This window comes from Acidovorax sp. GW101-11A03 (genome assembly GCF_059424825.1).
This window is the reverse complement of record NZ_JBWKZU010000005.1, coordinates 1-55,239: the sequence shown is the minus strand read 5'-3', so window position 1 is coordinate 55,239 and position 55,239 is coordinate 1. Positions and strand designations below refer to the sequence as shown.

General features: G+C 66.7%; 54 protein-coding genes (1 of these 54 only partly in view). 29 read left to right on the top strand and 25 right to left on the bottom strand.

The features are described from left to right. From AC07Z7_RS04025 to AC07Z7_RS04010, 4 genes are all read right to left on the bottom strand, one after another. On the bottom strand, positions 1–463 hold the beginning of the coding sequence (locus AC07Z7_RS04025; protein WP_494765386.1) for a sensor domain-containing diguanylate cyclase. The gene continues 1,190 nt to the left of window position 1, outside the view; 463 of the gene's 1,653 nt are visible here — the first part of the coding sequence; the start codon lies at positions 461–463; the stop codon falls past the left edge of the window. Next, positions 444–974, bottom strand: a complete 531-nt coding sequence (locus tag AC07Z7_RS04020; protein WP_494765385.1) for a putative pterin-binding protein — start codon at positions 972–974, stop codon at positions 444–446. The genes AC07Z7_RS04025 and AC07Z7_RS04020 overlap by 20 nt, the downstream gene beginning before the upstream one ends. Before the next feature lie 336 nt (positions 975–1,310). Then, a complete protein-coding gene (locus AC07Z7_RS04015) occupies positions 1,311–3,218 on the bottom strand; it encodes a GspE/PulE family protein (RefSeq protein WP_494765384.1) in 1,908 nt (635 codons plus the stop codon). A gap of 18 nt (positions 3,219–3,236) precedes the next feature. After that, entirely contained in the window at positions 3,237–4,040 is an 804-nt protein-coding gene (locus AC07Z7_RS04010; RefSeq protein WP_494765383.1) for an exodeoxyribonuclease III, read from the bottom strand. A 10-nt stretch (positions 4,041–4,050) separates the two neighbouring features. Here AC07Z7_RS04010 and pyrE point away from each other — a divergent pair, with 10 nt between their 5' ends. Continuing rightward, positions 4,051–4,749, top strand: a complete 699-nt coding sequence (gene pyrE / locus AC07Z7_RS04005; RefSeq protein ID WP_094290146.1) for an orotate phosphoribosyltransferase — start codon at positions 4,051–4,053, stop codon at positions 4,747–4,749. A 33-nt stretch (positions 4,750–4,782) separates the two neighbouring features. After that, positions 4,783–5,442 (top strand): DUF4124 domain-containing protein, encoded by a 660-nt coding sequence (locus AC07Z7_RS04000; RefSeq protein ID WP_094290147.1) that lies wholly within the window; start codon positions 4,783–4,785, stop codon positions 5,440–5,442. Positions 5,443–5,530: 88 nt separating this feature from the next. On the opposite strand, the gene gatB is transcribed toward AC07Z7_RS04000, so the two are convergent. From gatB to gatC, 3 genes are read right to left on the bottom strand one after another with little or no spacing between them, the layout of a single operon-like run. Continuing rightward, positions 5,531–6,979, bottom strand: a complete 1,449-nt coding sequence (gene gatB, locus AC07Z7_RS03995; protein ID WP_494765382.1) for an Asp-tRNA(Asn)/Glu-tRNA(Gln) amidotransferase subunit GatB — start codon at positions 6,977–6,979, stop codon at positions 5,531–5,533. A 1-nt stretch (position 6,980) separates the two neighbouring features. Further along, positions 6,981–8,474, bottom strand: a complete 1,494-nt coding sequence (gatA, locus tag AC07Z7_RS03990; protein ID WP_252660258.1) for an Asp-tRNA(Asn)/Glu-tRNA(Gln) amidotransferase subunit GatA — start codon at positions 8,472–8,474, stop codon at positions 6,981–6,983. Positions 8,475–8,495: 21 nt separating this feature from the next. Next, positions 8,496–8,795 (bottom strand): Asp-tRNA(Asn)/Glu-tRNA(Gln) amidotransferase subunit GatC, encoded by a 300-nt coding sequence (gatC, locus tag AC07Z7_RS03985; protein ID WP_094290150.1) that lies wholly within the window; start codon positions 8,793–8,795, stop codon positions 8,496–8,498. Positions 8,796–9,002: 207 nt separating this feature from the next. Here gatC and AC07Z7_RS03980 point away from each other — a divergent pair, with 207 nt between their 5' ends. From AC07Z7_RS03980 to AC07Z7_RS03960, 5 genes are all read left to right on the top strand, one after another. Further along, on the top strand, positions 9,003–10,046 hold the full coding sequence (locus AC07Z7_RS03980; RefSeq protein WP_008907364.1) for a rod shape-determining protein: 1,044 nt from the start codon (positions 9,003–9,005) through the stop codon (positions 10,044–10,046). A gap of 60 nt (positions 10,047–10,106) precedes the next feature. After that, positions 10,107–11,030, top strand: a complete 924-nt coding sequence (gene mreC / locus AC07Z7_RS03975; protein WP_094290151.1) for a rod shape-determining protein MreC — start codon at positions 10,107–10,109, stop codon at positions 11,028–11,030. Between the two features lie 43 nt (positions 11,031–11,073). Next, a complete protein-coding gene (gene mreD, locus AC07Z7_RS03970; protein ID WP_094290152.1) occupies positions 11,074–11,592 on the top strand; it encodes a rod shape-determining protein MreD in 519 nt (172 codons plus the stop codon). Positions 11,593–11,770: 178 nt separating this feature from the next. Next, the gene (gene mrdA, locus AC07Z7_RS03965) at positions 11,771–13,711 is read left to right on the top strand and encodes a penicillin-binding protein 2 (protein WP_094290154.1); all 1,941 of its coding nucleotides are present in this window, start codon (positions 11,771–11,773) and stop codon (positions 13,709–13,711) included. 171 nt (positions 13,712–13,882) lie between these two features. Then, entirely contained in the window at positions 13,883–14,971 is a 1,089-nt protein-coding gene (locus tag AC07Z7_RS03960) for a hypothetical protein (protein WP_494765381.1), read from the top strand. Positions 14,972–15,094: 123 nt separating this feature from the next. Here the strand turns inward: AC07Z7_RS03960 and AC07Z7_RS03955 are convergent, their stop codons facing one another. From AC07Z7_RS03955 to AC07Z7_RS03930, 6 genes are all read right to left on the bottom strand, one after another. Further along, positions 15,095–15,982, bottom strand: a complete 888-nt coding sequence (locus AC07Z7_RS03955; RefSeq protein ID WP_252660264.1) for a DMT family transporter — start codon at positions 15,980–15,982, stop codon at positions 15,095–15,097. A gap of 78 nt (positions 15,983–16,060) precedes the next feature. After that, entirely contained in the window at positions 16,061–17,350 is a 1,290-nt protein-coding gene (locus tag AC07Z7_RS03950) for a DcaP family trimeric outer membrane transporter (protein WP_494765380.1), read from the bottom strand. 56 nt (positions 17,351–17,406) lie between these two features. Beyond that, positions 17,407–18,153: an amino acid ABC transporter ATP-binding protein gene (locus tag AC07Z7_RS03945; protein WP_494765442.1), complete on the bottom strand. Its 747-nt coding sequence runs from the start codon at positions 18,151–18,153 to the stop codon at positions 17,407–17,409. Then, positions 18,153–18,935 (bottom strand): amino acid ABC transporter permease, encoded by a 783-nt coding sequence (locus AC07Z7_RS03940; RefSeq protein ID WP_063460968.1) that lies wholly within the window; start codon positions 18,933–18,935, stop codon positions 18,153–18,155. Before AC07Z7_RS03940 ends, AC07Z7_RS03945 begins: the two co-directional genes overlap by 1 nt. Positions 18,936–18,959: 24 nt before the next feature. Further along, positions 18,960–19,721, bottom strand: coding sequence for an ABC transporter substrate-binding protein (locus tag AC07Z7_RS03935; RefSeq protein WP_094290159.1), 762 nt, complete (start codon positions 19,719–19,721; stop codon positions 18,960–18,962). 250 nt (positions 19,722–19,971) lie between these two features. After that, positions 19,972–20,730 (bottom strand): sulfite exporter TauE/SafE family protein, encoded by a 759-nt coding sequence (locus AC07Z7_RS03930; RefSeq protein ID WP_494765379.1) that lies wholly within the window; start codon positions 20,728–20,730, stop codon positions 19,972–19,974. 363 nt (positions 20,731–21,093) lie between these two features. Between AC07Z7_RS03930 and AC07Z7_RS03925 the strand changes: the two genes are divergently transcribed. Both AC07Z7_RS03925 and AC07Z7_RS03920 read left to right on the top strand, forming a co-directional pair. After that, on the top strand, positions 21,094–22,467 hold the full coding sequence (locus AC07Z7_RS03925; RefSeq protein ID WP_494765378.1) for an ammonium transporter: 1,374 nt from the start codon (positions 21,094–21,096) through the stop codon (positions 22,465–22,467). A 42-nt stretch (positions 22,468–22,509) separates the two neighbouring features. Next, the gene (locus AC07Z7_RS03920) at positions 22,510–22,848 is read left to right on the top strand and encodes a hypothetical protein (RefSeq protein ID WP_494765377.1); all 339 of its coding nucleotides are present in this window, start codon (positions 22,510–22,512) and stop codon (positions 22,846–22,848) included. 25 nt (positions 22,849–22,873) lie between these two features. Here AC07Z7_RS03920 and AC07Z7_RS03915 read toward each other — a convergent pair whose 3' ends face one another. Further along, positions 22,874–24,562, bottom strand: coding sequence for a GMC family oxidoreductase (locus AC07Z7_RS03915; protein ID WP_494765376.1), 1,689 nt, complete (start codon positions 24,560–24,562; stop codon positions 22,874–22,876). Positions 24,563–24,849: 287 nt separating this feature from the next. Between AC07Z7_RS03915 and AC07Z7_RS03910 the strand changes: the two genes are divergently transcribed. The 4 genes from AC07Z7_RS03910 to AC07Z7_RS03895 all read left to right on the top strand — a co-directional run bounded on the left by AC07Z7_RS03910 (position 24,850) and on the right by AC07Z7_RS03895 (position 28,714). Further along, positions 24,850–25,974, top strand: coding sequence for an MlaE family ABC transporter permease (locus AC07Z7_RS03910; RefSeq protein WP_252660274.1), 1,125 nt, complete (start codon positions 24,850–24,852; stop codon positions 25,972–25,974). Between the two features lie 2 nt (positions 25,975–25,976). Then, a complete protein-coding gene (locus AC07Z7_RS03905) occupies positions 25,977–26,837 on the top strand; it encodes an ABC transporter ATP-binding protein (RefSeq protein WP_494765375.1) in 861 nt (286 codons plus the stop codon). Then, positions 26,837–27,799 carry an MlaD family protein gene (locus AC07Z7_RS03900; protein WP_494765374.1) on the top strand — a complete coding sequence of 321 codons (963 nt, stop codon included), beginning with the start codon at positions 26,837–26,839 and terminating at the stop codon, positions 27,797–27,799. The genes AC07Z7_RS03905 and AC07Z7_RS03900 overlap by 1 nt, the downstream gene beginning before the upstream one ends. Before the next feature lie 240 nt (positions 27,800–28,039). Then, positions 28,040–28,714, top strand: a complete 675-nt coding sequence (locus AC07Z7_RS03895) for an ABC-type transport auxiliary lipoprotein family protein (protein ID WP_494765373.1) — start codon at positions 28,040–28,042, stop codon at positions 28,712–28,714. Between the two features lie 9 nt (positions 28,715–28,723). On the opposite strand, the gene AC07Z7_RS03890 is transcribed toward AC07Z7_RS03895, so the two are convergent. The 3 genes from AC07Z7_RS03890 to AC07Z7_RS03880 form a co-directional block, all read right to left on the bottom strand. Beyond that, entirely contained in the window at positions 28,724–30,118 is a 1,395-nt protein-coding gene (locus AC07Z7_RS03890; protein ID WP_494765372.1) for an NAD(P)/FAD-dependent oxidoreductase, read from the bottom strand. 101 nt (positions 30,119–30,219) lie between these two features. Then, a complete protein-coding gene (locus AC07Z7_RS03885) occupies positions 30,220–31,668 on the bottom strand; it encodes a DUF1501 domain-containing protein (RefSeq protein WP_494765371.1) in 1,449 nt (482 codons plus the stop codon). Between the two features lie 40 nt (positions 31,669–31,708). Next, entirely contained in the window at positions 31,709–33,697 is a 1,989-nt protein-coding gene (locus AC07Z7_RS03880; RefSeq protein ID WP_494765370.1) for a DUF1800 domain-containing protein, read from the bottom strand. A gap of 372 nt (positions 33,698–34,069) precedes the next feature. Here AC07Z7_RS03880 and AC07Z7_RS03875 point away from each other — a divergent pair, with 372 nt between their 5' ends. The 4 genes from AC07Z7_RS03875 (at position 34,070) to AC07Z7_RS03860 (ending at position 36,914) form a co-directional block, all read left to right on the top strand. Next, on the top strand, positions 34,070–34,288 hold the full coding sequence (locus AC07Z7_RS03875; protein ID WP_094290171.1) for a CsbD family protein: 219 nt from the start codon (positions 34,070–34,072) through the stop codon (positions 34,286–34,288). Between the two features lie 120 nt (positions 34,289–34,408). Next, the gene (locus AC07Z7_RS03870) at positions 34,409–35,002 is read left to right on the top strand and encodes a hypothetical protein (RefSeq protein ID WP_494765441.1); all 594 of its coding nucleotides are present in this window, start codon (positions 34,409–34,411) and stop codon (positions 35,000–35,002) included. 170 nt (positions 35,003–35,172) lie between these two features. After that, complete coding sequence (locus AC07Z7_RS03865; protein WP_252660281.1) at positions 35,173–35,709, top strand: hemerythrin domain-containing protein; 537 nt, start codon at positions 35,173–35,175, stop codon at positions 35,707–35,709. A 158-nt stretch (positions 35,710–35,867) separates the two neighbouring features. Further along, the gene (locus AC07Z7_RS03860; protein WP_494765369.1) at positions 35,868–36,914 is read left to right on the top strand and encodes a sensor domain-containing diguanylate cyclase; all 1,047 of its coding nucleotides are present in this window, start codon (positions 35,868–35,870) and stop codon (positions 36,912–36,914) included. Positions 36,915–37,080: 166 nt separating this feature from the next. On the opposite strand, the gene AC07Z7_RS03855 is transcribed toward AC07Z7_RS03860, so the two are convergent. After that, a complete protein-coding gene (locus AC07Z7_RS03855; RefSeq protein ID WP_252660284.1) occupies positions 37,081–37,449 on the bottom strand; it encodes a hypothetical protein in 369 nt (122 codons plus the stop codon). Further along, positions 37,446–38,942 (bottom strand): cell envelope integrity protein CreD, encoded by a 1,497-nt coding sequence (creD, locus tag AC07Z7_RS03850; protein WP_494765368.1) that lies wholly within the window; start codon positions 38,940–38,942, stop codon positions 37,446–37,448. Before creD ends, AC07Z7_RS03855 begins: the two co-directional genes overlap by 4 nt. 132 nt (positions 38,943–39,074) lie before the next feature. Between creD and AC07Z7_RS03845 the strand changes: the two genes are divergently transcribed. Continuing rightward, positions 39,075–39,419, top strand: a complete 345-nt coding sequence (locus AC07Z7_RS03845) for a hypothetical protein (RefSeq protein ID WP_494765367.1) — start codon at positions 39,075–39,077, stop codon at positions 39,417–39,419. Between the two features lie 24 nt (positions 39,420–39,443). On the opposite strand, the gene creC is transcribed toward AC07Z7_RS03845, so the two are convergent. From creC to AC07Z7_RS03825, 4 genes are all read right to left on the bottom strand, one after another. Continuing rightward, on the bottom strand, positions 39,444–40,913 hold the full coding sequence (gene creC / locus AC07Z7_RS03840) for a two-component system sensor histidine kinase CreC (RefSeq protein ID WP_494765366.1): 1,470 nt from the start codon (positions 40,911–40,913) through the stop codon (positions 39,444–39,446). Between the two features lie 64 nt (positions 40,914–40,977). After that, positions 40,978–41,682: a winged helix-turn-helix domain-containing protein gene (locus tag AC07Z7_RS03835; RefSeq protein ID WP_494765365.1), complete on the bottom strand. Its 705-nt coding sequence runs from the start codon at positions 41,680–41,682 to the stop codon at positions 40,978–40,980. A gap of 6 nt (positions 41,683–41,688) precedes the next feature. Continuing rightward, positions 41,689–42,324, bottom strand: coding sequence for a MarC family protein (locus AC07Z7_RS03830; RefSeq protein WP_094290177.1), 636 nt, complete (start codon positions 42,322–42,324; stop codon positions 41,689–41,691). Further along, positions 42,324–43,070 carry an SDR family oxidoreductase gene (locus AC07Z7_RS03825; protein ID WP_494765364.1) on the bottom strand — a complete coding sequence of 249 codons (747 nt, stop codon included), beginning with the start codon at positions 43,068–43,070 and terminating at the stop codon, positions 42,324–42,326. Before AC07Z7_RS03825 ends, AC07Z7_RS03830 begins: the two co-directional genes overlap by 1 nt. Before the next feature lie 116 nt (positions 43,071–43,186). On the opposite strand from AC07Z7_RS03825, the gene AC07Z7_RS03820 reads away from it, so the two are divergent. Next, the gene (locus tag AC07Z7_RS03820) at positions 43,187–43,876 is read left to right on the top strand and encodes a dienelactone hydrolase family protein (RefSeq protein ID WP_494765363.1); all 690 of its coding nucleotides are present in this window, start codon (positions 43,187–43,189) and stop codon (positions 43,874–43,876) included. Positions 43,877–43,919: 43 nt separating this feature from the next. After that, complete coding sequence (locus tag AC07Z7_RS03815) at positions 43,920–44,837, top strand: amidohydrolase family protein (protein WP_494765362.1); 918 nt, start codon at positions 43,920–43,922, stop codon at positions 44,835–44,837. A gap of 87 nt (positions 44,838–44,924) precedes the next feature. Here AC07Z7_RS03815 and AC07Z7_RS03810 read toward each other — a convergent pair whose 3' ends face one another. Together AC07Z7_RS03810 and hemB are read right to left on the bottom strand one after the other, a co-directional pair. Continuing rightward, a complete protein-coding gene (locus tag AC07Z7_RS03810; protein WP_494765361.1) occupies positions 44,925–46,079 on the bottom strand; it encodes a magnesium transporter CorA family protein in 1,155 nt (384 codons plus the stop codon). Between the two features lie 68 nt (positions 46,080–46,147). Next, positions 46,148–47,155, bottom strand: coding sequence for a porphobilinogen synthase (gene hemB / locus AC07Z7_RS03805; protein WP_494765360.1), 1,008 nt, complete (start codon positions 47,153–47,155; stop codon positions 46,148–46,150). Between the two features lie 340 nt (positions 47,156–47,495). Between hemB and AC07Z7_RS03800 the strand changes: the two genes are divergently transcribed. The 9 genes from AC07Z7_RS03800 to AC07Z7_RS03760 all read left to right on the top strand — a co-directional run. Then, positions 47,496–47,924, top strand: a complete 429-nt coding sequence (locus tag AC07Z7_RS03800) for a CopD family protein (RefSeq protein WP_252660299.1) — start codon at positions 47,496–47,498, stop codon at positions 47,922–47,924. A gap of 19 nt (positions 47,925–47,943) precedes the next feature. Next, positions 47,944–49,047, top strand: coding sequence for a VanZ family protein (locus AC07Z7_RS03795; protein ID WP_494765359.1), 1,104 nt, complete (start codon positions 47,944–47,946; stop codon positions 49,045–49,047). A gap of 9 nt (positions 49,048–49,056) precedes the next feature. Further along, positions 49,057–49,416 (top strand): (2Fe-2S) ferredoxin domain-containing protein, encoded by a 360-nt coding sequence (locus AC07Z7_RS03790; protein ID WP_063460178.1) that lies wholly within the window; start codon positions 49,057–49,059, stop codon positions 49,414–49,416. Between the two features lie 91 nt (positions 49,417–49,507). Then, a complete protein-coding gene (locus tag AC07Z7_RS03785; RefSeq protein WP_252660301.1) occupies positions 49,508–50,158 on the top strand; it encodes an alpha/beta hydrolase in 651 nt (216 codons plus the stop codon). Between the two features lie 91 nt (positions 50,159–50,249). Beyond that, on the top strand, positions 50,250–51,419 hold the full coding sequence (locus tag AC07Z7_RS03780) for a D-alanyl-D-alanine carboxypeptidase family protein (RefSeq protein ID WP_494765358.1): 1,170 nt from the start codon (positions 50,250–50,252) through the stop codon (positions 51,417–51,419). A 303-nt stretch (positions 51,420–51,722) separates the two neighbouring features. Continuing rightward, positions 51,723–52,100: a 30S ribosomal protein S12 gene (gene rpsL, locus AC07Z7_RS03775; RefSeq protein WP_015012185.1), complete on the top strand. Its 378-nt coding sequence runs from the start codon at positions 51,723–51,725 to the stop codon at positions 52,098–52,100. Between the two features lie 169 nt (positions 52,101–52,269). Beyond that, positions 52,270–52,743: a 30S ribosomal protein S7 gene (gene rpsG / locus AC07Z7_RS03770; RefSeq protein ID WP_005798541.1), complete on the top strand. Its 474-nt coding sequence runs from the start codon at positions 52,270–52,272 to the stop codon at positions 52,741–52,743. A gap of 150 nt (positions 52,744–52,893) precedes the next feature. Next, on the top strand, positions 52,894–54,996 hold the full coding sequence (gene fusA / locus AC07Z7_RS03765) for an elongation factor G (protein ID WP_015012186.1): 2,103 nt from the start codon (positions 52,894–52,896) through the stop codon (positions 54,994–54,996). 142 nt (positions 54,997–55,138) lie between these two features. Next, on the top strand, positions 55,139–55,239 hold a 101-nt coding region (locus AC07Z7_RS03760), incomplete at its 3' end, for a GTP-binding protein (protein ID WP_029951219.1).

Here is a 55,239-nt window from a genome sequence, read left to right as displayed (position 1 = left end):
CGTTGCCGTTGCCGTTCTGAAGGGCGAGGGGGGCCAGCTGGGTGGACCAGCGCTCGACCAGCGGGCGCAGGCTGTCCAGGTCCTGGGCGGCTTCGGGCAATGCCTCGCGCAGCTGGGTGCTGACGCGGGGCCCCCGGCCGGAGGTGTCGAGTGTGCCGAGCAGCACTTCCAGCCGCTCCTGCAGGTCTTGTGTGCTGGCCTCGCGGGCCCGCACCTTGCGCGCCAGCAGGCTGACCCGGGCCAGCTCGTTGTGCACGCTGGACACGTACCACAGGTCGTTCTGCTGGTGGGGCTGCGCCAGCACATGGGTCTGGCGCAGCGTCCACCACAGGGTGGCGGCCGTGGCCAGCGCCATGGCCGCCACCATGGCCAGCAGCCAGTAGGTGGCATGCGGGCGGGGCTGGCCGGGGGGGATGTCGTTGGCCGCCCGGCGGGGCAGCGGTTTACCGGAGGGCGACTGCATGGACCTGCCAGATGGATCGGTTGATGTAGTCCTGCCCCTGAAGCTGGGGGTGGGTGCCAAATGGGTAGATCAGGATCAGCGGCCCCTTGTCGCGGATGCTGATGCGCTCGCCATCGCGGCTGTACGCCAGGATGGGGTCGAAGCGCACGAGGTCGCTCCAGGGGATTTCGATGGCGTAGTCGTTCAGTGCAGTCAGCAGGATCTGGCTGCGTTCACCCCCACCCATCTGCTCGACCAGGTAGCGCAGCGAAACGCCCCGCCAGCGGTGCTCGCCTGCCAGGCCGAGCGCGGCAGGGAGCGTGGCCACGATTTCTTTGGCTGGCAGCCTGGCCAGGCCCTTGAGGTCGCAGGCCTGGGGCTTGCTGCTCTGGGATGCGTGCAGCTGCAGCACCCGCCGACTTTCGAGGCCGGGGCACACCGGGCCCGCATGTGCCCACTGCGGGCCGCAGAAGGCCATCAGGGAAATCAAGGCGGCGCCTGCGCGGGGCAGGACGGCAGTGGCTCTGAACATCATCACAACTTTCACGTCTTCCGTTTCCGCCGATGCAAGGGCCGGGGCTGGTGCGGGTCTTTCATCGAAGCCCCGGCCGCAGGGGCAGGGGGGCGGGCACAGGGTGACTATGCAGGGGAAAGCACGAAATCCGACAGGTCCAAAACGGAAAATCGCCACAAATGGGGCGTCTTGACAATTGTTGACGTTGCTTGCGACGTTTTTGGTGCGTGCGCCCTGGTGGGGTCGCAGGGGTTGCACTTGCTTACATGGTCCCACCGGGCTCCGGGGTGTGCAACCCCGGCTTACCCGCACACCGGGCCCAGTGCGTGGTGAAGCGCTTGCGCCCGCAGTGCGCTACAGGTTGGTGGCGGCCACCACTTCGGCCATGTCGGTCAGGCCCTGCAGCACTTTCTCGATGCCGTCCTGGCGCAGGGTGCGCATGCCGGCCGCCAGCGCCGAGTGGCGGATGTCCGCGGCCGGTGCACGGCGGCGGATGTGCTGGCGGATGGCCTCGTCGCTCAGCATGAGCTCGTGGATGCCCAGCCGCCCGTGGTAGCCGTGGTTGTCACATTGTTTGCAGCCTACATGGCGCCACAGCCGCAGCTCGCCCTGGGGTCCGCCGTATTGCTGGCGCCAGCGCGCGATCTGCGCCTCGCGGGCATCGGTGGTGTTGTTGGTGCCGCTGTCCAGGTACTGCGATGCCAGCCCCAGCAGCGTGTCGTGGTCAGCCACACGCGGCTCACGGCAGGCGGGGCACAGGCGGCGCACCAGGCGCTGGGCCAGGATCGCGAGGAGTGAGTCGGAAAAGTTGAACGGGTCCAGGCCGATTTCGAGCAGGCGCGCAATGCTCTCGGGTGCCGAGTTGGTGTGCAGGGTGGACAGCACCAGGTGCCCGGTGAGCGAGGCCTCGATGGCGATGCGCGCGGTTTCCTCGTCGCGCATCTCGCCGATCATGATCACGTCCGGATCGGCGCGCAGAAAGGTGCGCATGGCGGCGGCAAAGGTCCAGCCGATGCGCGGGTTCACCTGCACCTGGCGCAGGCCCTCCTGCGTGATCTCGATGGGGTCTTCGGCCGTCCAGATCTTGCGGCCTGCGGTGTTGATGTCGCGCACCACCGAATGCAGCGTGGTCGTCTTGCCGCAGCCGGTGGGGCCGCACACCAGCACCAGGCCATAACTTTTTTGCACCACGGAGCGCAGCGCCAGCAGGTTGGGCTGGCTCAGGCCAATGTTCTCCAGCGGCAGGGGCTTGGCGCCCGCCAGCAGGCGCAGCACCACGTCCTCCAGCCCGCGCGAGGTGGGCACGGTGACCACGCGCAGCTCCACCGGCGGGCCGCCAAAGCGCGCGAAGTCGATCTTGCCGTCCTGGGGCTTGCGGTGCTCCGAGATGTCCATGCTGGCCATGATCTTGATGCGCGCCACCATCGCAAAGCGGTAGCGCGCAGGCAGCTCCAGATAGGGCACCAGATCGCCGTCGATGCGCAGGCGCACGCGCACATTGCGCGGCGCGGGCTCGGTCTCGATGTGGATGTCGGAGGCGCGGTGGTTGATGGCCTCGTCGATCACCGAGTTGATGAGCCGCACCAGGGTGTTGTCCGACTCGCTGATCACATCGGCCTGTTCGGCATCGGCGTCCGGCGCGGCACTGCTCAGGTTGGTCAGCAGCTCCTGCGAGGTGGCGCGGGCGCCTGCGCTGGCGTTGCCCGGCGCTGCGGAGGTGGTGCGGTAGGCCTTGTGGATGGCGGGCATCAGGGTGCCCGGCGCAGCCTGCAGCGGGATCAGGCGCCGCTGGGTCAGAAAGCGCATCTCGTCCACCAGCACCCGGTCCCAGGGGTCGGCCATGAGCAGCACCAGCGCGTCCTCGCGGGCAATCAGCGGCAGCACGGACTCGCGCTCGGCCACGGCGCGGGGGATCAGGGCCAGCGCCGACGGCTCGGGGGTGATGTCGCCGGGGTGCACCGTGTACTCACCGAGCCAGGTGGCGATCACGTTGCGCAGCTGCTCCTGGGTCAGGGCCCCCCGGTCCACCAGGATCTGGCCGATGGGCCGGTGCTGGCCCTGGCTGCGTTCTGCCTGCTGCGCCTGCAGGCCCTCTGACAACGCGGGGGTGGCCAGCAGCCCGGCATGCACCAGCGCCTCGCCCAGGTGCCGCGCCTTCCCCACTGTGGGGTGGGGGGTGGAAATCTGCTTCCACAAGGCCTCCGTACTGGGGGGGCGAAAGCTGTGGGCGGGTGGGGGTGCGGAGGCAGCGGCGTCGGTCATCGGGTCAGCGGGGCCGGGTCATAGACGGAATTCGTAGTCCACCGTGATCGGTGCGTGGTCGGAGAATTTCTCGCCCTTGTAGATGGATTCGGTGCGTGCCAGCGCCGCCAGCGTGGGGGTGGCCAGGTGGTAATCCAGACGCCATCCCACGTTGTTGGCATAGGCCTGGCCGCGGTTGCTCCACCAGGTGTAGGCGGTGTCGGTCGCGGTCGGTTGTAACTGGCGGTAAACGTCGATGATGCCGCCGCCTTCATCAGTTGTGTGCAACAACTTTGTCATCCACGCGCGTTCTTCGGGCAAAAAACCACTGTTTTTCTGGTTGCTGCGCCAGTTTTTGAGGTCTATTTGCTGGTGCGCAATGTTGATGTCACCGCACAGGATGAATTCGCGTTCGGCCTTCAGGCGCATGAGGTGCGGGTGGAACTCGGCCAGAAAGCGAAACTTGGCCAACTGGCGCTCTTCGCCCGAGGAGCCGCTGGGGAAATAGGCGCTGATGATGGACAGCTTGCGCGCGGGCGTGTCAAAGCGCAGCTCTACATAGCGGCCTTCTGCATCAAACTCTTCAGATCCATAGCCAATCACTATGTCGGAGGGCTCGTGCCGGGTGTACACCCCTACACCGGAATAGCCTTTTTTCTGGGCGAAGTGGAAGTGGCCCTGCAGGTCGGCCAGCCGTTCAAAGCGGTTGGCCATGTCGGGCGCCTGTGCCTTGACTTCCTGCACACAAATACAATCCGGCCGCGTGGCTGCCATCCAGCTTTCCACGCCTTTGCTGGTGGCCGAGCGGATGCCATTGAGATTGAGGCTGGTTAATTTGAACAAGGATTTCCCCATGGTGGATGTTGGCGCGCAAACCTCAGAGCAGGGCCAGCTGGCGCAGGATTTTGTCCGTTTTGCCGTTGAATCGGGCGTGCTGCGGTTTGGTGAATTCAAGACCAAGGCCGGGCGCCTGAGCCCCTATTTCTTCAATGCCGGTCTGTTTGACGACGGCCGCAAGATCGGCCGCCTCGCGGAATTCTATGCAAAAGCCCTGCTGGCCAGCGGCATCGAATTCGACATGGTGTTCGGCCCTGCATACAAGGGCATTCCCCTGGCTGCGACGGTGGCGGTGGAGCTGGCCCGCCTGGGCCGCAACGTGCCGTTTGCCTACAACCGCAAGGAGGCCAAGGACCATGGCGAAGGTGGCACCCTGGTGGGCGCGCCCCTGAAGGGCCGGGTGCTGATCGTGGACGATGTGATGTCGGCCGGCACTGCCGCCCGCGAGTCTATCGCCATCATCAAGGCGGCAGGCGCCACGCCCCATGCGGTGGCCATTGCGCTGGACCGCCAGGAAAAAGCCACAGAAAATGGCCAGGACGTAGACCACAGCGCCGTGCAGTACGTGCGCCACCAGCTGGGCATGCAGGTGTGCGCCATTGCGCGTCTGGCAGACTTATTGCTCTACCTGGAGCATAACGGGGAGGACGCAATGCGTTCCCACCATGACAAAGTGCTGGCCTACCGCCAGCGGTATGGCGTCAACGAGGGGTAGACAACTTTGAGCGGCAGCAAATCGGCGTGGATCATGGGCGGGGTTCTGCTGGCCACCCTGGCCGCCGATTTGGCGCGGGCGCAGGCAGGAGGTATCTACACCTGTGTGGACCGCAATGGCCGACGCCTGACTGCCGACCGCCCCATCCCCGAATGCCTGGACCGTGAGCAGCGCGAGCTGAGCCCCTCGGGCACTGTGCGCCGACAGATCGGCCCCTCCCTCACCGAACAGGAGCGCAGCGCCCAGGAGGCCCAGCAGCGCAAAGAGGCCGAGGCCCGCGCCCGCGAAGTGGAGGAGCGCCGCCGCGAGCGCGTGCTCACCACCCGCTACCCCGACAAGGCGGCCCACGATGTGGAGCGCGCGGCGGCCATCCAGATGGTCGATGACGTGACCGCCACCGCAGAAAAACGCATTGCCGAACTCAAGCAGCAGCACAAGGCGTTTGAGGTGGAAATGGAGTTCTACAAACGCGACCCGAACAAGGCGCCCATGGCGCTGCGCCGCAAGATCGCCGAGAACGAGGATAGCATCGCCGAGCAGCAGCGCTTCATCGCCGGGCAGGACCAGGAAAAGCGGCGCGTGCACCAGCGCTTTGATGCCGAGCTGGCCCAGTTGCGCAAGCTGTGGGAGTCGCAGCGCCTGCCTGCTGCGGCCGCCGGTGCTGCGGCAGAAACGCCTGCCGCCAGCCGGTAAATACGGGCCATTGCAAAGCACGAAAAAAACAAAGGGGCCGCGAGGCCCCTTGTGTTTTGGTCGTTGCTGGGTTCAGTCCATCAAGCCATCAACCTGCGAGCTTGGCGCGCAGCAGCTCGTTCACCTGCGTCGGGTTCGCCTTGCCCTTGCTGGCCTTCATGATCTGGCCCACCAGCGCATTGAAGGCTTTGTCCTTGCCCGCACGGAACTGCGCCACGTTGTCGGCGTTGGCGGCGATCACCTCATCGATGATCTTTTCGAGCGCGCCGGAATCGTTCATCTGCTTGAGGCCCTTGGCCTCGATGACGGCGTCCACGTCCTGCCCCTCACCAGTCCACAGCGCGTCGAACACTTGCTTGGCTGCGTTGTTGGAGATGGTGCCGTCGGCAATGCGCGCGATCAGCGCGGCCAGCTGAGCCGACGACACGGGCGCCTGCTCGATGCCGATCTCGGCCATGTTCAGGCGGCGCGAGACTTCGCCCATGATCCAGTTGCTGGCCAGCTTGGCCTGGCCGCAGGCCTTGGCCACGGCTTCGAAGTAGGCGGCCATCGCCTTGCTTTGCGTGAGCGTTGTCGCGTCGTACTCGGGCAAGCCGTAGTCCGCCACAAAACGTGCGGCCATGGTGCGAGGCAATTCGGCCATCTGCGCGCGCTGCTCCTCGATCCATTGCTCCGAAATATGTAGCGGAGGCAGATCGGGATCGGGGAAGTAGCGGTAGTCGGCCGCGTCTTCCTTGGTGCGCATCGCACGCGTTTCGCCCGTGTCGGGGTCAAACAGTACGGTGGCCTGCTGGATCGCATGGCCGTCTTCGATCTGCTCGATCTGCCAGCGGATTTCGTAGTCAATCGCCTGCTGCATGAACTTGAACGAGTTCAGGTTCTTGATCTCGCGGCGCGTGCCCAGCGGCTGGCCCGGCTTGCGCACCGACACGTTGGCGTCGCAGCGGAAGCTGCCTTCCTGCATGTTGCCGTCGCAGATGCCGATCCAGGTGACGATCTTGTGCAGCTCCTTGGCATAGGCCACGGCTTCTTCGCTGCTGCGGATGTCGGGCTCGGTCACGATCTCCAGCAGGGGGGTACCAGCACGGTTCAGGTCGATGCCCGACTGGCCGATGAAGTCTTCATGCAGCGACTTGCCCGCGTCTTCTTCGAGGTGGGCGCGCACCAGGCGCACGGTCTGCTTTTCGTCGCCCAGAAAGAACGATACCTCGCCGCCTTGCACCACCGGGATCTCGAACTGGCTGATCTGGTAGCCCTTGGGCAGGTCGGGGTAGAAGTAGTTTTTGCGCGCGAAAATGCTCTTCTCGGCAATGTGGGAGCCGAGGGCCAGTCCTAATTTGATAGCACAGGCCACGGCCTCTCGGTTCATCACGGGCAGGGTGCCGGGCAGGGCCAGGTCCACGGCACAGGCCTGGGTGTTGGGCTCGGCGCCAAACGCAGTGGCAGCGCGGCTGAAGATCTTGCTCTGGGTGGCAAGCTGGGTGTGGGTTTCGAAGCCGATGACGACTTCGTAGCCATGGATCAGTTTGGCGGTCATGTCAGAAGCCCTCCGGACGGCGGAGGTGGAAATCGGTGGCTTGCTGCAGGCGGTGCGCAGCGTTCAGAAGACGGGCTTCCTGGTAGTAGTTGCCCAGCAGCTGCAGGCCCACGGGCAAACCGCCCTCGCCAAAACCGGCGGGCACGCTCATGCCGGGCAGGCCGGCCAGCGAGCCGGGCAGGGTGAAGATGTCGGCCAGGTAGTCGGCCAGCGGGTCGTTGCCGTGGTCGCCCAGCTTCCAGGCCACGGTGGGGGCCACGGGGCCCGCGATCAGGTCGCAGCTCTTGAATGCGTTCTGGAAATCGTCGGCGATCATGCGGCGGATCTTCTGCGCCTGCAGGTAGTAGGCGTCGTAATAGCCGTGCGAGAGCACATAGGCGCCGATCATGATGCGGCGCTTGACCTCGTCGCCAAAACCTTCGGCGCGGGTCTTCTTGTACATGTCCACCAGGTCGGTGTAGTCCTTGGCGCGGTGGCCAAACTTCACGCCGTCAAAGCGGCTGAGGTTGGACGACGCCTCGGCCGGGGCAATGATGTAGTAGACCGGGATGGACAGCTGCGTGCGCGGCAGGCTGATGGGCACCAGCTTGGCGCCGAGCTTCTCGTATTCCTTCAGGGCACCATCCACGGCGGCGCGCACATCGGGCGCCAGGCCTTCGCCAAAGAACTCGGCGGGGATGCCAATGCGCAGGCCGTCAATGCTGTCATTGAGCTTGGCGCTGAAGTTCTCGGCGGGCATATCCAGGCTGGTGGAGTCGCGGTCCGGGTCGGGGCCGCACATGGCGGACAGCAGCAGCGCGCAGTCTTCGGCCGAGCGGGCCATGGGCCCCGCCTGGTCGAGGCTGGAGGCAAACGCGATCATCCCGTAACGGCTGGCGCGGCCATAGGTGGGCTTGATACCGGTGATGCCACAGAACGAGGCGGGTTGGCGGATGGAGCCGCCGGTGTCCGTGCCGGTGACGGCGGGCGCCAGGCGCGCAGCCACGGCCACGGCGCTGCCGCCGGACGAGCCGCCGGGGATGCGGTCGGTAGCCCAGGGGTTGCGCACGGGGGCGGGGGCGTCAAAGCCCACGGGGGCGACGGCCGAATTTTCGTTGGCCGAGCCCATGGCGAACTCGTCGCAGTTGAGCTTGCCCAAGGTCACGGCGCCTGCGTCGGCCAGCTTGGTGACCACGGTGGCGTCAAACGGCGAGCGGTAGCCCGCGAGCATCTTCGAGCCCGCAGTGCTGGGGAAGTCGCGCGTGACAAAAATATCCTTGTGGGCGATGGGCACGCCCGCCAGCGGGCCTGCAGTGCCAGCGGCAATGGCGGCGTCCTGGGCGCGGGCCTGGGCCAGGGTGATGTCCGGGTTCACGGCCACGTAGGCGCCCAGGTCCTGGTGGGCTTGTGCGCGGTCAAGGAAATGCTGGGCGGCCTCGACGGCCGAAACGCGGCGTTCGCGCAGCTCGGTGGCCAACTGGGCCACGCCCAGGTCATGCAATGCGGTGGAAGTCATGCGGCGAAAGTCAGTTCTTGCTTACTCGATCACTTTGGGCACGAGGAACAGGCCCCGTTCGACAGCGGGCGCGCTTTGCTGGTTGGCTTCGCGCTGGTTGGGCTCGCTGGCCACGTCCTCGCGCAGGCGCAGCTGCACGTCCTGGATGGCGGCCACGGGGTGGGCCAGGGGCGTGACGCCCGAGGTATCCACAGCCCGCATCTGTTCCACGATGTCAAAGAAGCCGTTGAGCTGCGTGAGCATGCGCTCACTTTCGGAGGGTGTCAGCTCAAGCCGCGCCAAGTTGGCAATGCGGCCGATGTCCTGGGGGGTCAGTGCCATAGGGAGGAGAATCTAGAGAAACCAGAAGTAAAGCTGTGATCCAGGCTGCGCCGGAGGGAGTTATTCACAGGGGATGGGGTATTATCCCGGCTTTGCCGCAAAGCTCCCGGAATGGGAGTCAATTGCGTGAAAAAAGCCAATAAACACCCCCTGAAATACCTGGCGATGGCAGGCCGACGTGCATGCCGTGCCCGAGAGGACTTTTGAATGTTCGGAGCTTTCCGTCGGTACTTCTCCACCGACCTTGCCATTGACCTTGGCACAGCCAACACCCTCATCTTCGCCCGCGACAAAGGCATCGTCCTCGACGAGCCCTCTGTGGTCGCCATTCGCCACGAAGGCGGCCCCCACGGCAAGAAAGTCATCCAGGCCGTAGGCCACGAGGCCAAGGCCATGCTGGGCAAGGTGCCCGGCAACATCGAAGCCATCCGCCCGATGAAGGACGGCGTGATCGCCGACTTCGTGATCACCGAGCAGATGATCAAGCAGTTCATCAAGATGGTGCATCCGCGCACGCTGTTCACCCCCAGCCCGCGCATCATCATCTGCGTGCCCTGCGGCTCCACCCAGGTCGAGCGCCGCGCCATCAAGGACGCCGCCGAGGCGGCGGGCGCCACGGCCGTTTATCTGATTGAAGAACCCATGGCCGCCGGTATCGGCGCGGGCCTGCCGGTCTCGGAAGCCAGCGGCTCCATGGTCGTGGACATCGGCGGCGGCACGACCGAAGTCGGCGTGATCTCTCTGGGCGGCATGGTCTACAAGGGCAGCGTCCGCGTGGGTGGCGACAAGTTCGACGAAGCCATCATCAGCTACATCCGCCGCAACTACGGCATGCTGATCGGCGAGCCCACGGCCGAAGCCATCAAGAAAAACATCGGCTCGGCCTTCCCCGGCTCCGAAGTGCGCGAGATGGAAGTCAAGGGCCGCAACCTGTCCGAAGGCGTGCCACGCAGCTTCACCATTTCTTCCAACGAAGTGCTGGAAGCCCTGACCGACCCGCTGAACCAGATCGTCTCGGCAGTGAAGAACGCGCTGGAGCAAACCCCTCCCGAGCTGGGTGCCGACATTGCCGATCGCGGCATGATGCTCACCGGCGGCGGCGCGCTGCTGCGCGACCTGGACCGCCTGCTGGCCGAAGAAACCGGCCTGCCCGTGCTGGTGGCCGAAGACCCGCTGACCTGCGTGGTGCGCGGCTGCGGCATCGCGCTGGAGCGCATGGACCGCCTGGGCAGCATCTTTACCAGCGAGTAATCCGGGGATGCCTGTCATGCCACAGGCACGCGACCACTTCATTGACCGCATGCGCCGCACATGCCACTGGGTACTTTAGAGCGCAGCGCTCCCCCTTTCTTCAAACAGGGCCCCTCGGCCCTGTCGCGTTTGGCCGTGTTCAGTGCGCTGGCGCTGTTCCTCATGGTGGCCGATGCGCGCTTCCACATCACCGACCCGCTGCGCAAGGTGGTGGCCACCGTGCTCTACCCGGTGCAGTGGCTCATGCTCAAGCCGGTGGAGTTTGCCAGCCAGGGCGCTGGCTACTTCCAGTCGCTGCAGACCGCGCAGCAGGACCTGGACACCGCGCGCAAGAAGATGACCGAGATGGGCCAGCGCGCCAACCAGGCCGATCAGCTGGCCCTGGAAAACGGCCGCCTGCGCAAGCTGTTGGAACTGCGCGACCGGCTGCAGACCCCGGCCCAGGCGGCCGAGGTGATCTATGACACCGCCGATCCCTACACCCGCCGCGTGGTGCTGGACCGGGGCCAGTTGGGCGGCGTGGAGTTGGGCGCACCGGTCATGGACGAGGCCGGGGTGCTGGGCCAGGTCACGCGCGTGTTCCCCTTGGTCAGCGAGGTCACCCTGCTGGTGGACCGCGACCAGGCGATCCCCGTTTTGAACATCCGCACCGGCGTGCGGGGTGTGGCTTATGGCGACCCCGTGGCGGGGCATGGCGGTGGCATGGAGCTGCGCTTCATGCCCGCCAATGCCGACATCCGCGAAGACGACCTGCTGACCACCAGCGGTGTGGACGGCCTCTACCCCCCGGGCCTGCCCGTGGCGCGGGTGGTGCGGGTGGAGCGCCGGGCCGACTCGGCGTTTGCCCGCATCTACTGCGCGCCCCTGGCCCAGGTGCAGGGCGCGCGCCACGTGGTGGTGCTCAAGCCGCTGGCCGAGCACGAACTGCAGCGCCCCGAACCAGCGCACCCGGTGCCGTCGAACAAGCGCGGAGGCCGCAAGTGAGCCGCTGCGTCATCCCCCGCATCCACACGAAAGGGCCCACGCCATGATCATGCCGCGTGGTGAACCCCTGCTGATGCCGGTGAACCCGGTGTTCATGTGGTTCAGCCTGGTGGCGGGCCTGGCCATCAACATGCTGCCGCTGGGCCGCATCGTCTGGACGCCCGACCTGCTCATGGTGCTGCTCGTGTTCTGGGGCGTGCACCAGCCGCTGCGCATTGGCATGGGCGCGGCCTTTGTGCTGGGCCTGTGCATGGACGTGAGCCAGTCGGCGCTGCTGGGCCAGCATGCGCTGTCGTACACCGTGCTGTCGTTTGGTGCCATTGCCATCCACCGCCGCCTGCTGTGGTTCAGCGTGCCGTCGCAGGCGCTGCAGGTGTTCCCGCTGTTTGCGCTGGCCCATGCCATCGAGCTGTTGCTGCGCATGGCGGCGGGCGGGATCTTTCCGGGCCTGTGGAGCCTGCTGGCGCCGCTGATCGAGGCGCTGCTCTGGCCCCTGGCCAGCTGGGTGCTGCTGGCGCCCCAGCGCCGTCCGCCCGACAGCGACCAGAACCGCCCGTTGTGAACATGAGGCAACCCCCTGAGCGGCTGCGCCGCTTCCCCCTTCTCTCGCAGTGCTGCGCACTGCGGGAAGGGGGACGACGCCCTCGCGGCGGGGCGGCCCTGGCTCGGCGTCCTCTGGCCTGGGCCGTGCCAGTCGCACAGGCCGCGAGCGTCTGCTCCGTTCCTGTGGGGGCGCAGCCATGACCGAACTGCGCAGCAGCGAAGCCGACGCATCGCGTTTTCGCCTGCGGGCCGTGGTGGTGGGCCTGGTGGTGTTTGCCGCGTTCTGCCTGGTGGTGGCGAGGCTGATTTTTCTGCAGGTCGTGCGCCACGACGACCTCGCGGCCCAGGCCGAGAGCAACCGCACGGCGGTCGCGCCCATCGTGCCCAACCGGGGCCTGATCCTGGACCGCAACGGGGTGGTGCTGGCCACCAACTACTCGGCCTACACGCTGGAGATCACGCCCTCGCGCGCCGGGGTGCTCGACGAAACCATTGACGCGCTGTCCAAGGTGGTGGACATCCAGACGCGGGACCGCCGGCGCTTCAAGCGGCTCATGGACGAGTCGCGCAACTTTGAATCCCTGCCCATCCGCACCCGCCTGACCGACCAGGAGGTGGCGCGCTTCACCGCCCAGCGCTACCGCTTTCCGGGGGTGGACATCAAGGCGCGGCTGTTCCGCAACTACCCGCTGGGCGATGTGGGCAGCCATGCCATTGGCTACATCGGCCGCATCAACCAGACCGAGAAGGCGCGCATCCAGGACTCGGAGGACGAGGCCAACTACCGGGGCACGGAATACATCGGCAAGCTGGGTGTGGAGCAGAGCTTCGAGGCGGCGCTGCACGGCGTGACCGGCTTCGAGCAGATGGAAACCTCGGCGGGCGGGCGGGCCGTGCGCAAGCTGTCCAGCCACGCGGCCACGCCGGGCGACAGCGTGATGCTGTCCATCGACGTCAAGCTGCAAAAACTCATCGAAGAGCTGTATGGCAGCCGCCGGGGCGCGCTGGTGGCCATCGACCCGCGCAACGGCGAAATCCTGGCGCTGGTGAGCAAGCCCACCTTCGACCCCAACCTGTTCGTCGAGGGCATCGATGCCGAAAACTGGGCTGCACTCAACGAATCCATCGACAAGCCGCTGCTCAACCGCGCCCTGCGCGGCACCTACCCGCCCGGCTCCACCTACAAGCCCTTCATGGCGCTGGCCGCGCTGCAGCTGAACAAGCGTTCGCCCAGCCTGGTGGTCAACGACCCGGGGTTCTACACCTTTGGGGGCCACACCTTCCGCAGCCACGAGGGCGGGCTGGGCGGGGTGGACATGCACCGCGCCATCCAGCAGTCGAGCAACACCTATTTCTATTCGCTGGCGGTGGAGATGGGCGTGGACGCCATCCACGACTTCATGAAGCCGCTGGGTTTTGGCCAGTCCACCGGCATCGACCTGAACGGCGAAGTGCGCGGCACCCTGCCCAGCACCGAATGGAAGCGCAACGCCTACAAGCGCCCCGAGATGAAGCGCTGGTTCCCCGGTGAAACCGTGTCGCTGGGCATTGGCCAGGGCTACAACAACTTCACCATGCTGCAGCTGGCGCTGGCCCAGGCCACGATGGCCAACGGGGGCACCCGCTACCGCCCGCACCTGGCCAAGGCGGTGAAGAACTCCGTCACGGGGGCGATCACCGAGATCGCCCAGCCGCCCGGCGAGAACCTGGGCTATTTGCCCAAGAACGTGGAAATCGTGCGCAACGCCATGGTGGCCGTGAACAAGGGCGGCACCGGCACCCGCGTGTTCGCCGGTGCGCCCTACACCGCCGGTGGCAAGACCGGCACGGCGCAGGCGGTGAGCCTGGGCCAGAACGTGAAGTACAACGCCAAGGCGCTGGAAGAGCACCAGCGCGACCACTCGCTGTTTGCCGCGTTTGCCCCGGCCGAGAACCCGACCATCGCCGTCGCTGCGATCGTGGAGAACGCCGGTTTTGGCGCCGCCCACGCAGCGCCCATTGTGCGGCGGGTGTTCGACTACTGGCTGCAAGGCGAATACCCCAGCGAGGAAGACATCGCCGCCGTGCAGAAGGGCCAGGCCGCAGCCCCCATTGGCAAGCCCCGCCGGGCTGCCGAGGTGACCCTGCCCTTGCCTTGATGGCCGGGGGCGTGTGCTGGTCTGCCCCCGCAGCCCACCCCGCGAACATCTTCTAACAGGCCGCGCCCAGCTTCTGCGGCAGAATCCGCCCGCCCCCGCTGGATAACCGGAAACCAGATTCCGGCCCTGCCCGGGGCCGCGCCCGATCGCCACGCACCGGAGACAAGCACCATGCAACGCCAACGCCGCCGGGCCCTGGGGGCCCTTCCTGTTCTGTTGCTCACGGCGTGTGGAGGCGGCGGTGGTGGCGATGCCCCGGCCAGCCCTGCTCCCGCGCCGTCCCCCGCTCCGGCGCCATCCCCATCACCGCCGCCCCTGCCCCCACCACCGCCCGGCAGCGTGGCCTATGGCAACCTATCGCGCGCCAGCCTGGGGCCCGGTGCGGCGCTCAATGGCGCCATCCCCTTCCCGGCCGACAACCCCTGGAACACCGACATCAGCGGCGCCGATGTGGACCCGGCCTCCGACCGCCTCATCGCCAGCATCGGTGCTGACAAGGGCCTGTACCGCGACTTTGGCTCCGGCCTGTGGGAGGGCGCACCCATCGGCATTCCCTACCAGGTGGTCTCGGGCCAGCAGGCGCGGGTGGCCATCGAGTACCAGGCTTACGGCGACGAAAGCGACCCCGGCCCGTTCCCCATCCCGCTCGACGCGCCCGTGGAAGGTGCGCCGGGGCAGAACGGCGACCGCCATGTGCTGGTGATCGACCGCGACAACCAGCGGCTCTATGAATTGGGGCGCGCCTTTGCACGCGGCGACCGCTGGTTGGCCGATGTGGGCGCCGTGTTCCACCTCGACAACAACGCCGTGCGGCCCACCGCCAGGCCTGGCTGGACCAGCGCCGACGCCGCCGGGCTGCCCATCTTTCCCGGTCTGGTGCGGTACGACGAGGCATCGCAGGGCGCGGGTGGCATCCGCCATGCGCTGCGCTTCACGGCGGCGCGCACACGCCGCGCGTTTGTGCCCCCGGCCACGCACTATGCGTCGTCCAACACCGACCCCAACCTGCCGCCCATGGGCATGCGCGTGCGCCTGAAGGCGGCCTACGCCGTTCCCGCCAGCTTCAGCGCCGAGGCCCAGGCCATCCTGGCGGCGCTCAAGACCTACGGCATGTTCCTGGCCGACAACGGCTCGGACTGGTTCCTCAGCGGCGCCCCCGATGCACGCTGGAACAACGACCGCCTGCGCGCCGAGCTGGCCTCGGTCAAGGGGCGCGACCTGGAGGTGGTGAAGATGGTGGGGCTGGTCACGCAGGTATAGCGCCGCGCCCCGCGCCGCATGGGGCATGTGTCCGTACTGTAAGCGGTGATATTGCTATCATTTAGATAGCTGCAAAGGCATAATGGTCGCGCGGAAAAGCCTGTTTTTCCTTGAAACTCCGGATCAAGCGGGCTGTGCCCGTGCCGACGGCGGGATCTGGCTGAACACCAGCGCCGCCACGATCAGCGCCGCGCCCGCCAGGCCCGCCCAGCCCAGCCGCTCGCCCAGCAGCGCCCAGGCCGTGAGTGCGGCAAACACCGGCTCCAGCCCGAACACGATGGCGCTGCGCATGGCGTCCACGCGCTGCTGGCCCCAGGCCTGCAGCGTGACCACCACCACACTGGCCAGCAGGCCCAGGTAGAGCAGCGCCACCCAGGCATCGGTGGGCAGGTGGGCGGTGGCCGGCAGCCAGCCCATGCCCCCGTCGCGGCCCAGCAGCAGCAGGGTGGATGCCACCGCCATCACCAGGGCCTGCGCCGCCGCCATGCGCGTGGCGCGCAGGGGGCGCGCGACCGTGCGGCGCGCGCATTCCTCCAGCGCCAGGATGTAGAGCGCATAGAACACGGTGCTGGCCAGCGTCAGCGTGTCGCCCAGGTTCCAGGGCTCGTTCTCGTGGAACATCAGGGTCATGCCCAGCAGGGCCATCCCGCAGGCCGCCCACAACCGCCAGCCGTAGCGGCGGCCCATGGCGGCCATGGCAATCAGCGGCACCACCAGCACGTTGAGGCCTGTCACAAACGCGTTGCGGTTGCTGCTGGTGCGCGCCAGCCCCTCGATCTGCAGCCAGAACGCCAGGAACAGCAGCGCGCCCAGGGCGCAGCCCCACAGGCGCTCATGGCGCCACATGCCCCACCACAGTGGCGCCAGCACCGCCAGCGCAATCACAAACCGCAGCCAGATGATCTGCAGCGCATCAAGCTGGGTGGACAGCAGCTTCATGGCCGGGAAGGTGGTGCCCCACACCACGGTCACGGCCAGCAGGGCCATCAGGCCAAAACGTTCGGGTTTCATCGACAGGCAAAGAGGCAATGCAGTAAACAAAAAAGGCTGGCCGGTTGCCCGGCCAGCCTGCTTCAACGGGGCGAAGGCTTAGTTGAAGAGATAACGGGCCTGCAGATTCAGGCGCAGCATGTCGCCCTGCTGGCCGTCGAACGTGGTGCGGCGGCCACCGATCAACTCGCCGCCCAGTTCCACGTTCTTGATCGGCAGGTAGTACATGCCGGCATGCCATTGGTAGAGTTTGTGGTTGCCTTCGGCGCCATAGGCGTTCACGTAGGCGTCGCCCAGGTGGTTGCGCGAGCGAACCAGGCCCAGCGATACGGTGCCGCGCAGCTTTTCGCTGAACACGTTGGACAGGCCCAGCACCAGGCCGTGCGACTTGTCCAGGCGCACCGTGCCGCCGTCCAGCACCGGGTAGTTGGTGCCCACCAGGTAGGCGCCGTCGCCATCACCGTCCAGGCGCGTGTACTGCGCCATCAGTGTGGTGGTGCCGGTGATCTTGTAGCCCGCGCCCAGGCCAAAGCCGGTGCCGCGCTTGGACACGCCCGAGACGCGTTGCTCGTGCGACAGCAGGCGGGCGTTCACGTTGCCCCAGTCATAGGCCTTGTCCACGCGGGCCACCAGGTTGGGGCTGCGTGCGCCGTCGGTGGGCTCTTCCACGGCGAACTGGAACTTGGCCGAGCTGGGGTTGTTGTAGGTGTAGCGGATCTGCGTGGGGCGGCGGAACGTGGCGCCGGGCGGGCCGTTGAAGTCCACGGTCTCAGGCAGGTTGTCCGTGTCCATGAAGGTGGACCAGGTCTGGCCGATCAGCCAGCCCGCGTATTCGCCGTAGGCATGGCGCAGGCGCAGGCGGTTGCGGTTGCACTCGGCGCCGCAGTAGGCATAAAAGTCGGCTTCGATCTTGGTGTTGAAGGTGCCCACGGCGGTGGGCGTGGAGGTCTCGAAACCAAAGCGCGAGGTCTGCGCGGTCAGGCTGGTCTTGCCGCTCTTGGAGCTGCCCAGGGGCTGCTCCATCAGGTTGGTGAAGGTGTCGCCCGGGGCGGTGCCCTTGAAGTCCTTGACCATGTTGGCTTCGGCAAAGCCATAGATGCGGATCGAGGTTTCGCTGCCCGGCAGGCGGAAGCTGCCAGGGATGTCGCCCAGCACCACAGCGTCCTTCTGCTTGAGTTCCACCGCTTCGATGCGGTCGTTCCAGCCCGATGCCGACGCGGCGGGCGCTGCAACCGGTGCCTGGGCCTTGAGCGCGTTCAGCTCGGCGCGCAGGGCCTTCAGCTCATTGCGCATGTCTTCGAAATCCTTGGCGGTCTGGGCAAAGGCTGCGGGTGGCAGGCTGCACAGGCCGGCGGCCATCAGGGCGAGGAACGTGTGGTTCAGTTTCATGGTCACTCCGGTAGGGGTTGTTGGCTTTTGTTATTCGGTGCGCATGGACCTGGATCTCAGGCCCCCATGCGGCCGATGAAGGCGCGGATGCGGTCGTTGGCGGGGTTGTTGAAGAACTCGGCAGGGGGGGCGTCGTGCGCGATGCGGCCTTGGTCGAAGAACATCACGCGGTCGGACACCTCGCGCGCAAAACCCATTTCGTGCGTCACCACGATCATGGTCATGCCGCCGCGGGCCAGCTCGCGCATCACGTCCAGCACCTCCTGCACCATTTCGGGGTCCAGGGCCGAGGTGGGTTCGTCAAACAGCATCACCTTGGGCGCCATGGCCAGCGCGCGTGCAATGGCAACCCGCTGCTGCTGGCCGCCCGAGAGCTGCCAGGGGTACTTGTGGGCGTGGTCCTGCATGCCCACGCGGCGCAGCAGCGCCATGGCCTGCTCGTTGGCCTGTGCGCGCTGCGTGTGGCGGATGCGGCGCGGCGCCAGGGTCACGTTGTCCAGCACGCTCATGTGGCCGAACAGGTTGAACTGCTGGAACACCATGCCGACCTCGCTGCGCTGCTTTTGCAGCAGGTGATGGTCGTCGCCCACCGGCTCGCCGCCGATGGTGATGGTGCCGCTGTCGTGGGGCTCCAGCCGGTTGATGGCGCGCAGCAAGGTGCTCTTGCCCGAGCCCGAGGCGCCGATGATCACGGTCACTTCGCCGGTGTTGAAGGTGGTCGAGACGTCCTTGAGCACCTGGTGGGCGCCGAACGACTTGCAGACCCGGTCCACGACGATGAAAGGAGTGGCTTGGCCCGTCATCATTTGTTGCGGCCTTCCACGTCGAAGCGGTATTCCACCGCGTTCGAGATCTGCGTGACCAGCGTGGTCAGCAGCAGGTAGGTGATGGCCACGGTGGAGAGCGTGGCAATGGGCTGGAAGGTGGCCGACTGGATGCGGTTGCCCACGTTGGTCAGCTCCACCACGCCAATCGCGTAGGCCAGCGACGAGTCCTTGAGCAGCGCCACAAAGTTGCTCACCAGCGGCGGCAGCGAGATCTTGAACGCCTGGGGGAACACCACGTCAAAAAAGACATGCATGCGCCCGAGGCCCAGGGCCTTGGCGGCCTCAGTCTGGCCACGCGGCACGGCCAGCAGCCCGGCGCGGATGGCCTCGGCGTTGTAGGCGCCCACGTTCAGGCCCAGGGCCAGCACGGCGGCGGCAAAGTCGGGCAAATTCAGACCCGGCACCAGCACCGGCAGCGCGAAGTACACAAACAGGATCTGCACCAGGAGGGGCGTGCCCCGGATGACCCAGATGTAGAAGCTGGCTGCCCAGCGCACCACCGCCCAGCGTGCGGTGCGGGCCAGGGCCGCGCCGGTGCCCAGCACCAGGCCGACGCTGCCGCTGATCAGCGTGAGCCACAGCGTGGTGCGCGCGCCGTCAGAAAAAGCCTGGGCGTTGGAGCCAATGGGCTCGGGCAGGAAGGAGAGCAGCTGGCCCAGCAGCGCCAGCGCCAGCACCATCAGGATGACGGCGGAGACCAGCGTGGCGTTGCTGCGCTGCTGGCGGGACCAGCGCTGCGGCCAAAAGGCAGTGAGCATGAAGAAATATCCCGGGCGTGCCGCTTACTGGCAGCGCACGTCTTCGTTGAAATATTTCTTGGACAGTGCGGCGTAGCTGCCATCGGCCATGACTTCGGCCAGGGCCTTGTTCCAGCCAGCGGCCAGCGAGCTGTTGCCCTTGGCCACGGCGGCGGCGATGCGTTCGATGAACAGCATGTCGCCCAGCTTGAAGCCCGCGCCGGGGTTCTTCTCGGCCACGGCCTTGGCCACAAAGCGGTCGGTCACCCAGGCGTCCACGCGGCGCGAGTTCAGGGCGCTGCGGGCGTCCACGTCGGTGGGGAAGTTCTTCATTTCCTTGATGGACGAGACCTTCTGCACGTTCTCGAGGTAGCTGGTGCCGGTCTGCACGGCCACGATCTTGCCGGCCAGGTCCTTGGCGCCCTTGATGGCGGGGTCCATGGCGATGATCATGCCGCCCGAGCAGTAGTGGGGCTCGGTGAAGGTCACGGCCTTGGCGCGCTCTTCGGTGATGCCGTGCGAGGCGATCACCAAGTCCCAGCGGTCCTGGCGCAGGCCGGTCAGCAGGGCGTCGAAGCCCAGCGTCTTCCACTGGATGGTCAGGCCCATCTTCTTGGCCACGAGTTCGGCCACTTCCACTTCAAAGCCGGTCAGCGTGGTGCCGTTGAAGAAATTGAACGGGGCGAACTGCCCTTCGGTGGCGATGAGGATCTTGCCGTCCTTCTTCACCTCGTCCAGTGTCCGGGCCTGGGCGGCGAATGCGGCGCAAAGCGCGAGGGCGGTGGCGACAGCCTTGAACAATTTCATGGGATGGGTCCTGTACGGGGTATTTCAGGTACAAAAAATCCGGCATGCGGGTAAGCAGGCCGGAGGCTCGGGGAACAAGAGCAGGGTCATCGCCAATGGCGAAGCCTGCCGTCATCAAATGGACACGATTATAAAGATGCGAATTTTTTCCTTGACACTGCGGACAACCCCCAGCGGGCGCTTGTGTGCCTATTCACAACAGGTTTAGACGGGGCTCCCAAACTTTCAGGAGCAGTTTTCGGGCCCGGTGTCAGCGCAAGAACGCGTCGTAGCCCGTCTTCAGGATCAGCGTGCTCACCACCAGGATGAAGATGCCGCGCACAAAGCCCGTGCCATGCTTGAGCGCCATGTGTGTGCCCAGCAGGCTGCCCACCACGTTGGCCGCGGCCAGCGTCACGGCAAAGTGCCACCACACGTGGCCCTTCGCCGCAAACAGCACGATGGCGGCGATGTTGGTGGCGCAGTTGAGCAGCTTGGCCGAGGCCGAGGCGTTCAGGAAGTCGTAGCCCAGCAGCCGCACGAACAGGAACACGAAGAAGCTGCCGGTGCCCGGGCCGAAGAAGCCGTCATAAAACCCGATGAGCACGCCGATCAGGCCCGCCACCAGCACCTCGGTGCGACCGGCAAAACGCGGGGTGTGGTGCCGCCCCAGTTCCTTTTTGGCCAGGGTGTAGACCAGCACGGCCAGCAGCACCAGGGGCAGCAGCTTGCGCAGGAAGTCGGCCGAGATCACCGTGACGGCCCAGGCGCCCGCAAACGACCCTACAAAACCGGCCGCCGCTGCGGGCAGCATGGCCTGCCAGCGGATCTGCACCCGGCGGCTGTACTGCCAGGTGGCCATGGCCGTGCCCCACACCGACGCCGCCTTGTTGGTGCCCAGCAGGGTGGCCGGTGGCGCCCCAGGAAACGCTGCAAACAGCGCGGGCACCATCACCAGGCCACCACCCCCCACGATCGCATCCACAAAGCCTGCGAGCAGCGAGGCCAGGGTCATCAGAATCCATTCCATGGCTCTATTTTCCCACCTGGAGTGCTATCAATTCAGGACTGAGCGGACGTGCGGGGCACCCAGATCACTTTTCGGGCGGGCAAGAAAAAGGCGCTGGGATCGCCAGCGCCTGGAAAGTGTTGCACCTCGTTGGGTGCTTTGAATTTGGTTGTTGGTAGAAAGTGTGTCTCCTCGGGCCCCTCGCTTGGCACACCGAAGCGCGCTTTCGAGTGCCGTGACTGTAACGGCTGCACCCTGCTGGTGCATTGGGGGTTTCCCGCCCCCCTTTGTTGGGCGTGCGGCCGGGCTGTGGTCCGGAATCGGGCGGCATCGGTTGGCATGGCTCGTGCAACGCGCTGTAACAAATTGCGAAAGGGAGCCTTCATGCGGGGAGTCTTGCACCGGTTCGTGGCGGTAGTTGGGTTGTGCCTGGGGCTGTATGCCAGCGCGCTGGCGCAGAGCCCGCCTGAGGCGGTTGCCGGTGGCGCGGCCCCGGCAGCGGCAGTAGTGGCGCTTACGCGGCCATCCCTGGTCGCGCAGGACACCGTGAATGCCGCCCACACCGGCTGGATGATGACCTCCACCGCGCTGGTGCTCCTCATGACTCTGCCGGGCATTGCGCTGTTCTACGCAGGCATGGTGCGCAAGAAGAACGTGCTCAACACCATGGCCAGCGTGGTGGCGATTGCGGCACTGGTCAGCCTGCTGTGGTTTGCGGCGGGGTACTCCCTCGCCTTCACGCCCGGCAATGCCTGGCTGGGGGGCTGGGAACGCGCGGGCTTTGCAGGGCTGGACTTTGACCTGGCGGGCGGCAAGCTTGCCGTGAGCCATGTGGCGCCCCACATCCCTGAGTCGGTGTACGCCATGTTTCAGCTCACGTTTGCCATCATCACTGCCGCGCTGCTGGTGGGGGCGCTGGTGGAGCGCATGCGGTTTTCGGCCATGCTGGTTTTCATCGGCCTGTGGACCCTGGTGGTCTACGCCCCGGTGGCGCACTGGGTGTGGGAGCCCGGTGGCTGGCTGGCGCAGATGGGCGCGCTCGACTTCGCGGGCGGCTCGGTGGTGCACGTGAACGCGGGCGTGGCCGGGCTGGTGTGTGCGTGGTTCCTGGGCCGCCGCACAGGCTACGGCCGTGAGCCCTTCGAGCCCTACAGCCTGGGGCTCACCATGGCGGGCGCGGGCCTGTTGTGGGTGGGCTGGTTTGGGTTCAATGCGGGCTCGGCCGTGGCGGCCGACGGCCGCGCCGGGCTGGCCATGGCGGTGACGCACCTGGCCGCAGCGGCTGGAGCGCTGGCGTGGATGCTGGGTGAGTGGGTGGTGCGTGGACGCCCGTCGCTGCTGGGGCTGTGCTCTGGCCTGGTGGCGGGGCTGGTGGCCATCACACCCGCCGCCGGTTTTGTCACGCTGCGCTCGGCCGTCGTGATTGGCCTCGTGGCCGGGCTGGCCTGCTACTGGGGCGCCACGGGGCTCAAGCGGCTGCTGCGGGTGGACGACTCGCTCGACGTGTTTGGCGTGCATGGCATTGGCGGCATCGTGGGCTCGCTGCTCACGGGTGTGCTCGCCAGCCGCACGGTGGGTGGTGTGCCGGGCAGCCTGCTCACCCAGGCCATCGGCGTGGGCGCCGTGATGGCCTACAGCCTGGTGGTGACGGCCGCGCTGCTGTGGCTGGTCAACTTTGCGATGGGCCTGCGGGTGGACGAACAGAGCGAGCAGACCGGGCTCGACATCGCCCAGCACCGCGAACACTTAGGGAACTGACCACCGCGCCCTGGATGACTGAAATGCCGTAAGGAGCCGAACATGCCCGATCCCGACAAGCTTGCCATTGCCGCCCATCTGCACGTGCTGCTGCGCCGCAAGACCGGGCGCGTGACCGACACCGAATGGATGGCGGCGAACGCCGAGTACGCGCTGGAGATCGTGCGCTTCGCGCGTCTGCGTGCGCAGGAGGACAACGCGCCCGAACTCGCCGAGTGGGCCGACCGGCTCGATCATGCCGTGCACCAGGCGCCGGCGCCCACGGCGCGCACGCCTTTGCTGGACGTGGCCACACAGGCGGTGCGCCAGCGCATGGCACCACCACCTCTGCCGGCCCCACCGCCGCCCGAAGTGCCGCGCTACGTGGGTGGTATCCGCTGACCGGGCTGGCAGGACTCCTTGAGCGTCATGCTCTCCGCGCCGCGATGAGCCACTCCGCCGCCTTCTCCGCCATCATCAGCGTGGGCGAGTTGGTGTTGCCGCTGGTGATGGTGGGCATGGCGCCTGCATCCACCACGCGCAGGCCGGCCACCACGCCGCCGCGCCCATCGCGCACGCGCAGTTGCGCATCCAGCACGGCCATCGGGTCGCCGTCGCGGCCCATCTTGGTGGTGCCGACGGGGTGGAAGATGGTGGTGGCAATGTCGCCCGCCAGGCGTGCCAGGTCTTCGTCGCTTTCAAACTGCACGCCGGGCTTCCACTCTTGCGGCTGGTACTTGGCCAGCGCGGGCTGGGCCACGATGCGGCGCGTCACACGCAAGCTGTCGGCCGCCACCTGGCGGTCTTCGGGCGTGCTGAGGTAGTTGGGCGCAATGGCGGGGGCGGCCTTGAAGTCGGCGCTCTTGATGTTCACCGTGCCCCGGCTGGTGGGGTTGAGGTTGCACACGCTGGCCGTGAAGGCCGGGAAGCTGTGCAGCGGCTCGCCAAACGCATCCAGCGACAGCGGCTGCACGTGGTATTCGATGTTGGGATAGGGCTGATCAGGGCTGCTGCGGGTGAACGCGCCCAGCTGCGAGGGCGCCATGCTCATGGGCCCGCTGCGCTTGAGGGCGTATTCGAGCCCGATCTTGGCCTTGCCCACCAGCGAGTTGGCCATGGTGTTGAGCGTCTGCACGCCCTGCACCTTGAACACCGCACGGATCTGCAGGTGGTCCTGCAGGTTGGCGCCCACACCGGGCAAGTCCACCTTCACCTCCACGCCGTGCTGGCGCAGCAATGCGGCGGGTCCGATGCCCGACAGCTGCAGCAGCTGGGGCGAGTTGACCGCGCCCGCGCTCAGGATCACCTCGCCCGTGGCGCGGGCGGTGACCATCTCCTGGCCGTCCCACACCAGCACACCGGTGCAGCGCTGGCTGCCGTCGGGCTGGGTTTCGAGTATGAGCTTGGAGGCCTGTGCACTGGTCCACATCTCGAAGTTGGGGCGGCCATAGCAGGTGGGCCGCAAAAAGGCCTTGGCGGTGTTCCAGCGCCAGCCGCTCTTCTGGTTGACCTCGAAGTAGCCCACGCCTTCGTTGCTGCCGCTGTTGAAGTCGTCGGTGGCGGGGATGCCGGCCTGCTGCGCGGCGTGGGCAAAGGCGTCGAGCACGTCCCAGCGCAGGCGCTGTTTTTCCACCCGCCACTCGCCGGTGCTGCCGGTGGCCTTGTTGCCGTGCAGGCGTTTGAAATTTTCGTTCACACCCCCGGGCTGGTCCAGGCGCCAGTGGTCTTCGTGGCGGCGGAAGTAGGGCAGGGCGTTGTCCCAGCGCCAGCTGGCGTCGCCGGTCAGCTCGGCCCACTGGTCGTAGTCGCGCGCCTGGCCGCGCATGTAGATCATGCCGTTGATGCTGCTGCAGCCGCCCAGCGTCTTGCCGCGCGGGTAGCGCAGGGTGCGGCCGTTCAGGCCCGCGTCGGGTTCGGTGTTGTAGAGCCAGTCGGTGCGCGGGTTGCCGATGCAGTACAGGTAGCCCACGGGGATGTGGATCCAGTGGTAGTCGTCCTTGCGGCCCGCCTCGATCAGCAGCACGCGGTGGCGGCCGTCGGCGCTCAGGCGGTTGGCGAGCAGGGCACCGGCCGTGCCCCCGCCGATGATGATGGTGTCAAACGTGGTGTCGCTCATGGGTGAAGGGGCGGGCAATGAGGGGGTTGTAACGGTGGGCCATTGTGCGGATCGCCCAAGCCCTGTCGATAGGGTGTGTGCGGGTTGCTACATATTTGGTAGCTGTTGGGGTTTGCTGGTAGCGCGCTGGGCCCTGTTTTGATAATAATTACATGCCATCGGGGCTGGCCTGTGCTTGGCGCCCGCTTGCCCGGTGGGGCGGGCAGGGTGGGGTCCGCTACCATGCACCCTCTTCCTTGCTGCTTCTTGACTGTCACCTACCTCTGGCTGCTTGCGCAGCCCGGCCCATGACCGACCACACCCCCCGCATTGTTCGCACCGAGACGCCCCAGGGGCCATGTGCGCAGCTGCGCGGGCGCTGGGGCGCGGCCGAGCTGGGTTCCGAGTCGCAGTGGGAGGCCGTGTCCGAGCAGTTGCGCGGCTGCCCGGCAGAGCCTGCCCTGGGCTGGGACTTGCGGGAGCTGCAGTGGCTGGACCATGTGGGCGCGCAGCTGCTGTGGAACCACTGGCAGCATGCCTGGCCCGCGCAGCTGGCCTGCACCGAGGGCCAGCGCACCATGCTGTCGCGCGTGGCGCAGTTCACCTGCATGGCCCCCCCGCCCGAGCCCTGGCGCCTGGGCGACCAGATTGACCACCTGGGCGTGCTGGTGCTGCATGGCGTTGACCATGCCCGCCACCTGCTGGAGATGGTGGGCCAGCTGGTGCTGGACCTCGTGCGCCTGGCGCGCGCCCCGCGCAAGGGGCCGTGGCGCGATGTGTCCGGCCACCTGTACCGCATGGGCGCCACGGCGCTGCCCATCACGGCGCTGGTGGGTTTTTTGATCGGTGTGGTGCTGGCCTACCTCATGAGCCTGCAGCTGCGGCAGTTTGGCGCCGAGTCCTTCATCGTCAACATCCTGGGCATTTCCCTGATCCGCGAGCTGGGCCCGATGCTCGCTGCCATCCTGGTGGCAGGGCGTTCGGGCTCGGCCATCACGGCGCAGATCGGCGTGATGCGCGTGACCGAAGAGCTGGACGCCATGCGCGTGATGGGCATCCCGCATGGTTTCCGGCTGGTGATGCCACGCACGCTGGCGCTGGCGCTGGCCATGCCGCTCATCAGCGTGTGGACCACGCTGGCCGCGCTGGCCGGGGGGATGCTCGCGGCCGACCTGGCCATGGACATCTCGCCCGCGTACTTTGTGCAGGCGCTGCCTGCCGCAGTGAAGATCGGCAACCTCGGGCTGGCCATGGCCAAGTCGGTGGTGTTTGGGGCGTTCATCGCCCTCATCGGCTGCCACTGGGGCCTGCGCGTCAAGCCCAATACACAAAGCCTGGGCGAGGGCACGACGGCCTCGGTGGTGTCGTCCATCACCATGGTGATCATCGTGGACGCACTGTTTGCGGTCGCCTTCAAAAACATTGGTATCTGATGATGACGGCCCGTACCGCGCTTCCCGAGCACATCCCCGTCGCCGCGCACGAGCCGCCCATTGTGGACGTGCGTGGCCTGTGGTCGCAGTTTGGCAAGGGCAGCGAAACCTTCACCGTGCACCAGGACCTGAACTTCAGCGTGCAGCGTGGAGAGATGCTGTCGCTGGTGGGGGGCTCGGGCACGGGCAAGACGGTGCTGCTGCGCCAGATCCTGGGCCTGGCCCGGCCTGCGCGCGGCAGCGTCACGGTGCTGGGCCGCCCCGCGTCGGAGATGGGGCGCGAGGGCGCGGCCAGCCGGGTGGGCATGCTGTTCCAGCATGGCGCGCTGTTCTCTGCCTTCAACGTGCTCGACAACGTGGCCTTTGCGCTGCGCGAGCAGGGCACCTTGCCCGATGAGCTGGTGCGCGATGCCGCCCTGGTCAAGCTGCAGATGGTCGGCCTCAAGCCCGAGCACGCCACGCGCATGCCGGCCGACCTGTCGGGCGGCATGGTCAAGCGCGTGTCGCTGGCGCGCGCGCTCATCATGGACCCGCCGCTGCTGTTGCTCGACGAGCCCACGGCGGGGCTCGACCCGAGCAGCTCCGACGATTTCTGTGCCCTGCTGCGCGAGCTGCGCGCGGCATTGGGGCTGACGGTGGTGATGGTCACGCACGACCTGGATACGCTGTTTGCGCTCAGCACCCGCGTGGCCGTGCTGGCCGATAAAAAGGTCATCGTCACCGGCCCGCCCCACGAGGTGGCGCATTTCAGGCACCCGTTCATCGAACATTTCTTCCTGGGCGAACGTGGCCAGCGTGCCATGGCCCCGGTGCAACCCGTGGAGCCCGCCGTCGCGCCCACGCCCGCAAAGGACCCCCGCTGATGGAAAACAAATCCCACGCCCTCGCTGCAGGCATCTTTGTGCTGGTGGTGGCCGCCATGCTGGCGGGCCTGGCCGTCTGGCTCACCCGCGACAACGCCAACTACGAGCTGTACGAACTCTCCACCCGCGACGGCGTGAGCGGCCTGCAGCCCCAGGCCGCCGTGCGCTACAAAGGCGTGGCCGTGGGCAAGGTCACCCGCATCGGCTTTGACCCGCAGGTCACCGGCAATGTGCTGATCCGCATCGCCGTGAACGAGCAGGCGCCCATCAGCCCCACCACCTTTGCGGTGCTGGGCTACCAGGGCGTCACGGGGCTGGCCCATGTCCTGCTCGACGACGCCGAAAAGCCCTACCCCGAACTGCCCCCTGGCCCCAGCGGCCTGCCGCGCCTGCCACTCAAGCCCTCGCCCTTTGGCAAGCTGGCCGAGCAGGCCCCCGCCATCCTCACCCAGGTGGAAGAGGCCACGCGCCGCATCAACCAGCTGCTGGGTGATGGCAACCAGCAAAAACTCACGGAGGCGCTGTCGAACATTGGCCAGGCTGCGGGCAGCGTCAACACCCTGACTCAGCGGCTGGATGTCACTGTGACCCAGCGCCTGGACCCGGCCCTGGCCGCGCTGCCGCCTCTGGCCAGCGAAGCGCGCCAGACCCTGCAGTCACTGCAGCAGGCGGGCGCCGGGGTGTCGGCCCTGGCGGCAGATCTGGGCAAGACCACCCAGCGCCTCAACGCCGAAGGCGGCGCCATTGACCAGATCACCCTCGGTACTCAGTCACTGGCCCGCGCGGCCGACCAGTTCAGCAACACCACGCTGCCCCGCGTGAACCGAGCCGCCGACGACACCTCGCGCGCCGCCCGCCAGCTGGGGCGCGCGGCCGGGGGCATCACTGACAACCCGCAGCTGTTCATCTACGGCTCGGGCCGTGTCCCGCCCGGCCCGGGCGAGGCCGGGTTTGCGCCTTGAGATGAAGCACCCCCTGGGTCGCCTGCGGCGCCTCCGTGCAGCCACCAGAGGAGGCAGCCCTTCGGGGCCGTCCAAGCCTGCGCAGGCAGGCTTGGAGCCGCGGCCCTCAGCCCCTTTCCTTCGGGAGGGGGACGCACCCGGTGGCCTGGCGAAGCCAGTTCCACGGGTGCACTGGGATGTGCCGCGCCCGTTGCGCGCGATGACGGCTAGGCAGGCGTGGCATGGGTCACTGAGAAATGGATGGGTACTATGAAAAAAATAGCTAAACGGTCATATGCAGCAAGCGCAAGCGGCATTTTTTGCTTGATTCTGGCGGGCTGCTCGGCCCTGCCCGCCCCACCCGCGCGCCCGGCGCTGTACGACTTTGGCCCCGGCGCCGTGGCCCCGGCGCCCACCGACCGCCGTGCGCCCTTGCCGCCGCTGGCCCTGGCCGACGTGGAGGCCACCGGCCTGCCCGAGGGCAGCAACGCCGTGCTCTACCGCCTGGCCTATGCCGACGGCCAGCAGCTGCGCCCCTACAGCCAGGCCCGCTGGAGCCAGCCGCCCGCCCAGCTGGTGCAGCAGCGCCTGCGCGAACAGCTGGGCCAGCGCCGCGCCATCCTGAAAGCCGACGACGGCGCCGCCCAGGCCCGCGACCCGGCCCAGGGCGGCAAGCTGCCGCTGGTGCTGCGCGTGGAGCTGGAGGAATTCAGCCACCTGTTCACCCGCCCCACCGAGAGCAGCGGCGTGGTGCGCCTGCGCGCCACCGTGGTCGAACTGACCCCGGCAGGCGAATCCCTGCGCGGCCAGCGCGTGTTCATCGCCCAGCAGCCCGCACGCTCTGCGGATGCGGCGGGTGGTGTGGCGGCACTGGCCGAGGCCTCGGGCCGTGTGGCGCAGGAGCTGGCGGAGTGGGTGGAGCAGGTGGGGCGGTAGGTCGGGGGCTCAGCCGGGCGGCTTTGCCGAAGAGGGGGCGGGAGGCTGGTGCGGTCCCCCCTCGATCTCCGTCACCACCCGTGCATAGCGCGCAAAGCTCCAGTACGCCCAGGCCCAGTCTAGCAGCACCACCAGGCGGTTGCGAAAGCCGATGAGGAAATACACGTGCGCAAACAGCCAGAACAGCCAGGCAAAGTAGCCTGAAAACCGCACCGGCCCGGCGGGCGAGGTGAGGTCCACCACGGCCGAGTTGCGGCCGATGGTGGCCAGGTTGCCGTAGTCGCGGTAACGAAACGGCTGGGTGGGCTGCCCGGCCAGTCGGCGCAGGATGTTGGCGGCCGTTGCGCGGCCCATCTGCTTGGCGCCGGGCGACACGCCGGGCACGGGGGTGGGTTCGTGGCCGGGCCTGTGGCTTTTGGCAGCAGCCAGGTCGCCGATCACGCTGATCTCGGGGTGGCCGGGCAGGGCCAGATCGGGCTCAACCACCACGCGGCCTGCGCGGTCGGTGGTGGCGTCGGTGGCCTCGGCCAGGTGGCGGCCCAAGGGGGAGGCGGCCACACCCGCGGCCCAGACGATGCATTTGCTATTTATTTGATAGCTATTGGGGCTTGATGATTGAGCGGGAGAGGCCGATTCGACCCTCAAACCCTGCGCGTCGATGGCCGTGACGCGGGCGTTCAGGCGAACGTCCACGCCCAGTTTCTCGAGCTGTTCCTTGGCGCGCTGGCTCAGAGCCTCGGGCATGGCCTGCAGCACACGGGCGCTGCCTTCGAGCAGGATGATTTTTGCGCTGGCCGGATCGATGTGGCGGAACTCGCCGGGCAGCGTGTGGCGCGCGATCTCGGCCAAGGTGCCCGCCATCTCCACGCCCGTGGGGCCTGCGCCCACGACCACAAAGTTGAGCCAGTCGGCGCGGCGCGCCGGGTCGGGCTCTTTCTCGGCGGCTTCGAAGGCCAGCAGCACGCGGCGGCGGATCTCGAACGCGTCGTCCAGGGTCTTGAGGCCGGGGGCATAGGCCGCCCAGTCGTCGCGGCCGAAGTAGCTGTGGGTGGCGCCTGCGGCGACGATGAGGTGGTCGTAGGGGAGGTGGCTTCCGTCGGTGAGGTACACGTCGCGCCGGGCCACATCGATGCATGTGACCTCGCCCAGCAAGGTGGTCACATTGGACTGGCGGCGAAACAGGTGGCGGATGGGCGCCGCAATCGCCGGGGCCGACAGCCCGGCCGTGGCCACCTGGTAGAGCAGGGGCTGGAAAAGGTGGTGGTTGGTCTTGTCCACCAGGGTCACGTCCACCGCCGCACCCTGCAGTGCCCGGGCCGCTTCGAGGCCGCCAAAGCCGCAGCCGATGATGACGATGCGGGGGCGTTGCGGGGTGTGTTCGCTGGGGGCGGAGGGCGTTGTCATGCTGCCATTATTGGGGCTGCCGCGCCTGCTCCGCCGCAGAGGTGGGGTTCGGGGCGGTGGGGAGGCAGGGCACGCTGCTGCGTGCCCTGTGGTCAGGCCATTCAGGCCATGAAGCCCAGGTTGGTGGGGTAGTCGGCCCCGCCAAAGTGGCTCAGGTTGGGCAGCACGCCCGCGAGTTCGCTGTTGCTCACGCCAAACCAGCTGGCCAGGGTGGCGGCGTACTGGTCCACCGAGGTGCTGGGCAGCAGGCGGCCCTGGCCCACATGCCACTGGTCGTTGGGGTCGCCCGTGTTGTTGGTGATGCTCACCGGGGGCGCCTTGCCGTAGAACGCTTTGCCCTTGACGGCGCCGCCCACCATGAGGTGGTGGCCACCCCAGCCGTGGTCCGATCCGTCGCCGTTGGAGCTGAGCGTGCGGCCGAAGTCCGAGGCCGTGAACGCGGTGACCTTGTCGGCCACGCCCAGCTCGACGGTGGCGTTGTAGAACGCGGTCATGGCCTCGCTCACGCGCTGCATGAGCACGGGTTGCTGCGAGATCAGGTTGTCGTGCAGGTCGAAGCCGCCCAGCGACACCATGAACACCTGGCGCTTGCTGCCCAGCGCCGAGCGCGCCCCGATGAGGCGCGCCACCATCTTCATCTGGTTGGCCAGCGAGTTGTTGCTGGGGAAGGGGGTGGCCAGCGTGACGGCGGACAGGCCGCTGGTGATCTGGCTTTCGGCCGTGACGGCGCGGGTGGTGACCCGGGTGTACTCGTTTTCCAGCGTCTGCGTGCTGCCTCGCTGGATGAGCGAAGTGAGGGCAGTGCGCACAGCCGAGGAGCCGTAGACGTTGTTTTTCACGCCATTGATGGCCACGGCGCCGTTGGTGCTGACCTGGTATTGCAGGGCCGAGTCGCCCGACAGAAACACTGCATTGCCCGTGACAGAGATGCAGGTGAACAGCGAGTTGCCATTGGACGACAGCGCCAGGTCGCCGATGTTGCCGCCCCAGCCCACGGTGGAGCCTTCGGGCGACGACGACTGCCACACCGATTGCTGGTCGTTGTGGGAAAACAGCTTGGGCGGGATGGGGTAGGTGGTGCGATTGGCGCTGTTGTACTGGGTGCGGGTCAGGGGGACGACCAGTGGGCCCACATTCAGTTGCACGGCAGCCTTGCCACTGTTGAACAGGCCTGCGAGCCCCGTCATGGCCGGGTGCAGCGCGTACTGGCGGCCTCCGGGCAGGGCGGTGGTGGGTGCGAGCAGCGTGGGGGTGAGGTCGGCCTTGGCCAGCGCGATGCCCCCCGCTGTCTGGCCCGAGCCGCCACCCCGGATGGTGTTGTAGCGGTTGTAGCTGTCGTCGTCGTAGGTGACCACGCTATTGGCGTAGTCGTTGCCGCCATACAGGAAGACGCAGACCAGGGCCTTGTAGTCGGTGGCGGTGAAGGCAGCAGCCTCGCCCATGGCGGCCAGGTTCAGGGCAAAGGGCAGGGCGGTGCCCGCCAGGCCCAGTTGGGTGGAGCGGCGCAGGAAGGCGCGGCGCGTGTGGAGTTCGGGTTGAAGCAAGTGCATGGCTGGGCTTCTTGGGTTCTGTCGGCGGAGCGGACGGGGCTTACTTTTGAATGAGGTACTCGGCCGAGGCCATCACCAGGAAGACGGCGGCCGCCACGCGGTCCAGCTTGGCGCTGTCCGGGCTGGTCGCGGTGACGGCCGTGGCCTTCAGCGCATCGGAGATGAGCTTGACCGTGGCCGCCGAGAGCTGGCCTGCACACATCAGCAGGTTGATGCGTGCGACCAGGGCATCGGCATCGGCCACGATGGCCAGTTCGTTGGCGTAGGTGGCCTTGATGTCGTAGCCGTTGTTGGCGTTGCTGCCACTGTTGGGCTGGTCGGGTGCGGTCACAAAAATGCCATTGCGGATCACGCCTTGCATGTAATTGAGGTAGCCGCCCACGCTGCTTTCGTTGACCAGCTGGAACTCGGGCGCTACGGCCCCGGTGGCCGCCAGCGCGGTGGATGGGGGGACATACCCCGGGCGGAAGAAGTTGAACACCGAGGGCGAGCGCAGCGGGCTTTGCCCCAGGCGGGAGCCAGGGTCGGTCAGGTCGCCGATTTTCCAGCTGCCCTGGGCCGAGTTCAGCCCGAAGGTGCGGCCCCACTGCACGAAGCGCAGCATGGGCTCGCGCAGCTTGCCGAAACCAGGCTGGCTGAGGCCGGCGGGCGAGCGGGCCTCGTCGTCCAGCAGGATGGCCTGGACCACAGCGCGCAGGTCACCCCGCACCCCCGCCCCGTTGTTGTTGAAGGCCGCCGTCACGCGCGCCACGTAGGCGGGCGAGGGGTTGCTAGTCACCAGGCGCTGGATGAGCTGCTTGCCGATGAACGGGCCCACGTTGGGGTGGTTGAAGAGGGTGTCCAGCGCCATCTGGAGCGCCGCCGCCCCGGGCGTGTTGGCCGGCACCGTCGTGCCGAGGAACGTGGCCGCCAGGGTGGAGTGGCGCGATGCGTTGAGCGCCATGGGCAGGCGCGCAAACGTGGTGTTGGACACTACCCGCGACGTGCCCGGTACGGTGGTCGGCACGTTCTGCGTCTGGTCGTAGTCGTAGCCGGTGAACACCCGTGCGAGGTTGGTCACATCGTCCATCGTGTAGCTGTCGATGGGTTTGCCCGCGCCGTCCTTTTTGGCCGTGCCATCGGGGTTGAGCGCTACCAGCCCGATGGACATCAGCTGCATGATTTCGCGGGCGTAGTTCTCGTCCGGCTGGCGGCCGGTGGCCGCGTTTTCCTTCTGGTTGCCCCGGGTGTTGAGGTAGTAGCCCATGGCCGCGTTCAGCGTGACGTTTTCCAGCACCGAGCGGTAGTTGCCAAACGCGTTGCTGACCAGCTGGTCCCAGTACCAGGCCATGGCATGGCAGCGCCAGGTGATGTCCACCCCGGTGAGCGAGACCACGCAGATTTCGGACAGCGCCAGGGCCACCCGCTTGCGCAGGCCGTCGGGGGAGGTCATGAGCTGCTTCCAGATCATGTAGTCCGCCGGGTAGGAGTTGTCGTAGTAGGCCGTGCTGTCGCTGATGGCCGCGTAGCCCCGCTGGTTCAGCCAGTCCCAGCCTGTCTGGCTGGTGGGGCCGCTGAACTGGCTGCTGAGCCAGTCGGCATAGGTGGTGGAGCGCAGGGCTGCAATCTCGGCCGTGGAGGCGGAGAACTGCGCTTGCAGCAGGAAGCGCGCGGCTTCCTGGTCGGTGGTGGCTGCGGGGTAGGCGTAATTGCCTGGAGGAGCGCTGGGTGCAGGGGAAGGCCCCGGCGCTGGAGAAGGCGCGGGGCCTTGACTTGGCGCAGGGGCGGGTGTGGGAGATGGTGCCGGGGGGGGCATGACGCCGGGGGACGGTGTTCCCGCAGCGGGCGGCAGTGTCACGGGCGTGTAGACGGGGGATTGGCCTCCGCCGTCTCCGCCTCCGCATGCTGCAAGGGCAGTTGAGGCAAAAAGTGTGGCCAGCAGCGGGGCAGGGCTTCTGCTGGTAGCGTCTTGTTGCTCGGTGGAGACGGGTTTTTCCTCTACTGCCTCTGCGCCCTGCGTGGCCAGAGGTCCCTCGTGCGTATTTTTCATGAATGCCTGTGTGGAGTCTTGCGCGGTCCAAAGTGCGCAGCCGTGACTAAATCACACCAGGCGCGTTGCTCGGTGGTGCAAGTGTTACCAGGGGAAACGGCCCTCAGGAGGAGGCAGTCCGTCACCCTTGCAGATGATGGGCGATTGCAACACTTTGTGCGCAGACGCAGCCCCGCCACCACGTGTTCTGGGGCTCTGTGCGGCGCCCGTCGGCCCCGTCCGTCAACCCCGTAGGCCTGGGCCCACGCACACCGCTTGGCATGGACTACGGCCCGCTGACTGATTCGTTTTTACAGTGAACCCATCGCCCCACGCAGTGTTTCCACGCATTCCGGGTGGATGGCCAGGGCGAGGTTTTTGAAGGATGCAACCATGAATGAAGACACCATCAAGGGCAATTGGAAGCAGTTCAAGGGCAAGCTGATCGAGCAGTGGGGCAAGCTCACCAACGACGACCTGGATGTCATCGACGGCAAGCGTGAGCAGTTCCTGGGCAAGCTGCAGGAGCGCCAGGGTCTGGCCCGCGAAGCGGCCGAAAAGCAGCTCAAGGAATGGCAGGAACGCCACCCGGACTTCCGCTTCAACGATTGACGGGCGGGGGCTGCACAGCCCGGGTTGTGCGGCCCGCCCATCGCCGCCGCAGCAGCAGGCATGCCCTGCTGCACGCGCACTGCACTGTCTACCCCCGATGCCGAGGAGAACCCCATGCAAATCCCATCCGCACGCGCGCTGATCGCGGCCGTGGCCGCCGGTCTGGTGGCGACATCCGCCTTTGCCATGACACCGGCCGAGCACAGGGCCGCCAAGGACAGCATTGAAGCGACCTACAAGGCCGACAAGGAAAAATGCGATGCCCTGACCGCCAACGCCAAGGACATCTGCCAGAAGGAAGCCAAGGGCAAGGAAAAAGTGGCCCAGGCCGAACTGGAAGCCCAGTACAAACCCAGCCCTAGAAACACGCAAAAGGTAGCCGAAGCGCGCGCTGACGCTGCCTACGAAGTCGCCAAGGAAAAATGCGACGACCTCAAGGGCAATGAAAAGGACGTCTGCGAAAAAGACGCCAAGGCCGCCCGCGTGAAGGCCAAGGCCGACGCCAAGGTGGCTGCTGTGCAGGCCAAGCCCGCAGACAATCCGGCCGATAAGGCGGCCGATAAGGCGGCCGATGTGGCGGAGGCCCGCAAGGAAGCCAACGCAGAAAAGAACGACGCCAACTACCAGGCGGCCAAGGAGCGCTGTGACGCGCTGTCGGGCAACGCCAAGTCGGCCTGCGTGGACGACATCAAGCGCATGTACGGCAAGGGCTGATCACTGCCCCCGCGCAGTTTTTGCACAACGCCCCGCTGTTGCGGGGCTTTTTGCGTGTGCAGGCGGGATTTGCCTGACCTGCATCAATACGCGGTGCCAGGGCGGCTTCTAAGCTGGGCTTTCCATTGTTCCCATTGTTTTGCTGCCGGACGGCAGAGGGATTGATACCCATGGCCCAACTCGAATGGTCGGACGCGCTGAACCTGGACCTGCCCCTGATGGACGACACCCACCGGGAGTTCGTCGATCTGCTGGCGGTTGTGGCGCAGGCGGACGACGCGCAACTGCAGCCGGCCTGGCAGGCGCTGGTGGAGCACACCGAGCAGCACTTTGGCCAGGAAGACGCCTGGATGGCCTCCACCCGGTTTGCTTCGGGCAACTGCCACAGCATGCAGCACCGCGTGGTGCTGCAGGTGATGCGCGAAGGCGCCGCGCGGGCCGCGCAGGGCGACCTGCAGGTGCTGCGCGTGATGGCCAGCGAGCTGGCCCTGTGGTTCCCCCAGCATGCGCAGAGCATGGACGCGGCGCTGGCCCTGCACCTGCGCCGTGTGGGGTTTGACCCCGCCACCGGCGTGGTGCACGCACCGCAGGCGCTGCCGGGAGAGCTGATCCATGGCTGCGGCGGCGCCACCTGCTCGGACGCGGACTCGGGCGAGGGGCCCGTGGCGGACGGCACCAACAGCGCGCGGCAGGCCGCAGTGGCCTGAAATCGCCGGCTTGCGGGGAGCTTCGCGCAGCGCGACTGTGCGAATGAAGGATGTGCGTTGCGCGGCCGCAAGCGTGCTTTTACCCGTGCGCGGGCCCCGCTTGTGTGGCATGCTGCCTTTTCTTTAGGCAAGTGTGGGCGGCATGGCCGCCGTGCTCCATGGCCGCAACCTCTTCCCTCGAAGCCCTGGTCGATGACACCGAGCGCCTGCAGGCCCTGCAGCGCTACGGGATTCTCGACACCCCCATGGAGCCCGCCTACGACGAGCTGGCCGACATTGCGGGCCATGTGTGCGAGGCGCCCGTGGCCCTGGTGAGTTTTGTGGACCGCGACCGCCAGTGGTTCAAGTCGGCGCAAGGGTTGCCCAATCGGGAGACGCCGCTCGACCAGTCCGTGTGCCGCTACGCCCTCCGGCAGCCGAACGTGTTCATCGTGCCCGACCTGGCCCAGGACGTGCGGTTTGCGCACTACGGCATCGTCACCCAGAAACACCCGCTGCGCTTTTATGCGGGCGCCCCCCTGATCACGCCCGATGGCTACGCGCTGGGCACCCTGTGCGTGCTGGACCACCGGCCGCGCGAGCTGTCGCCGCGTGCGCAGGAGCTGCTCAGCGCCCTGGCGCGCCAAGTGGTCCGGCTGCTGGAACTGCACCGCGCCAACGACCGCCAGGGCCAGATGCTGGCCGAGCTGGACGCCGCCCGCCAGCAGATGGCTGTGCTGGCCCACACCGATGTGCTGACCGGGCTGGCCAACCGACGGTCCTTCACCGAACGCCTGCGGCAGGAGCAGGCCCTGCTGCAGCGGGGCAATGAACCCGCCTGCCTGTTGATGATGGACCTGGACCACTTCAAGCGCATCAACGACGTGCATGGCCACCATGTGGGGGACCAGGCGCTGCAGCTGTTTGCCGACCTGTGCCGCAGTGTGTTCCGGGCCGCCGATGTGGTGGGGCGGTGGGGCGGCGAGGAGTTTCTGGCCCTGCTGCCCGCCACCGGGGTGGAGCAAGCCCAGGCCGTGGCGCAGCGTGTGCATGCTGCGCTCGCCCAGCAGCCCCTGCCCGGCATCGAGCCCCCGCAGCAGCTGTCGGTCAGCATGGGGCTGACGCTGTTTGACCCGTTGCGCCCGCTCGACGTGACCCTGCGCCTGCTCGATTCCGCGCTGTACACCGCCAAACGCGAGGGCCGCAGCCGCACGGTGGTGGTGTAGAGGAATAGTTTGCTCATTTATTGATAGCTATTTCCGCCTGATGGATGAGCGGAAAACCTCTTTTTGATGATTGTTTTTGAGGTTGCGATGCATGTAAAAGCCCGGCATGTCCAGGCGGGCATGCCGGGCTCTGCCACGCGGGCGCGGGCCAAAGACCTTCGGTCTCTCAACATCCGGGGCTGCGTGGCAGCAGCAGCGCTGCCATGCGCCACGACAGATCGCGCAGCGCGCGGCGCAGGGCGGGTGACGGCGCAGTGGCCACACCGGCCGTGCCCGGCACTTCGTGGGGGCAGAAGGCTGCCTCCAGCACCTGCTGCTTGGCGCTGACCAGCGCCACCCGGTCCCGGGCGCGCAGCGCGCTCATCAGCTGGTCGCGGTGGCGCTGCACGCGGGCGGCCTCGGCCGCCGTCAGCGTCGTCGCCAATGCCGCCGGGGTGAGGGGGCCTGCGCCCCCTGGGCCCTGGGCCAGGTGTGCGGCCCAGGTGCGAAGGGCTGGTGGGATGCCGGGCTGCGGGCCCAGGGCTCCGGGTGTCATGCGGCCTCCGCGCTTGGGGTGACAGGGCGGGTCGGTACGGTGGGCGCGGCTGGTGTGGGTGGCATGGGCGAGGTGGGTGGTGTGGACGGTGGCTTGGGCGGCATGGGGCGGCCCGGCGTGCCGCCGCTCTGCGACAGCCCATACCAGTTCACCTTGCGCGTCAGCACCATCACCGCCGCCAGCACCAGGAAGAGTGCAATCGCGCCCACCACCAGCGCCGTCTGCTCCAGCTGCAGCAGCACATACAGCAGGCCATACAGCAGTGCAATGCCCGCCCCCAGCGGAATGCCCCGCGCCAGGCTGCCCAGCATGTGGCTGGCGTAATAGGCCAGCAGCAGCACACAGGCCGTGGCGGCCACCGCGTACGAAATGCCAAACGGCAGGTGCTCCGACAGGCTCACCAGCAGCAGGAAGAAGCTGCACAGCGCGCTGCCCACCAGCAGGTACTGCACCGGGTGCACGCGCAGCTTTTTCATCAGCTCGAACAGGCCCACGGCCACGAAGGTGAGGGCAATGAACAACACGCCGTACTTGGTGGCGCGGTCCGAAAGGGAATAGGGATTCACCGGGTCGATGAAGGCCACGCTGAAGCTGTCGGCGCAGTCGCCCGGGCTGCTGCCTGGTGCATGGCCGATGCCGTCCTCTGCGCCTGCCAGGCACACGCGTTTGCCGCTGGCTACGTCGGCCTGCGCCGTGGTGGCCAGCGACGACAGGCGCCACTGGGCCGAGAAGCCGGTCTTCTTGACCTCACGCTCCGACGGCAGAAAGCGCCCGGCAAACGAAGGGTGCGGCCAGCTGCTGGTCATCAGCACCTCGGTGTTGCCGCCCAGCGGGACAATGCCCAGGCGCTCGGTGCCCACCAGTTCCAGGTCCAGCGTGGCTGTCAGGCCGTCGGCCTTGCCACGCACAGACTCCGGCAGCATCGCGTGCAGGCCCCGGCTGTACGTAGGGTGGAAGGTGCCGGGCTTGAGGGCCATTGCCTGGTTGCCCAGCGTGAGCTGCGCGGTGCGAATGCCGCGCGCATCGCCCACCGCCATCATCACCACGGGGGCACCACACACCATGCGCGAATTCTTCATGGTGGTTTGTGGCAGCAGACTGGTCAGCGGCCCCCATTGCGCCGTCACGTGGGCCTTGAGGTTGTAGGTGTTCACCTTGTGCAGGCCGCGCGCCCGCTCTTCCATGGCGGCGCCGGTGCTGAGCTTGAGCTGCTCGGGCATGGCCGTGAGCAAGAACTCGCGGCGCTGCTCCACCATGCGGCGCTCATCGCCCTTGCCGGTCTCCACCTCCCAGCTCTCCACGCAGGCGCTGTGGATCATGGGGCCCATCAGCGTCTGCGGCCCGGCCAGGCTCTCGGCCACGCTTTGTGCGGTGATGCTGCGGTAGCGCAGCCGGTCGCGCACCACATCTTCGATCAGCCCGAGGCCAAAAAGCAGCAGCACGGTGATGGCGGCCAGCGCCGCCAGTTTGGTGAACAAGGGGTGTTTGAGCAAAAGATCCTCCACAAGTGAATGTTGTGGGGGCAGTGTTGTGGCGCGCTGTGAGGGCGCTATGAAGTTTGTGAGGTCAGTGTGAAGTCGCCCTGCTTCGGGCGGGTAGCATGGGGGCAGAAGAGGGGGATCGCCATGTCATATCGACCTGACAACCGGCTTGGCCGGACCGTGGGCAGCCTGCTCCCGTTGCTGCTCCTGGCAGCGTGCGGAACGCCGGCTTACCCCGACGATGACGCCGTGCGCGAGCGCTTCCAGATGGAGTACCGCAACGCGAAATGCGAGTTGGCCAAGATCCATGCGGCCAAGCGCCAGCCCGACCATGCGGGCTACCGGATCATCCATGTCCGCATTGAGGCGCGTTGCAAAAGCCCTGAGGAAACCCTGGTGCGCAAGCAAATCTGGCAGCTCAGCCGCGAGCGGCCCACACTGCTGCAAGGGGCCTGGCGCTGGGAGCCGGGAGGAGAAATTTCCGATTGAACGCTGGTCGCCAGCTCATCCCGCTCATCCCGCCGATTCGAACTCCAGCACGACCCGGAACCCCGGCGGCGTGTTGCGCGCCACCATGCGGCCCCCGTGCAGGGTCATCACCCGCCGCACAATCGCCAGCCCCAGCCCTGATCCACTGCGCTCGCCGCCCGGCCGTGCGGTGGTGAAAAAGCGCTCGCCCAGGCGCGGCAGCGCGTAGTCGGGCACACCGGGGCCGCTGTCCTGCACGGCCACCGTGGCGCCGTCCAGTTCCACCCGCACCGTGCTGCCTGCGGGCGCAAAGTCGATGGCGTTGTCCAGCAGGTTGGTCAGCGCCAGCGTCACCAGTTCGGCCTCCCACGGGCCGCTGGTGCCGTGCCCTTGCAGCGCCAGGGTGATGCCACGTTGGCCCGCGCGGGCGCGGGTCTGGGCAATGGCGGCCTCGGCGCAGTCGTGCAGCGCCACGGGCGCGCGGCCTTCGGCGTGCTGGCGCTGCTCCAGCTTGGACAGCTCCAGCAGCCGGTCGATGATGCGCTGCAGGCGCTCGCTTTGCTGCACCACCTGGGTCGCAAACTCGGCGCGGTCGGCGGTGGGCAGCTCGTCCTGCAGCAGCTCGCCCGCGCCCCGGATGGCGGCCACGGGGCTTTTGAGCTCGTGCGTGAGCGCGCGCACATAGCCCTCGATGTAGTCGCGCCCCTCCAGCCGCGCGCGCATGCGGTCCATGGCGCGGGCCAGGTCGCCCAGCTCGCCGGGTACCTCGGGCACGGCCAGGGCCGTGGGGGTGGGCAGGTTCGGGTCGTGGCGCTCGCCGTCGGCCGGGCCCTGCACGCTCAGGGCGTAGTCGCGCAGGCGGCGCACGTTCCACACCATCCACAGCGTCACCGCCACGCCCACGGCGGCCGACAGCGCCAGCAGCAGCAGCCCGCCCATGAACACTTTGCGCTCGGCTCGGTCGATAAAGCGCTGCACCGTGCGCGTCGGCTTGGCCACGGTCAGCACGCCCGCGATCTGGCTGTTCACGTAGATGGGCGCGGCCACATGCATCACGCCGCTGGTGTCGTCGTCCTCCACATCGCGGGTGGAGCGCGCGCCGTACTCGCCGCGCAGCGTGCGCGCCACATCGCGCCAGCGCGAGTAGTCGGCGCCCACGGCGCGGTTTTCCGAATCGAACAGCACGCGCCCCGTGGTGTCGGTCACATAGATGCGGTAGTCGAGCGACTGCTTGGAAAAGCCCCAGATCGCCGCATCAATGGGCCGCGTGGCATAGCGGCGCACATGCTGGGCAAACGGGCTGGTGCTGCTGTTGTCGGCCCCCGCCGCCAGCCGCCCAGCCGCCAGGTCTTCGCTGGCCAGCTCGGCCAGGATGTTGGCCGTGTCCACCATCATGTCCTCCATCACCTCGCGCACGCTGGGCTTGATCTCGGCCATAAACACGCGCAGCACAAAAAACGCGGCGATGCCGTTGATGAGAAAGAAGGCGAACAGCAGGCGGATGCCGAGGCGCATGGTGTTACTTCAAAAACAATAGCTGTCTGCGCTTTATGGACAGGCGGTAGTGGCCAATTTGGCGTTAGATGTCCAGGCAGTAACCCATGCCTCGGTGCGTGCTGATGTATTCACGCCCCGGGTCCAGCTCGCGCAGCTTGGCGCGCAGGGTCTTGATATGGGTGTCCACCGTGCGGTCGGTGCTCTCGCTGTCGTCGCCCCAGGCGGCGGCCAGCAGGGCGTCGCGCGAGTGGATGCGGCCTGCGCCGCGCAGCAGGTGGGACAGCAGGCGGTACTCGCGCCGGGTCAGTGGCAGGGCCTGACCGCGCAGGCTGATGCGCTGGCCGGCCTCGTCGTCGTGGAACAGCGCGGCGGCCGTGGCGGCGGGCGCTGCCGGGTGGCCGTTGCCGTTGCCATGGCCTGCGCGGCGCAGCAGCGCCTTCACGCGCGCGGCCAGTTCGCGCGGGCTGAAGGGTTTGGTGAGGTAGTCGTCCGCGCCCAGCTCCAGTCCCAGCACGCGGTCGATCTCTTCGCCGTGGGCGCTCAGCATCAGCACGGGCAGGGCGGCGGTGGGCGGCGCATTGCGCACGTCGCGCAGCAGGTCCAGGCCGCTGCCGTCGGGCAGGCCCACGTCCAGCACCAGCAGGTCAAAACGTGCGCGCTGCAGCTGCTGGCGCGCGTCGTGCACTAGCAGGCTGTGCGTCACCAGCAGCCCGTCGCGTTCCAGCGCGTAGGCCACGGTGCGGGCGATGGCGGGGTCGTCTTCGAGCAGCAGCAGGCGGGCAGACATGGACGGTCAGCGCGCGATCAGTACGGGGAAAATCTTGCCCAGCCCGTCCGCCATCACCTCCACCGCCAGCGCGGCCAGGATCAGGCCCATCAGGCGGGTCATCACGTTGATGCCGGTCTTGCCCAGCACGCGTGCAATCGGGTCGGCCAGCGAAAAACACACGGCGGTGGCCAGGGCGATGACCACGCCGTAGCCCACCAGCGTGGCGGTCTGCCACACGCCCTGGGCGCGGTCGGCGTAGATCACCACGGTGGACATGCTGGCCGGGCCGGTGAGCAGCGGGATGGTGAGTGGCACCACGGCAATGCTGCTGCCCGCTGCGGCTTTCTCTGCCCCTTCTTCGTATTCATTGGTGCTGGGCTTGGCCTCGGCGGGCTGGGCGTTGAGCATGTTCATCGCGCTGATGAGCAGCAGCATGCCGCCGCCCACCTGAAAGCTCTGCAGCGAGATGTTGAAAAAATCCAGGATCTGCAGGCCCAGCAGCGCACAGGCCGCAATCACGCAGAACACACTGAAGCTGGCCACCTGGATGGTGCGGCGCCGCTGCGCGTACGAAAAGCCCTGGGTGTAGTGGATGAAAAACGGGACGATGGCCAGCGGGTTCACGATGGCCAGCAGGGTGATAAGAGGTTTCAGGTCCATCAGCGTCCTCCAGAGACTTCGAGCAATGACATGGTGGTGTAAGGCGAAGCATCCGACATCAGCCACACGATGGCCTCGGCCACTTCTTCGGCGGTGCCGCCGCGCAACATGGGCACCTGGTGGGCCAGGTCGCGCACGCGGTCCGGCAGGCCGCCGCTGGCGTGGATGTCGGTTTCGATCAGGCCCGGGCGCACGGCGTTCACACGGATGCCTTCGGCCGCCACCTCGCGCGCCAGGCCCACGGTGAAGGTGTCGATGGCGCCCTTGGCCGCCGCGTAGTCCACATACTGGTGGGCCGCGCCCAGCCGCGCGGCGGCGCTGGAGACGTTGACGATGCTGCCACCCGCTCCGCCGTGTTTCGTGCTCATGCGGCGCACGGCTTCGCGTGCGCAGATGAAACTGCCGATCACGTTGATGTCGAACATGCGGCGCAGGCGCGCTACGCTCATCTCGTCCACCCGCTGGGTGGTGTCCACCACGCCCGCGTTGTTCACCAGTGCGGTGACGCGGCCCAGTTGCGCGTCGATGGTGGCAAACATGGCCAGCACCTGGGCCTCGTCGGCCACATCGGCCTGCACGGCCAGCGCGGTGCCGCCTGCGGTGCGGATCTGTTGCACCACCGCATCGGCGGCGGCCTGGTTGCCCTGGTAGTTCACCGCCACCGCCCATCCCTGGCGTGCCGCCAGCAGGGCGGCGGCGGCGCCAATGCCTCGGCTGGCACCGGTGATTAAGGCGATCTTGTCCATGAAATCGGGGTCTCCTGCAAGAATGGCGCATTGGAACAGGTTCTGCGTGCTGCGGGCAGCGGTTTGCAGCAGGCACACCGCCACTTCGGCGCATTTTTTATCAAGGAGATTGCAGCATGGGACAGTTTGTCGATCTGACTTCGGGTGACGGTTTTGTATTTCCGGCCTGGGTGGCCCAGCCCGATGCCGCACCGCGCGGCGCCGTGGTGGTGCTGCAGGAGATTTTTGGCGTGAACTCCCACATCCGCGCCGTGGCCGACCGCTTTGCGGCACGGGGCTATCTGGCGGTGGCGCCTTCCACCTTTCACCGCGTGAAACCGGGCGTGGAGCTGGGCTACACCGGTGACGACATGCAGGCCGGCATGGGCCTGAAGGCTGCTGTGGAGGCGCTGCCCGCCCCCGGCGTGATGCCCGACGTCCAGGCCGCCATTGACTACGCCGCCGCGCAAAGCGGCCGCAAGGTGGGCATCGTGGGCTTTTGCTGGGGTGGGCTGCTGACCTGGCGCGCGGCCTGTACGCTTACCGGCCTGTCGGCCGCCGTGCCCTATTACGGTGGTGGCATGACCAGCCCCGACGAAGCTGCGCGCCAGCCGCGCGTGCCCGTGCTGGCCCACTTTGGCGAGCGCGACCATTGGATCCCCGTGGACAGCGTGCAGGCCTTTGCCCGCGCCCAGCCGGGTGCCGAGGTGCACATCTACGCCGCCGACCACGGCTTCAATTGCGACCAGCGCGGCAGCTACGACGAGCCCTCGGCCATGACCGCACGCGACCGCACCCTGGCGTTCTTCGACAAGCACTTGGCCTGAGACAACCAACACCCACCTACCAACGCATCTACCGGGGGTTGCCATGGAAAAATTCAAGCTTTTTGGACCCCTGGCGTGCATCCAGCAAGCGCTGATAGCTATTTTTTTAGTAGCAATTGGCGCCAGCGCCCACGCGGCCGACTACGCCGGCCCCTTGTTCGATGCCCACCTGCACTACAACGAGGAGGCCTGGGACGGAAAAACCGGCCCGCATCCGCCCGCTGATGTGCTCGCGCGCATGAAGGCCAGCGGTGTGCGCGCCATCGTGGCCAATTCGCGGCCCAACGCGGGTTCGCTCACGCTGGCGGGCCTGCCGCAGACAAGCGAGGCAGGCGTCACCGTCGTGCCCTTTGTGCGGCTGTACCGCAACCGGGCGGACTACACCGGCTGGTTTGCCGACGAGAGCATCTACACCATGGTGCAGACCGAGCTGGCACGCGGCACGGCGGCGGGGCCGTACCGGGGCATTGGCGAGTTCCACCTGTACGACAGCGCCAATGCCAACGGCCCCGTGGCCCAGAAGCTCATGGCCCTGGCGGAGGAGCGTGACCTGGTGGTGCTGGCCCATGTGGACGATGTCGCCATCGACCTGCTGATGGCCCACACGCCGTCGAAGGGGCAGAAGGCGCGCCTGATCTGGGCCCACACTGGCATCGGCGGCGCGCCGGTGGAGCGGGTGGATGCGCTGATGGCGCGCTACCCCGGCCTGGTGGGCGAACTCTCGTACCGCCCCGGCCTGGTGTGTGACGACAACCAGCTGTGCCCCGCCTGGCGTGCGCTGCTGCTCAAGTACCCCACGCGCTTCGTGATCGGCTCGGACACCTGGGTGAATCAGCGCTGGCAACACTACGAAAGCCTGATGCAGGGCTACCGCCAGTGGCTGGGCGGCCTGCCTGCCGATGTGGCGCGCAAGGTGGCGTGGGACAACGGGGCGGGGTTGTTTGGGGTGGCCAGGCCGTGAGCTGACAATTGCTGGGGTATGGGGCTCGTCCCCTCGCTGCCGTTTCGCTGGCAGCCATTGAAACCGGCGCAGCCGCTCAGGGGGTTGTCACCGAGTTCTGGCCAAATACCGCTTGCGCCAGAACACCAGCACCAGCGCCAGCGCGATGAACACCATCGACCCCAGCGCCCACCAGAAGCCGTCGGCCTTGTGGATGAGCGGGATGAAGTCGAAGTTCATGCCAAAAATCCCCGCAATCAGGTTCAGCGGTAGGAACACGGCGGTGAGCGCGGTGAGCGTGCGCATGATGTCGTTGGTGCGGTTGCTCTGCACCGAAAAGTGCATCTGCACGGCGGTTTCGGTGCTCTGCTCCAGCCGCCGCACATGGTGCACCACGCGCTCGATGTGCTCCAGCACGTCGCGGCTGCGCACCTTGAGCAGGTCCAGCTCGCGCAGGCCTGCGGGGGTGTCGGGCAGGGTCCAGGTTTCCAGCGCGTCGATCCAGTCCTGCACGGCAGTGCGCTGGTCCTCGCAGATCTCGTCAAGCATGTGCAGCGACAGGCGCGCTTCGAGCAGCGAATTCCAGTTGACGTAGCGCGCGCGGGGCTTGAGCAGCTCGGTCTGCCAGTGGTCCAGCTGGCGCGTGAGTTCGCGGCGCAGGTCCAGGTAGCCGTCCACCATCTGGTTGACCACGCGCAGCATGAGGTCGGCCGGGCTGGTGGGCACGCGGGCACCGGCCGCCGGGTTGCTGCGGCCCTCGCCGTTGGTGCTGGCGGCGGGTGCCGATGCCAGCAGCCGCGTGGCATAGGCATCGCGCACGGCGCAGTCGCTGGGGTGCACGGTCAGCAGCAACTGGTCGAACACGGCAAAACCCACAGGGCTGGTGTCGATGCGGCGCAGCACGGGCGGGCCGTTGCGTCGCGCGGGGCTCTCTGCCGGGGCCACAGGCGAAGGAGCAGGAACTGGCGCCGGGGGCTGGGCCGCCCCGTCGCCCTGCGCCGTGGCCAGGCGGCGGAACACCAGCAGGTCGTACTGCGAGGTGTAGTCGTAGTGCGATGGCAGCTGGGCGTTGAGCAGGTCGGACACATGCAGGTCCACCAGTTGCAGCCCCACCAGGGCCTGCAGGCTCGCCTGGATCTCGGCCAGCCGCGCCTGGAACACCGGGCGCGCGCAGGCGATCCAGACAAAACCCTGGGCGGGCATGTGTGTGGGCAGCTCGGCCAGCTCCTGCACGCCGCCGCTGTGGATGTGGAAGATGCGCATGAACAACAAGGCCCCGGATTTGTGCTCAAAAATGACTTCTGCGCGCGCTGAGTAAGCGCGGGTAGCTACTATTTTTGAAGCTTGCGGGCCACGTCGCGCGCAAAGTAGGTCAGCACGCCATCGGCGCCTGCGCGCTTGAAGGCCAGCAGGCTTTCCATCATCACGGCGTCGTGGTCCAGCCAGCCGTTGGCGGCGGCGGCCTTGATCATGGCGTATTCGCCGCTGACCTGGTAGGCGAAGGTGGGCACCTTGAACTCGTCCTTCACGCGGCGCACGATGTCCAGGTAGGGCATGCCGGGTTTGACCATCACCATGTCGGCGCCTTCGGCAATGTCAATGGCCACTTCGCGCAGGGCCTCGTCGCTGTTGCCGGGGTCCATCTGGTAGACGTTCTTGTCGGCCTTGCCCAGGGCGCCGCGGGTGCCCACCGCGTCGCGGAAGGGGCCGTAGAAGGCGCTGGCGTACTTGGCGCTGTAGGCCATGATGCGGGTGTGGATGTGGCCTTGCACCTCCAGCGCCTCGCGGATGGCGCCGATGCGGCCGTCCATCATGTCGCTGGGCGCGACAATGTCCACGCCCGCCTCGGCATGCGTGAGCGCCTGGCCGGTGAGGATCTCCACCGTCTCGTCGTTGAGGATGTAGCCGGTCTCGTCCAGCACGCCGTCCTGGCCGTGGCTGGTGTACGGGTCCAGCGCCACGTCGGTCATCACGCCCAGGTCGGGAAACTCCTTCTTCAGCGCCCGCACCACGCGCGGGATCAGGCCGTCGGGGTTCAGGGCCTCCTTGCCGTCCGGCGTCTTGAGCGCGGGGTCAATCGCCGGGAACAGTGCCAGCACCGGGATGCCCAGCTTCACGCAGTCTTCGGCCACGGGCAGCAGCAGGTCGAGGCTCAGACGGTCCACGCCGGGCATGGAGGTCACGGCCTCGCTGCGCTTGGTGCCCTCGTGCACGAACACGGGGTAGATCAGGTCGTCGGCGGTGACCAGGTTCTCGCGCACCAGGCGGCGGGTGAAGGCATCGCGGCGCAGGCGGCGGGGGCGGTTCTGGGGGAAGGGGGCGGGGCTTTGGAGGTGCATCATTGGATTATGAAGCCCCCCTGTGGCGCCTGTCGGCGCCTTCCCCCGAGGGGGACGCACCCCCTGGACCGGCGAAGCCGGATCCACGGGTGCACTGGCTTGGCGCGTGCCAGTCTCGGGCCGCAGTGCCCCGCACACCCACCCTGGTATTGCCGCTTGTAACACGCTGTGCCCGGTGCTAAATTGGCGCCGGGCGGCTTGCTGCCCCCCGCTTTCCTCCCTGAGCGGGGCCTCGGATTGCAGCAATGCAAAAACAGGCTTTCCTGGCCCGGCGGACAGCCGGGCTTTTTTTGTCCGGGCCTGGGCCTTGGCAAAGCTTGCTGGAACGTAAACTGCACCCATGCTCTGGGTCAAAGCCTTTCACATCGTCTTCGTGGCCAGCTGGTTTGCTGGCCTTTTCTATTTGCCACGCATCTTCGTGAACCTGCAGATGGTGGCGCCGGGCTCGGTGGCCGAGCGCGACCGGCTGCTCTTGATGGCGCGCAAGCTCCTGCGCTTTACCACCTTGCTGGCGGTGCCCGCGCTGGCCCTGGGGGTGTGGCTGTGGATGGGCTACGGCATCGGCCGGGGCCCGGGCAACGGCTGGATGCACGCCAAGCTGGCTGTGGTGCTGCTGGTGATCGGCTACCACCATGCCTGCGCCGTGCTGCTGCGCAAGCTGGCCGACGGCACTTGCCGCAAGAGCCATGTCTGGTTCCGCTGGTTCAACGAGGTGCCTGTGCTGCTGCTGTTGGTGGCGGTGGTGCTGGTGGTGGTCAAGCCCTTCTGATGGTGCAGGGCTGACGCTGGTGCACAAGACCTCCGCCTGGCCGCTTGCGCTGATCTACACGGCGCTCATCGTTTTTGCGAGCCTTTTCCCGTTTGACGGCTGGCGCGCGCAGGGCATTGACCCGCTGGTGTTCCTGCTCGCCCGCCTGCCCCCGCCGTACTGGACAGGCTTCGACGTGGTCACCAATGCGGCCGGGTATGCGCCGCTGGGCTTTTTGCTGGTGCTGGGCATGTTGCGCTCGGGCTGGCGGCGTGTGCTGGTGGCCGTGGCGCTGGCCACGGTGGCGGGCGCACTGCTGTCGCTGGCGCTGGAGTTTCTGCAGATCTACCTGCCCCGGCGGGTGCCATCCAACCTGGACCTGCTGCTCAATATGGGCGGCACCCTGGCGGGCGCCCTGAGTGCCGCCCTGCTGGAGCGCCTGGGCGCGCTGGACCGCTGGAGCGACTTCCGCTCGCGCTGGTTTGTCTCGGACGCTTCGGGCGGCATGGTGCTGCTGGCACTGTGGCCGCTGGCGCTGCTGTTCCCGGCGGCCGTGCCCTTTGGCCTGGGCCAGGTGCTGGAGCGGCTGGAGGCGGCGCTCATCGAGCTGCTGGCCGACACGCCATTTCTCGACTGGCTTCCCCTGCGCGAGGCCGCGCTGGACCCGCTTTCGCCCAGTGGCGAGCTGCTGTGTGTCACGCTGGGCCTGCTCATCCCCTGCCTGCTGGGCTACTGCGTGATCCGACAGATGGGGCGGCGCGCATTGTTTGCGCTGGGGGTGGTGGTGGTGGGCGTGGTCCTCACGGCGCTGTCGGCCGCGCTGAGCTGGGGCCCGGTGCATGCCTGGGAATGGATGAGCCTGCCCGTGCGTGTGGGTGTGTGGGGGGCGCTGGCGCTGGCGCTGCTGCTGCTGGCCCTGCCACGCCGGGCCTGCGCTGCCGTGCTGCTGCTGGCGCTGGCCTGGCACCTGGCGCTGCTCAACCAGGCGCCCACCAGCGCGTATTTCGCCCAGACCCTGCAGATCTGGGAGCAGGGCCGCTTCATCCGTTTTTATGGTCTGGGGCAGTGGCTGGGCTGGCTCTGGCCTTATGCCACGCTGCTGTATGTGCTTTTGCGGGTGTCCCGGCGGGATGCACAAACTTAAAATGCCCGGATGAGTGACACCTCCTCCGCACCGGCCGCAGCGCCCGGCTACTACCAGCGCCACATCTTCTTTTGCCTGAACGACCGCACCAACGGCGAAGACAGCTGCGCCCACCACAATGCCCAGGCGGGTTTTGACCGCTGCAAGGCCCAGGTCAAGGCGGCCGGGCTGGCTGGCGCAGGCAAGGTGCGTGTGAACAAGGCGGGCTGCCTGGACCGCTGCGCGGGCGGCCCCGTGGCCGTGGTCTACCCCGAGGGCACCTGGTACACCTATGTGGACGCGGCCGACATCGATGAGATCGTCGAATCGCACCTCAAGAACGGCCAGGTGGTGGAGCGCCTGGTCACCCCAGCGGAACTTGGCCGCTGACACGGGCTCCATCCCTTTCTTTTTTTGAATGATTTTGGCTGCTTGCGCCTGATGGATAAGCGCTTGCAGCTATCAATAGAGTAGCAATCCCGTGAATGCCCAGACCGAACGCCTGACCTTGTCGGGCCCCGCAGGCGCCATCGAGGCCGTGCGCGACAGCGCCGTGCTGGCCGACGGTGCCAGCCCCCGGGGTGTGGCCATCATTGCCCATCCCCACCCGCTGTTTGGCGGCACCATGGACAACAAGGTGGTGCAGACCCTGGCGCGCGCCTTTGTGCAGTGCGGCTACACGGCCGTGCGCTTCAACTTCCGGGGGGTGGGCGGCACGGCGGGTGTGCACGACGACGGCCGGGGTGAGTTGCAGGACCTGCTGGCCGTGGTGGAGCAGGTCGCGCCTGCGGCCGAAGGCCAGCGCATTGCGCTGGCAGGTTTTTCGTTTGGCGCCTTTGTCACCAGCCATGCGCTGGAGGCGCTCTGGCCCACGGGCCGTGTGGACAAAACCGTGCTGGTCGGCACCGCCGCCAGCCGATTCACCGTGGCCCCTGTGCCGCATGACGCCCACCTGCGCACCCTGGTGGTGCACGGCGAAGCGGACGACACCGTGCCGCTGGCTGCCGTCATGGACTGGGCGCGGCCCCAGATACTGCCTGTCACAGTGATCCCGGCGGGCGGGCATTTCTTTCACGGACAATTGCCGCTTTTGAAGAATCTGGTGGTGCGCCACCTGCAATCGGGCGCCTGAGGGGGCGGCCCGGGCTCTCCGGACCTTCTTCCCCTCTCTGCGCGTTTTTCTTTTCCTCTTTTTCCGAGCCTCCCCAGCCCCCTATTGCCCCATGAAACGAATCCTGTCTGCGTTGCGATCCCTGGCCGTCTTTGCTGCGGTGGCCCCGGCTGCCTTCGGCGCCCTAGCCCAGGCACCCCAGCCCCCCGAAATCGCCGCGCGCACCTACATGCTGGTGGATGTCACCGCGGGCCAGGTGCTGGCCGCCAAGGACATCGACGCGCCGGTGGAGCAGGCCTCGCTCACCAAGCTCATGACGGGCTACCTGGTGTTTGACGCGCTGCGCGCCAAGAAGATTGCGCTGGACCAGAAGCTGCCCGTGAGCGTGCGCGCCTGGAAGATGCCCGGCTCGCGCATGTTCATCGACCCCAAGATGCAGGTGCCGGTCGAAGACCTCATCAAGGGCATGATCGTGCAGTCCGGCAACGACGCCACCATGGCCCTGGCCGAAGGCGTGGGCGGCACAGCCGAGAATTTCGTCAAGCTCATGAACGACCAGGCCAAGGCCCTGGGAATGAACGGCACGAGCTACAAGAACCCCGAAGGCCTGACCGAACCCGGCCACACCACCACGGCGCGCGACCTCTCCGTGCTGGCCATGCGCCTGATGAAGGACGTCCCGGAGTACATGCACTATTACTCCACCAAGCAGTACAGCTACCCCGGCACGCCCGCATCGAACGGCAACAACCGCAATTCGCTGCTGTTCCGCGATCCGACCGTGGACGGCCTCAAGACCGGCCACACTGCTGCGGCGGGCTACTGCCTGGTGGCCACGTCCAAGCGTGAATTCCCCGGTGTGGGCCAGCGCCGCCTGCTGTCCATCGTGCTGGGCGCTGCGAGTGAAAACGCGCGCGCGAACGAAAGCCAGAAGCTGCTGAACTGGGGTTACACCGCGTTCGAAGCCGTCAAGCTGTTCGACGCCGGCAAGCCCGTGGCCACCCCCGCTGTCTGGAAGGGCAAGGACAGTGTGCTGAAAATCGGCCGGGAAGAGGCCATTGTTGTGGCGGTGCCTGCGGGCAGCGCCGGCAAGGTCACCACCCAGATTTCCCGCCCCGACCCGCTGGTGGCGCCCTACACCAAGGGCCAGCCCATCGGCTCCCTCAAGGTGATGCTGGACGAACAGGTGGTGGGCGAGGTGCCTCTGCTGGCGCTGGAAGGGGTGGAGCAGGCGGGCATTCTGGGCCGGGCCTGGGATGCGATCCGCCTCTGGATTAAGTAATCGGGCCCTTCCCCTGAGGCGCTACTGCGCCGTCACCCCTTCTCTCGAATGGCTGCGCCATTCGGGAAGGGGGACACCGCCAGCGCTGCGGGGCGGCCCTTGCGCGGCGGTCCTGGCATTGGCAGCGCGCTTTTGCAGGTTGTGGCGGTGCTTCGCGCTGGAGCCTGCGGAAAAGGGGGGCTGTGTTCACGGGGGAAAGCTCGCACCGCTTGCCCGTTCAGGGGCTTGCTGCTACATTAGAAGGCTTTTCGGAATTTCCGAAGGGTTTCACGTTTTCGTTTTTTACGTTTAGGGACGTATTTCATGCCAACCATCAATCAACTGGTCCGTCAGGGGCGCGAGGTCGAAAAGACCAAGTCCAAGAGCCCTGCGATGGAAAACTCTCCACAGCGCCGCGGCGTGTGCACCCGTGTGTACACCACGACGCCTAAGAAGCCTAACTCCGCTCTGCGTAAGGTTGCCAAGGTGCGCCTGACCAACGGTTTTGAGGTGATCTCCTACATCGGCGGTGAAGGCCACAACCTGCAGGAACACAGCGTGGTGCTGGTTCGCGGCGGTCGTGTCAAGGACTTGCCCGGTGTGCGTTACCACATCGTGCGTGGTTCGCTCGACTTGCAAGGCGTGAAAGACCGCAAGCAAGCGCGCTCCAAGTACGGTGCCAAGAAGCCCAAGGCCAAGTAAGCCCTGCGTTTTCTTGCAAAGAATTTTCGGTGCTGTTTCCCGCGTGGCGCGGTGATGCAGCGTAGTGACCCCAAACGCAGGTGTTCTGCGCGGGTCGAGTAAGTGGGAGTTTCAATGACTCTCGCGGTGCCGGAAACGGTGCCAACTGAAGCAAAGATAGAGGTAAAAAATGCCACGTCGTCGCGAAGTCCCCAAACGTGAAATCCTGCCGGATCCCAAGTTCGGCAATGTAGAGCTGTCCAAATTCATGAACGTGATCATGGAAGGCGGCAAAAAGGCAGTTGCAGAGCGCATCATTTACGGCGCCCTGGAACTGATCGAGAAGAAGCACCCCGACAAGGACCCTCTGGAAGCCTTCACCGTTGCCATCAACAACGTGAAGCCCATGGTGGAAGTGAAGTCCCGCCGCGTGGGTGGTGCCAACTACCAGGTGCCCGTGGAAGTGCGCCCCGTCCGCCGCCTGGCCCTGTCCATGCGCTGGATCAAGGAAGCCGCCCGCAAGCGTGGTGAGAAGTCGATGGCCCAACGCCTGGCCAACGAACTGCTGGAAGCCACCGAAGGCCGTGGCGGCGCCATGAAGAAGCGTGACGAAGTGCACCGCATGGCCGAAGCCAACAAGGCATTCAGCCACTTCCGCTTCTAAATCGACGAGCCGTTTTCGTCGCCAGACGCAAGGCTGCAAGCATTTTTGCCTGCAGCCTTGTGGCGATTGAGGCGGTCACAAAATTGACGGGTTGCAGCGCAACAATGCTGGCCCGTCCCCCGAATAACACGACCCATCCAAGGATCCACCATGGCTCGCAAGACCCCCCTCGAGCGTTACCGCAACATCGGTATCTCGGCCCACATCGACGCCGGCAAGACCACCACGACCGAGCGTATTCTTTTCTACACCGGCGTGAACCACAAGATTGGTGAAGTGCACGACGGCGCGGCCACCATGGACTGGATGGAGCAAGAGCAAGAGCGTGGCATCACGATCACCTCGGCTGCCACGACCTGCTTCTGGAAGGGCATGGACATGTCCTTCCCCGAGCACCGCATCAACATCATCGACACCCCCGGCCACGTGGACTTCACGATCGAAGTGGAGCGTTCCATGCGCGTGCTGGACGGCGCCTGCATGGTGTACTGCGCCGTGGGTGGCGTGCAGCCCCAGTCGGAAACCGTCTGGCGCCAGGCCAATAAGTACAAGGTGCCACGTCTGGCCTTTGTGAACAAGATGGACCGCACCGGTGCCAACTTCTTCAAGGTCGTGGACCAGATGAAGCTGCGCCTGAAGGCCAACCCCGTGCCGATCGTGATCCCGATCGGTGCCGAAGACAACTTCAAGGGCGTGGTCGACCTGCGCAAGATGAAGGCCATCATCTGGGACGAAGCATCCCAGGGCATGAAGTTCACCTTTGAAGACATCCCGGCTGACTTGGTTGAAGTGGCCAAGGAATGGCGCGAAAAGATGGTCGAAGCGGCTGCTGAAGCCTCCGAAGACCTGATGAACAAGTACCTGGAAGAGGGCGATCTGTCGGAAGAAGAGATCACCCAAGGTCTGCGTACGCGCACCATCAACGGTGAAATCCAGCCCATGCTGTGCGGCACGGCGTTCAAGAACAAGGGTGTGCAGCGCATGCTGGACGCCGTGATCGAACTCATGCCTTCGCCCCTGGACGTGCCTCCCGTGCCCGGCTTCGACGAAGACGACAAGGAAGTCACCCGCAAGGCGGACGACAACGAGAAGTTCTCGGCCCTGGCGTTCAAGCTGATGACCGACCCGTTCGTGGGCCAGCTGACGTTCGTGCGCGTGTACTCCGGCGTGCTCTCCAAGGGCGACACCGTGTACAACCCCGTGCGTGGCAAGAAGGAACGTATCGGCCGTATCGTGCAGATGCACGCCAACGAGCGCCAGGAAGTGGACGAAATCCGCGCCGGTGACATCGCTGCCTGCGTGGGTCTGAAGGACGTGACCACGGGTGAAACCCTGTGTGATCCCGCCGCCGTGGTGACGCTGGAGCGCATGGTGTTCCCCGAGCCCGTGATCCGTCAGGCTGTGGAGCCCAAGTCCAAGGCCGACCAGGAAAAGATGGGTATCGCCCTGTCGCGCCTGGCTGCTGAAGATCCATCGTTCCGCGTGCAGACCGACGAAGAATCCGGCCAGACCATCATCGGTGGTATGGGCGAGCTGCACCTCGAAATCATCGTGGACCGCATGAAGCGTGAATTCGGCGTGGAAGCCAACGTGGGCAAGCCCCAGGTGGCATACCGCGAAACCATCCGCAAGACGGTGGAAGAAGCCGAAGGCAAGTTCGTGCGCCAGTCCGGTGGTAAGGGCCAGTACGGCCACGTCGTGCTCAAGATCGAACCCAACGAAGCCGGCAAGGGCATCGAGTTCGTGGACGCGATCAAGGGCGGTGTGGTGCCTCGCGAATTCATCCCAGCGGTGGAAAAGGGTATCAACGAAGCCGTAACGCAAGGCGTGCTGGCGGGCTACCCCGTGGTGGACGTCAAGGTCACGCTGCACTTCGGTTCGTACCACGATGTGGACTCGAACGAACTGGCGTTCAAGATGGCTGCCATCTTCGGCTTCAAGGAAGGTTGCAAGAAGGCCGGTCCGGTCATTCTGGAACCCATGATGGCCGTGGAAGTGGAAACGCCTGAAGACTATGCCGGTAACGTGATGGGCGACCTGTCCAGCCGTCGCGGCATGGTGCAAGGCATGGACGACATGGTCGGTGGCGGCAAGGCCATCAAGGCCGAAGTGCCCCTGTCCGAAATGTTCGGCTACTCCACGACCCTGCGTTCCATGTCGCAAGGCCGCGCCACCTACACGATGGAATTCAAGCACTACAGCGAAGCACCTCGCAACGTGTCTGAAGCCATCATGGCAGCACGCGCCAAGTAAGTAAGCACTTCGCCCGGGCCTTTGTGGTCCGGGCTTTGTTTTGTCTGCGATCCGGTGCCACTCTGTTCCCTGTGCGGAGTGAATCAGCAACCAGATGCAGACGTAAAACCACTACACAGGGATTGCTCTTTGGAGAATTGAAATGGCAAAAGGTAAGTTTGAACGCACCAAGCCCCACGTGAACGTGGGCACGATCGGTCACGTGGACCATGGCAAGACGACGCTGACGGCAGCCATCGCCAC

Coding starts and splice junctions, on each gene's coding strand:
- AC07Z7_RS04020 (WP_494765385.1), bottom strand. CDS start 974: ATGTTCAGAGCCACTGCCGTCCTGCCCCGCGCAGGCGCCGCCTTGATT.
- AC07Z7_RS04015 (WP_494765384.1), bottom strand. CDS start 3,218: ATGACCGACGCCGCTGCCTCCGCACCCCCACCCGCCCACAGCTTTCGC.
- pyrE (WP_094290146.1), top strand. CDS start 4,051: ATGGTGGATGTTGGCGCGCAAACCTCAGAGCAGGGCCAGCTGGCGCAG.
- AC07Z7_RS04000 (WP_094290147.1), top strand. CDS start 4,783: ATGGGCGGGGTTCTGCTGGCCACCCTGGCCGCCGATTTGGCGCGGGCG.
- gatB (WP_494765382.1), bottom strand. CDS start 6,979: ATGACCGCCAAACTGATCCATGGCTACGAAGTCGTCATCGGCTTCGAA.
- gatA (WP_252660258.1), bottom strand. CDS start 8,474: ATGACTTCCACCGCATTGCATGACCTGGGCGTGGCCCAGTTGGCCACC.
- gatC (WP_094290150.1), bottom strand. CDS start 8,795: ATGGCACTGACCCCCCAGGACATCGGCCGCATTGCCAACTTGGCGCGG.
- AC07Z7_RS03980 (WP_008907364.1), top strand. CDS start 9,003: ATGTTCGGAGCTTTCCGTCGGTACTTCTCCACCGACCTTGCCATTGAC.
- mreC (WP_094290151.1), top strand. CDS start 10,107: ATGCCACTGGGTACTTTAGAGCGCAGCGCTCCCCCTTTCTTCAAACAG.
- mreD (WP_094290152.1), top strand. CDS start 11,074: ATGATCATGCCGCGTGGTGAACCCCTGCTGATGCCGGTGAACCCGGTG.
- mrdA (WP_094290154.1), top strand. CDS start 11,771: ATGACCGAACTGCGCAGCAGCGAAGCCGACGCATCGCGTTTTCGCCTG.
- AC07Z7_RS03960 (WP_494765381.1), top strand. CDS start 13,883: ATGCAACGCCAACGCCGCCGGGCCCTGGGGGCCCTTCCTGTTCTGTTG.
- AC07Z7_RS03955 (WP_252660264.1), bottom strand. CDS start 15,982: ATGAAACCCGAACGTTTTGGCCTGATGGCCCTGCTGGCCGTGACCGTG.
- AC07Z7_RS03950 (WP_494765380.1), bottom strand. CDS start 17,350: ATGAAACTGAACCACACGTTCCTCGCCCTGATGGCCGCCGGCCTGTGC.
- AC07Z7_RS03945 (WP_494765442.1), bottom strand. CDS start 18,153: ATGACGGGCCAAGCCACTCCTTTCATCGTCGTGGACCGGGTCTGCAAG.
- AC07Z7_RS03940 (WP_063460968.1), bottom strand. CDS start 18,935: ATGCTCACTGCCTTTTGGCCGCAGCGCTGGTCCCGCCAGCAGCGCAGC.
- AC07Z7_RS03935 (WP_094290159.1), bottom strand. CDS start 19,721: ATGAAATTGTTCAAGGCTGTCGCCACCGCCCTCGCGCTTTGCGCCGCA.
- AC07Z7_RS03930 (WP_494765379.1), bottom strand. CDS start 20,730: ATGGAATGGATTCTGATGACCCTGGCCTCGCTGCTCGCAGGCTTTGTG.
- AC07Z7_RS03925 (WP_494765378.1), top strand. CDS start 21,094: ATGCGGGGAGTCTTGCACCGGTTCGTGGCGGTAGTTGGGTTGTGCCTG.
- AC07Z7_RS03920 (WP_494765377.1), top strand. CDS start 22,510: ATGCCCGATCCCGACAAGCTTGCCATTGCCGCCCATCTGCACGTGCTG.
- AC07Z7_RS03915 (WP_494765376.1), bottom strand. CDS start 24,562: ATGAGCGACACCACGTTTGACACCATCATCATCGGCGGGGGCACGGCC.
- AC07Z7_RS03910 (WP_252660274.1), top strand. CDS start 24,850: ATGACCGACCACACCCCCCGCATTGTTCGCACCGAGACGCCCCAGGGG.
- AC07Z7_RS03905 (WP_494765375.1), top strand. CDS start 25,977: ATGACGGCCCGTACCGCGCTTCCCGAGCACATCCCCGTCGCCGCGCAC.
- AC07Z7_RS03900 (WP_494765374.1), top strand. CDS start 26,837: ATGGAAAACAAATCCCACGCCCTCGCTGCAGGCATCTTTGTGCTGGTG.
- AC07Z7_RS03895 (WP_494765373.1), top strand. CDS start 28,040: ATGGGTACTATGAAAAAAATAGCTAAACGGTCATATGCAGCAAGCGCA.
- AC07Z7_RS03890 (WP_494765372.1), bottom strand. CDS start 30,118: ATGACAACGCCCTCCGCCCCCAGCGAACACACCCCGCAACGCCCCCGC.
- AC07Z7_RS03885 (WP_494765371.1), bottom strand. CDS start 31,668: ATGCACTTGCTTCAACCCGAACTCCACACGCGCCGCGCCTTCCTGCGC.
- AC07Z7_RS03880 (WP_494765370.1), bottom strand. CDS start 33,697: ATGAAAAATACGCACGAGGGACCTCTGGCCACGCAGGGCGCAGAGGCA.
- AC07Z7_RS03875 (WP_094290171.1), top strand. CDS start 34,070: ATGAATGAAGACACCATCAAGGGCAATTGGAAGCAGTTCAAGGGCAAG.
- AC07Z7_RS03865 (WP_252660281.1), top strand. CDS start 35,173: ATGGCCCAACTCGAATGGTCGGACGCGCTGAACCTGGACCTGCCCCTG.
- AC07Z7_RS03860 (WP_494765369.1), top strand. CDS start 35,868: ATGGCCGCAACCTCTTCCCTCGAAGCCCTGGTCGATGACACCGAGCGC.
- AC07Z7_RS03855 (WP_252660284.1), bottom strand. CDS start 37,449: ATGACACCCGGAGCCCTGGGCCCGCAGCCCGGCATCCCACCAGCCCTT.
- AC07Z7_RS03845 (WP_494765367.1), top strand. CDS start 39,075: ATGTCATATCGACCTGACAACCGGCTTGGCCGGACCGTGGGCAGCCTG.
- creC (WP_494765366.1), bottom strand. CDS start 40,913: ATGCGCCTCGGCATCCGCCTGCTGTTCGCCTTCTTTCTCATCAACGGC.
- AC07Z7_RS03835 (WP_494765365.1), bottom strand. CDS start 41,682: ATGTCTGCCCGCCTGCTGCTGCTCGAAGACGACCCCGCCATCGCCCGC.
- AC07Z7_RS03830 (WP_094290177.1), bottom strand. CDS start 42,324: ATGGACCTGAAACCTCTTATCACCCTGCTGGCCATCGTGAACCCGCTG.
- AC07Z7_RS03825 (WP_494765364.1), bottom strand. CDS start 43,070: ATGGACAAGATCGCCTTAATCACCGGTGCCAGCCGAGGCATTGGCGCC.
- AC07Z7_RS03820 (WP_494765363.1), top strand. CDS start 43,187: ATGGGACAGTTTGTCGATCTGACTTCGGGTGACGGTTTTGTATTTCCG.
- AC07Z7_RS03815 (WP_494765362.1), top strand. CDS start 43,920: ATGGAAAAATTCAAGCTTTTTGGACCCCTGGCGTGCATCCAGCAAGCG.
- AC07Z7_RS03810 (WP_494765361.1), bottom strand. CDS start 46,079: ATGCGCATCTTCCACATCCACAGCGGCGGCGTGCAGGAGCTGGCCGAG.
- hemB (WP_494765360.1), bottom strand. CDS start 47,155: ATGCACCTCCAAAGCCCCGCCCCCTTCCCCCAGAACCGCCCCCGCCGC.
- AC07Z7_RS03800 (WP_252660299.1), top strand. CDS start 47,496: ATGCTCTGGGTCAAAGCCTTTCACATCGTCTTCGTGGCCAGCTGGTTT.
- AC07Z7_RS03790 (WP_063460178.1), top strand. CDS start 49,057: ATGAGTGACACCTCCTCCGCACCGGCCGCAGCGCCCGGCTACTACCAG.
- AC07Z7_RS03780 (WP_494765358.1), top strand. CDS start 50,250: ATGAAACGAATCCTGTCTGCGTTGCGATCCCTGGCCGTCTTTGCTGCG.
- rpsL (WP_015012185.1), top strand. CDS start 51,723: ATGCCAACCATCAATCAACTGGTCCGTCAGGGGCGCGAGGTCGAAAAG.
- rpsG (WP_005798541.1), top strand. CDS start 52,270: ATGCCACGTCGTCGCGAAGTCCCCAAACGTGAAATCCTGCCGGATCCC.
- fusA (WP_015012186.1), top strand. CDS start 52,894: ATGGCTCGCAAGACCCCCCTCGAGCGTTACCGCAACATCGGTATCTCG.